At 64.6% G+C, this 57,671-nt stretch carries 52 protein-coding genes and 1 tRNA gene (1 of these 53 running past the window's edge); 25 read left to right on the forward strand and 28 right to left on the reverse strand.

Going from position 1 to position 57,671, the window contains the following annotated elements:
• Window positions 1-112 precede the first annotated feature (112 nt).
• On the reverse strand, window positions 113-508 hold the full coding sequence (locus tag VFA60_14080) for a hypothetical protein (protein HZQ92918.1): 396 nt from the start codon (window positions 506-508) through the stop codon (window positions 113-115).
• Between the two features lie 166 nt (window positions 509-674).
• Here VFA60_14080 and moaA point away from each other — a divergent pair, with 166 nt between their 5' ends.
• Both moaA and VFA60_14090 read left to right on the forward strand, forming a co-directional pair.
• Window positions 675-1,697, forward strand: a complete 1,023-nt coding sequence (gene moaA, locus VFA60_14085; protein ID HZQ92919.1) for a GTP 3',8-cyclase MoaA — start codon at window positions 675-677, stop codon at window positions 1,695-1,697.
• A gap of 107 nt (window positions 1,698-1,804) precedes the next feature.
• On the forward strand, window positions 1,805-2,674 hold the full coding sequence (locus tag VFA60_14090; GenBank protein ID HZQ92920.1) for a hypothetical protein: 870 nt from the start codon (window positions 1,805-1,807) through the stop codon (window positions 2,672-2,674).
• A 6-nt stretch (window positions 2,675-2,680) separates the two neighbouring features.
• On the opposite strand, the gene VFA60_14095 is transcribed toward VFA60_14090, so the two are convergent.
• Window positions 2,681-3,664, reverse strand: coding sequence for an HD domain-containing phosphohydrolase (locus tag VFA60_14095; GenBank protein ID HZQ92921.1), 984 nt, complete (start codon window positions 3,662-3,664; stop codon window positions 2,681-2,683).
• A 243-nt stretch (window positions 3,665-3,907) separates the two neighbouring features.
• Between VFA60_14095 and VFA60_14100 the strand changes: the two genes are divergently transcribed.
• Window positions 3,908-4,303 carry a response regulator gene (locus VFA60_14100; protein ID HZQ92922.1) on the forward strand — a complete coding sequence of 132 codons (396 nt, stop codon included), beginning with the start codon at window positions 3,908-3,910 and terminating at the stop codon, window positions 4,301-4,303.
• Between the two features lie 218 nt (window positions 4,304-4,521).
• Window positions 4,522-6,120 carry a hypothetical protein gene (locus tag VFA60_14105; protein ID HZQ92923.1) on the forward strand — a complete coding sequence of 533 codons (1,599 nt, stop codon included), beginning with the start codon at window positions 4,522-4,524 and terminating at the stop codon, window positions 6,118-6,120.
• A 34-nt stretch (window positions 6,121-6,154) separates the two neighbouring features.
• Here the strand turns inward: VFA60_14105 and VFA60_14110 are convergent, their stop codons facing one another.
• Entirely contained in the window at window positions 6,155-7,327 is a 1,173-nt protein-coding gene (locus VFA60_14110) for a hypothetical protein (protein ID HZQ92924.1), read from the reverse strand.
• Window positions 7,328-7,674: 347 nt separating this feature from the next.
• On the opposite strand from VFA60_14110, the gene VFA60_14115 reads away from it, so the two are divergent.
• Window positions 7,675-7,875 carry a hypothetical protein gene (locus VFA60_14115; GenBank protein HZQ92925.1) on the forward strand — a complete coding sequence of 67 codons (201 nt, stop codon included), beginning with the start codon at window positions 7,675-7,677 and terminating at the stop codon, window positions 7,873-7,875.
• 35 nt (window positions 7,876-7,910) lie between these two features.
• Here VFA60_14115 and VFA60_14120 read toward each other — a convergent pair.
• From VFA60_14120 to VFA60_14170, 11 genes are all read right to left on the reverse strand, one after another.
• Window positions 7,911-7,985 (reverse strand) — tRNA-Gly (locus VFA60_14120).
• Between the two features lie 231 nt (window positions 7,986-8,216).
• Entirely contained in the window at window positions 8,217-10,859 is a 2,643-nt protein-coding gene (locus VFA60_14125; GenBank protein HZQ92926.1) for a hypothetical protein, read from the reverse strand.
• A 10-nt stretch (window positions 10,860-10,869) separates the two neighbouring features.
• On the reverse strand, window positions 10,870-11,961 hold the full coding sequence (locus VFA60_14130; protein HZQ92927.1) for a prepilin-type N-terminal cleavage/methylation domain-containing protein: 1,092 nt from the start codon (window positions 11,959-11,961) through the stop codon (window positions 10,870-10,872).
• Window positions 11,958-12,506 (reverse strand): prepilin-type N-terminal cleavage/methylation domain-containing protein, encoded by a 549-nt coding sequence (locus tag VFA60_14135; GenBank protein HZQ92928.1) that lies wholly within the window; start codon window positions 12,504-12,506, stop codon window positions 11,958-11,960. Before VFA60_14135 ends, VFA60_14130 begins: the two co-directional genes overlap by 4 nt.
• A complete protein-coding gene (locus VFA60_14140; protein HZQ92929.1) occupies window positions 12,503-13,126 on the reverse strand; it encodes a prepilin-type N-terminal cleavage/methylation domain-containing protein in 624 nt (207 codons plus the stop codon). The genes VFA60_14135 and VFA60_14140 overlap by 4 nt, the downstream gene beginning before the upstream one ends.
• 119 nt (window positions 13,127-13,245) lie before the next feature.
• Window positions 13,246-14,439: a hypothetical protein gene (locus tag VFA60_14145; GenBank protein HZQ92930.1), complete on the reverse strand. Its 1,194-nt coding sequence runs from the start codon at window positions 14,437-14,439 to the stop codon at window positions 13,246-13,248.
• A 131-nt stretch (window positions 14,440-14,570) separates the two neighbouring features.
• Window positions 14,571-15,131: a hypothetical protein gene (locus VFA60_14150; GenBank protein ID HZQ92931.1), complete on the reverse strand. Its 561-nt coding sequence runs from the start codon at window positions 15,129-15,131 to the stop codon at window positions 14,571-14,573.
• 169 nt (window positions 15,132-15,300) lie between these two features.
• Window positions 15,301-17,517, reverse strand: a complete 2,217-nt coding sequence (locus VFA60_14155; GenBank protein ID HZQ92932.1) for a TonB-dependent receptor — start codon at window positions 17,515-17,517, stop codon at window positions 15,301-15,303.
• Window positions 17,518-17,672: 155 nt separating this feature from the next.
• Entirely contained in the window at window positions 17,673-18,056 is a 384-nt protein-coding gene (locus VFA60_14160) for a hypothetical protein (GenBank protein ID HZQ92933.1), read from the reverse strand.
• A 114-nt stretch (window positions 18,057-18,170) separates the two neighbouring features.
• Window positions 18,171-18,485, reverse strand: coding sequence for a DUF4038 domain-containing protein (locus VFA60_14165; protein HZQ92934.1), 315 nt, complete (start codon window positions 18,483-18,485; stop codon window positions 18,171-18,173).
• A gap of 58 nt (window positions 18,486-18,543) precedes the next feature.
• Window positions 18,544-19,629, reverse strand: a complete 1,086-nt coding sequence (locus VFA60_14170) for a hypothetical protein (GenBank protein HZQ92935.1) — start codon at window positions 19,627-19,629, stop codon at window positions 18,544-18,546.
• Window positions 19,630-19,832: 203 nt separating this feature from the next.
• Here VFA60_14170 and VFA60_14175 point away from each other — a divergent pair, with 203 nt between their 5' ends.
• From VFA60_14175 to VFA60_14195, 5 genes are all read left to right on the forward strand, one after another.
• Window positions 19,833-21,383 (forward strand): UbiD family decarboxylase, encoded by a 1,551-nt coding sequence (locus tag VFA60_14175; protein ID HZQ92936.1) that lies wholly within the window; start codon window positions 19,833-19,835, stop codon window positions 21,381-21,383.
• Between the two features lie 23 nt (window positions 21,384-21,406).
• Complete coding sequence (locus VFA60_14180; protein ID HZQ92937.1) at window positions 21,407-21,673, forward strand: type II toxin-antitoxin system prevent-host-death family antitoxin; 267 nt, start codon at window positions 21,407-21,409, stop codon at window positions 21,671-21,673.
• Window positions 21,670-22,089 (forward strand): type II toxin-antitoxin system VapC family toxin, encoded by a 420-nt coding sequence (locus VFA60_14185; GenBank protein HZQ92938.1) that lies wholly within the window; start codon window positions 21,670-21,672, stop codon window positions 22,087-22,089. Before VFA60_14180 ends, VFA60_14185 begins: the two co-directional genes overlap by 4 nt.
• A 140-nt stretch (window positions 22,090-22,229) precedes the next feature.
• The gene (locus tag VFA60_14190; protein HZQ92939.1) at window positions 22,230-22,721 is read left to right on the forward strand and encodes a DinB family protein; all 492 of its coding nucleotides are present in this window, start codon (window positions 22,230-22,232) and stop codon (window positions 22,719-22,721) included.
• A gap of 15 nt (window positions 22,722-22,736) precedes the next feature.
• Window positions 22,737-23,273: a DinB family protein gene (locus tag VFA60_14195; protein HZQ92940.1), complete on the forward strand. Its 537-nt coding sequence runs from the start codon at window positions 22,737-22,739 to the stop codon at window positions 23,271-23,273.
• A gap of 83 nt (window positions 23,274-23,356) precedes the next feature.
• Here the strand turns inward: VFA60_14195 and VFA60_14200 are convergent, their stop codons facing one another.
• Window positions 23,357-24,058 (reverse strand): DUF1326 domain-containing protein, encoded by a 702-nt coding sequence (locus tag VFA60_14200; GenBank protein HZQ92941.1) that lies wholly within the window; start codon window positions 24,056-24,058, stop codon window positions 23,357-23,359.
• A 193-nt stretch (window positions 24,059-24,251) separates the two neighbouring features.
• Here VFA60_14200 and nuoI point away from each other — a divergent pair, with 193 nt between their 5' ends.
• A complete protein-coding gene (gene nuoI / locus VFA60_14205) occupies window positions 24,252-24,776 on the forward strand; it encodes an NADH-quinone oxidoreductase subunit NuoI (GenBank protein ID HZQ92942.1) in 525 nt (174 codons plus the stop codon).
• Window positions 24,777-24,838: 62 nt separating this feature from the next.
• Here the strand turns inward: nuoI and VFA60_14210 are convergent, their stop codons facing one another.
• Entirely contained in the window at window positions 24,839-26,410 is a 1,572-nt protein-coding gene (locus VFA60_14210) for an AMP-binding protein (protein HZQ92943.1), read from the reverse strand.
• 90 nt (window positions 26,411-26,500) lie between these two features.
• A complete protein-coding gene (locus VFA60_14215) occupies window positions 26,501-26,764 on the reverse strand; it encodes a glutaredoxin family protein (GenBank protein ID HZQ92944.1) in 264 nt (87 codons plus the stop codon).
• 71 nt (window positions 26,765-26,835) lie between these two features.
• Here VFA60_14215 and VFA60_14220 point away from each other — a divergent pair, with 71 nt between their 5' ends.
• The 4 genes from VFA60_14220 (at window position 26,836) to VFA60_14235 (ending at window position 31,582) form a co-directional block, all read left to right on the forward strand.
• Window positions 26,836-27,594: an SDR family oxidoreductase gene (locus tag VFA60_14220; GenBank protein HZQ92945.1), complete on the forward strand. Its 759-nt coding sequence runs from the start codon at window positions 26,836-26,838 to the stop codon at window positions 27,592-27,594.
• 300 nt (window positions 27,595-27,894) lie between these two features.
• Window positions 27,895-28,686: a TlyA family RNA methyltransferase gene (locus VFA60_14225; protein HZQ92946.1), complete on the forward strand. Its 792-nt coding sequence runs from the start codon at window positions 27,895-27,897 to the stop codon at window positions 28,684-28,686.
• Between the two features lie 132 nt (window positions 28,687-28,818).
• Window positions 28,819-29,676, forward strand: a complete 858-nt coding sequence (locus VFA60_14230) for an NAD(+)/NADH kinase (GenBank protein HZQ92947.1) — start codon at window positions 28,819-28,821, stop codon at window positions 29,674-29,676.
• Window positions 29,677-29,905: 229 nt separating this feature from the next.
• Window positions 29,906-31,582 (forward strand): amidohydrolase, encoded by a 1,677-nt coding sequence (locus VFA60_14235; GenBank protein HZQ92948.1) that lies wholly within the window; start codon window positions 29,906-29,908, stop codon window positions 31,580-31,582.
• 473 nt (window positions 31,583-32,055) lie between these two features.
• On the opposite strand, the gene VFA60_14240 is transcribed toward VFA60_14235, so the two are convergent.
• From VFA60_14240 to deoC, 4 genes are all read right to left on the reverse strand, one after another.
• Window positions 32,056-32,787, reverse strand: coding sequence for an MEDS domain-containing protein (locus VFA60_14240; protein HZQ92949.1), 732 nt, complete (start codon window positions 32,785-32,787; stop codon window positions 32,056-32,058).
• A gap of 575 nt (window positions 32,788-33,362) precedes the next feature.
• Entirely contained in the window at window positions 33,363-34,685 is a 1,323-nt protein-coding gene (gene lysA, locus VFA60_14245; GenBank protein ID HZQ92950.1) for a diaminopimelate decarboxylase, read from the reverse strand.
• Between the two features lie 125 nt (window positions 34,686-34,810).
• Window positions 34,811-36,565 (reverse strand): GAF domain-containing protein, encoded by a 1,755-nt coding sequence (locus tag VFA60_14250; protein HZQ92951.1) that lies wholly within the window; start codon window positions 36,563-36,565, stop codon window positions 34,811-34,813.
• A gap of 83 nt (window positions 36,566-36,648) precedes the next feature.
• Window positions 36,649-37,383, reverse strand: coding sequence for a deoxyribose-phosphate aldolase (gene deoC, locus VFA60_14255; protein ID HZQ92952.1), 735 nt, complete (start codon window positions 37,381-37,383; stop codon window positions 36,649-36,651).
• A 138-nt stretch (window positions 37,384-37,521) separates the two neighbouring features.
• Between deoC and amrS the strand changes: the two genes are divergently transcribed.
• Together amrS and VFA60_14265 are read left to right on the forward strand one after the other, a co-directional pair.
• Window positions 37,522-38,631 (forward strand): AmmeMemoRadiSam system radical SAM enzyme, encoded by a 1,110-nt coding sequence (gene amrS, locus VFA60_14260; GenBank protein ID HZQ92953.1) that lies wholly within the window; start codon window positions 37,522-37,524, stop codon window positions 38,629-38,631.
• A 178-nt stretch (window positions 38,632-38,809) separates the two neighbouring features.
• On the forward strand, window positions 38,810-39,229 hold the full coding sequence (locus VFA60_14265; GenBank protein ID HZQ92954.1) for a hypothetical protein: 420 nt from the start codon (window positions 38,810-38,812) through the stop codon (window positions 39,227-39,229).
• 110 nt (window positions 39,230-39,339) lie between these two features.
• On the opposite strand, the gene glmU is transcribed toward VFA60_14265, so the two are convergent.
• From glmU to VFA60_14285, 4 genes are all read right to left on the reverse strand, one after another.
• Window positions 39,340-40,716: a bifunctional UDP-N-acetylglucosamine diphosphorylase/glucosamine-1-phosphate N-acetyltransferase GlmU gene (glmU, locus tag VFA60_14270; GenBank protein HZQ92955.1), complete on the reverse strand. Its 1,377-nt coding sequence runs from the start codon at window positions 40,714-40,716 to the stop codon at window positions 39,340-39,342.
• A 397-nt stretch (window positions 40,717-41,113) separates the two neighbouring features.
• Complete coding sequence (locus VFA60_14275; GenBank protein ID HZQ92956.1) at window positions 41,114-42,106, reverse strand: gluconeogenesis factor YvcK family protein; 993 nt, start codon at window positions 42,104-42,106, stop codon at window positions 41,114-41,116.
• 35 nt (window positions 42,107-42,141) lie between these two features.
• Entirely contained in the window at window positions 42,142-42,615 is a 474-nt protein-coding gene (locus tag VFA60_14280; GenBank protein HZQ92957.1) for a tetratricopeptide repeat protein, read from the reverse strand.
• A gap of 467 nt (window positions 42,616-43,082) precedes the next feature.
• Window positions 43,083-43,535 (reverse strand): CYCXC family (seleno)protein, encoded by a 453-nt coding sequence (locus VFA60_14285; GenBank protein ID HZQ92958.1) that lies wholly within the window; start codon window positions 43,533-43,535, stop codon window positions 43,083-43,085.
• Between the two features lie 240 nt (window positions 43,536-43,775).
• Between VFA60_14285 and lepB the strand changes: the two genes are divergently transcribed.
• The gene (gene lepB, locus VFA60_14290; protein HZQ92959.1) at window positions 43,776-44,369 is read left to right on the forward strand and encodes a signal peptidase I; all 594 of its coding nucleotides are present in this window, start codon (window positions 43,776-43,778) and stop codon (window positions 44,367-44,369) included.
• Between the two features lie 41 nt (window positions 44,370-44,410).
• Here lepB and VFA60_14295 read toward each other — a convergent pair whose 3' ends face one another.
• Window positions 44,411-44,641: a hypothetical protein gene (locus VFA60_14295; GenBank protein HZQ92960.1), complete on the reverse strand. Its 231-nt coding sequence runs from the start codon at window positions 44,639-44,641 to the stop codon at window positions 44,411-44,413.
• A gap of 232 nt (window positions 44,642-44,873) precedes the next feature.
• On the opposite strand from VFA60_14295, the gene carA reads away from it, so the two are divergent.
• From carA to VFA60_14320, 5 genes are all read left to right on the forward strand, one after another.
• Window positions 44,874-46,007: a glutamine-hydrolyzing carbamoyl-phosphate synthase small subunit gene (gene carA, locus VFA60_14300; GenBank protein ID HZQ92961.1), complete on the forward strand. Its 1,134-nt coding sequence runs from the start codon at window positions 44,874-44,876 to the stop codon at window positions 46,005-46,007.
• Between the two features lie 285 nt (window positions 46,008-46,292).
• Window positions 46,293-46,880 carry a hypothetical protein gene (locus VFA60_14305; protein HZQ92962.1) on the forward strand — a complete coding sequence of 196 codons (588 nt, stop codon included), beginning with the start codon at window positions 46,293-46,295 and terminating at the stop codon, window positions 46,878-46,880.
• Window positions 46,881-46,913: 33 nt separating this feature from the next.
• Complete coding sequence (carB, locus tag VFA60_14310; protein HZQ92963.1) at window positions 46,914-50,213, forward strand: carbamoyl-phosphate synthase large subunit; 3,300 nt, start codon at window positions 46,914-46,916, stop codon at window positions 50,211-50,213.
• A gap of 285 nt (window positions 50,214-50,498) precedes the next feature.
• On the forward strand, window positions 50,499-51,593 hold the full coding sequence (locus VFA60_14315; GenBank protein HZQ92964.1) for a DUF1028 domain-containing protein: 1,095 nt from the start codon (window positions 50,499-50,501) through the stop codon (window positions 51,591-51,593).
• Between the two features lie 134 nt (window positions 51,594-51,727).
• Window positions 51,728-53,314: a leucyl aminopeptidase gene (locus VFA60_14320; protein ID HZQ92965.1), complete on the forward strand. Its 1,587-nt coding sequence runs from the start codon at window positions 51,728-51,730 to the stop codon at window positions 53,312-53,314.
• Window positions 53,315-53,398: 84 nt separating this feature from the next.
• Here the strand turns inward: VFA60_14320 and VFA60_14325 are convergent, their stop codons facing one another.
• Window positions 53,399-54,445 (reverse strand): sigma 54-interacting transcriptional regulator, encoded by a 1,047-nt coding sequence (locus VFA60_14325; GenBank protein ID HZQ92966.1) that lies wholly within the window; start codon window positions 54,443-54,445, stop codon window positions 53,399-53,401.
• A gap of 582 nt (window positions 54,446-55,027) precedes the next feature.
• On the opposite strand from VFA60_14325, the gene VFA60_14330 reads away from it, so the two are divergent.
• Window positions 55,028-55,858, forward strand: a complete 831-nt coding sequence (locus VFA60_14330; protein ID HZQ92967.1) for a HAMP domain-containing sensor histidine kinase — start codon at window positions 55,028-55,030, stop codon at window positions 55,856-55,858.
• Window positions 55,859-55,860: 2 nt separating this feature from the next.
• The gene (locus VFA60_14335) at window positions 55,861-57,294 is read left to right on the forward strand and encodes a sigma-54 dependent transcriptional regulator (protein ID HZQ92968.1); all 1,434 of its coding nucleotides are present in this window, start codon (window positions 55,861-55,863) and stop codon (window positions 57,292-57,294) included.
• 227 nt (window positions 57,295-57,521) lie between these two features.
• Here the strand turns inward: VFA60_14335 and VFA60_14340 are convergent, their stop codons facing one another.
• Window positions 57,522-57,671, reverse strand: the 3' portion of a protein-coding gene (locus tag VFA60_14340; GenBank protein ID HZQ92969.1) for a PilZ domain-containing protein. Its footprint extends 186 nt past the window's final position; the window shows 150 of its 336 coding nt (coding positions 187-336); its start codon lies beyond the right edge, outside the window — the gene reads right to left on this strand; the stop codon is at window positions 57,522-57,524.

The raw sequence follows: 57,671 nt of genomic DNA on the forward strand, positions 1-57,671 counted from the left end.
GCAAGAGGACTCAAACGCCGTCCCCTTGCCCCACACCCCCATCCCCGCTCACCACGAGGATGGAGTTAACATCAACGTTCGTATTCAGGAGTGTGCGGAGTAAGGGGGCAGGTCACAGGCCCGCGGCAGCGATGCCCGGGTTTACGGCAGAGTTCACTTCCCAGGTCGACGGCGACCACGCCAGCAAACCAGTGACGTAGTTCATGCCCATGCATCCGCCGGTCTGGGAGTTGTCATTGCTGCTCGCGATCACCATATCCGCCGCGTTCGAAGAATCGACCGGGTCGAACTGAACTCCGGTGGCCTGAGACTGGCTATTCCACATCTGTATAGCTGATGCGATTGGGCCCGCCATGTTCGAGTCCGCCTGAGTGCCGTTGCTTTCAACGTGGTATTTGACGTGAATCAGCCCATCGGACGAGCGTTCCATTGCAGAGATCTTGCAGTTTTGCAGCGTTCCGTCGCCGAAACATCCCGTTATTTGGCTGAAACCGACCTGTGCGGTCAAGGCCAGTGAGATTGCGATCAATCCAATTCTTGCTGTAGTCTCACCCGCGCACCTCCAGTGAACGGCGCGGGTTACCTTACCCCCGGGTTTCCGCAGAAACGTCATGATGTGTCAAGCTTGGATTCTGGTCGCGCGGCGCGCCGATATAATCGCGGTAGCCAGCCAAATGACTCTCCACGACACATTCCGCCGCCCCCTCCGCAGCCTGCGGGTCTCGGTCACCGACCGCTGCAACCTGCGCTGCGAGTACTGCATGCCCCAGGAGGAGTACGTGTGGCTGGAGCGCCACGCGCTGCTCAGCTTCGAGGAGATCGCGCGCCTTACAGAAATCTTCACCAATCTGGGCGTGGACAAGCTCCGCCTCACCGGCGGCGAGCCGCTGCTGCGCCGCGACCTGGACAAGCTGGTCACCCTGCTGCGGCGGAATCCGGGCGTCCGCGATCTGGCGCTCACCACCAACGGCCTGCTGCTGCCGGAGCAGGCTCGCGCTCTGCGAACCGCCGGCCTCGATCGCATCACGCTCTCGCTCGACACTCTGCGTCCCGATCGCTTCCGCGCCCTCACTCGTCGCGACGCTCACGCGCGGGTGCTGGAGGGCCTTGCCGCGGCCCGCGCCGCCGGCTTCAGCGGCATGAAGATCAACGCGGTCATCGTGCGCGGGTTCAACCACGACGAGATCGCCGACCTGATCGAATTCGGCCGCGAGCACGAGTCTGAAGTCCGATTCATCGAGTACATGGACGTGGGCGGCGCCACGCGCTGGTCGAGCGCGCAGGTCTTCTGCAAGACTGAAATCCTCGCGGCGCTTGAGCGGCGTTACGGACGCATTACCCCCGAAGGCGGCCAGGGCTCGGCGCCGGCTGAGCGTTTCCGCCTAGCCGACGGCACGCGCTTCGGCGTCATCTCCAGCACAACCCAGCCGTTCTGCGGCGCCTGCGATCGCGCCCGCCTCACCGCCGACGGCGTCTTCTTTCTCTGCCTCTACGCCCGCGACGGCATCGACCTCAAGCAGATTCTCCGCTCCGGCGCCGGCCCCGCCCAGATCGCCGCGCGCATCGCCGATGCCTGGCGCGGCCGCACCGACCGCGGCGCCGAGGAGCGCCTTCAGGTCGCCCAGCGCGCCCCGCTCTTCCAGATTCAGGACCTGCGCAGCGATCCTCACCGCGAAATGCACACCCGAGGCGGGTGACCCTCCCGAGTTGACAGTCCGCGTTTTGCGCATGGTGGCGCATTCGAACCCGTTTACAACCGCTTTGGCACGGCGCTATGCTGCAGCGCGGTTCCGGGAGTCATGAATTGATGCGACGCATTGTCACCGCCCTCGTCCTGCTTCTATGCACCATTTCCGCGACCGCCCGAGCTGCCGACGACAACGAGAAGCTGACGCCGGAAGAGCTGGTATCGCGGCATCTGGCGTCGGTCGGCGCCGCCGAGGCGCGCGCCGCGGCGCGCTCGCGCGCGGCCACCGGCGCCGTGGCTTATCGCACCATCACGCCCGGCAATTCGCGGCTTGACGGCACCGCACAACTGGCCTCCGACGGCAAAAAGATGCGCTGGGCGTTCAGCTTCAACAACGACGTTTACACCGGGGAGGATGTCCTTTTCGACGGCTCCAAGCTCATGGTTGCGTACCTGCGCACCGGCAGCCGCTCCAAGCTGGGCGACTTCATCTACGCGCGCGACGTCCTGATGAAGGAAGGTTTGCTTGGCGGAACGCTCTCCACCGGATGGCCGCTGCTGGACGTGGGGAGCAGCAAGCCCAAGCTGCGCTATGCCGGACTGAAAAAGTGGGAAGGGCAGCAGGTCCACGAACTTGATTACGAGCCGCGCAAGAACACGGACGTGAAAATCCAGCTCTTCTTCGAGCCGGAGAGCTACCGGCACGTCGGCTCGCAATACACGGTCATCATCCCGGCCAGCACCAGCACGGCGGGCGTCGCCAGCGTAAGGGGAGCCGGCGCCAGCGGCGTGGGAACTCGCGACCGCCGATATGTGCTGAAGGAGACGTTCGGGAAATTCCAGAACACCGGCGGCGTGGTTCTGCCGGCGCAATGGTCCATCGACCTGGCCGCCGACGGCGAATTCAGCTTCGAGTATCGCTGGGACCTGAGTTTCGACAAGCTGGCCAACATGCCGGTCGATCCCAACAGCTTCGTCGGGCGTTGAACGCGATCAGCCTGTTGCGGCACGGTGCGCGTTCTCCGGGATTGCGTCGCTGGTCATCATCTGCTCGAAGGTGGCGAACACGTACGGGTCCCACCAGCCGCGGTTCACCTCATCCTGCATCGTCTCCAGCGCCTGCTCCAGGGAACAGGCACGTTTGTAGGGGCGGTCGGTGGTGAGGGCGTCATACACGTCAACCACCTGGAGGACGCGCGCCGTGATCGGAACTTGCTCGCCGCGCAGCCCATCGGGATAGCCCGAGCCATCGCGGCGCTCGTGGTGGCTGCGGATGATGGGCAGCACGTCGCGAAACGAATGCAGCGGCGAACAGATGCGTTCGCCGACCACGGTGTGCTGCTTCATCACGGCGAACTCTTCGGACGTCAGCCTGGCCGGCTTCAGGAGCACGGCGTCAGGCACGGCCACCTTGCCGATATCGTGCACGATGCCGGCACAGCGCAGGGTCTTGATCTGGTCGTCGCTGAGGCCGCACTCCTGCCCGAGTCGCGCGGCGTACGAGGCCAGCCGCTGGCAGTGCCCGACCGTGTACGGGTCCTTGCCCTCGATGCTCTCGGCCAGCGCGAAGAGCACGGCTTCGGCGTGCTCCAGTTCGTCGGTGAAGTGCTTCAGGCTGAGCAGCGAGCGCACGCGTGCCAGCAGTTCCACGCGCTGCACCGGTTTGTTCAGCAGGTCGTCCCCGCCGGCCTCGATGCCGCGTACGCGGTCTTCGAGGGCCGTAAGGCCGGTAATGAAAACCACTGGCTGCAGGCGCGTGTCGGGATCGGCTTTGATGGCGCGGCATACATCGAAGCCGCTCAGGCCGGGCATCTGCACGTCGAGCAGGACCAGGTCCGGACGCAGCACCCCGAACCGATGGAGGGCGGTATGGCCGTCGGTAACCTGCACAACGGTGTAGCCCGCTTCGCACAGTATTTCCGTAATCAGCTCGCGGTTCTGCGCGTCGTCGTCGGCAATCAGGATAGTTTCGCTCATGATCGGCCCGGGCCGGGTGAGGTTGCAGGCCCTCATCCGGCTTCTCTGCCGGACTACTCACAGTACGGCACATATCGGCCGACGAACGCAGGGAAGCAGCGCATGAGCGTTTGCGCAGGCCCGTTTTGGTTACATCGGATTCTTGGCGGGTGCCGGAATGGGAATCGAATGGCGTAAACTGAGCAGGAGCACGCCTGCGCAAGAAGGTGTTTGTGACACGATAGGTGAGGAACATTGCCGCCCTTGAAAACGCTGGTAGTGGAAGACGATCCCGTTGCGCTGGAGCTGATCAGCCAGACCCTCACGCTGCTGGGCGCCGAGGTCACCGCCAAGTCCGACAGCGTGGAAGCGCAGCGCCTGCTGAACACTATCGCGTTTGACGCTGTCTTTCTCGACCTGGAAATGCCCCAGTTGGGCGGGCTTGAGCTCACCCAGTCGATACGGCGCAACGGCATCAATCGCAAGTCGCCCATCGTGGTGGTCACCAGCCACAAGGACTCGCAGCACATGGACCAGGCGTTCAAGTCCGGTGCCACCTTTGTGCTCTACAAGCCCATTGATCGCGAAAAGCTGCGCAAGGTGTTGGCCATGCTCTCCAACCAGAGCAAGGTAACCCCGGCTGGCGGAGCATCGCGGTAGTGGGGCGCACATTCGGCGTCTGCATTCGTCCCGCGGCAGTTGATGGTCTCGATTCTCTTGAGGCAGGTGGTTCTGTTCTTTCCCGGCCAGCTATGGTTCACTAGCCTGGCTCAGGTACTCGCCTCATTACTGCGGCCCTTTTGAACCGTCTGCAAGTAACAGCCCTGACGCTGGCAGACACAGCCAGCCTTGGCGCAACCGAATTGGCACGAGACCCAATGCTCCCAGAAAGCATGGGACAAACATCGCGGCAAGCTTCCTCGGGACAGGGCCTGGCGGCACGTTGGCGTATGGCGCGGCGGGTCTATCCCGTCTATACCTCGATAGCGAAAGCATTCCGGCTCACCGATCCTCCCATCGCGTCGCTGGAAGAACTGAAAGAAGGCTCTGAACCGGAAGCCCTTCGTGTGGTCGAAGCATGGGTGGACGAACTCGACAAGCAGGTCAAGGCGCACCACCTCCGCCACATCCTGCAGAACGATGACGTGACCGCCGTCGAGCAGACCCTCGGTTACCTCAGCGAGCGCTATCTGAAGAAGGCGGCCCGCACCGACGCCGACCGCGACAAGTTGGACTTCCTCCTGGCGCAGTACGTGGCGGTCTGCGCCCCGCCCAGCTTCCATCGCCGCAAGCTGGAGCTTGACGACGTGGGCGAGATCCTCGAAGCCGTCATCGGGCCCTCGGCCGATGATGACCTCACGCTGCCGGCGCAGTTGGAAGAGCTGGTGGCCGCCACGCCCGGCATGACCAGCATGCGTGGCTTTGTGGACAGCAGGATCATCGAGCGCGGCCGCGCCCTCAAGGTCGCCGCCGGCGACCGGTATTTTGCCCCCGGCGCCCTGGTCGCCTTTACGCGCTTCAACTACGTGGTGCGGCGCACCTATCTGCGGCTCATGGATGTGGAGCTGCAGGCCGTCGCCGCCAACCTGAAAAAACTCACCGAGCTGGGCGTGGAGACGGTGGATTGCCGCGGCATCGGTCTGGATGTGCAGCCGGTGGCGAAGCTGCAGGAACTGGTCGCCGGCTGGAAGCGGCCGCGGCTCACCGACTATAGCAACGACCAGCCGTTCGTGCAGGCCATGGAGTTGCGCGGCATCACCGACGCGGCCGTGGCCGCCGCTGATCCGCAGCAACAGATTCGCGAGCTGCGGCAGCAGGTGGCCGAGCTCCTGGCGCAGTTCCAGCAGGTGTCGCGCGAGGTGGAAGCGCTGCGCCGCGAGCACCGCGAATCTGCGGCGGCGCCCGCAGTGAGCAAGCCTGCGCCGCCCATTCCAAGCGTCCCTGCGCCGGCGCCGGCTTCGCCATCCCCGGCAAACGCTCCGGCTGCGACTCCGGCGCCGCCACCGGCCGCCAGCTCTCCTGCCCCGGCTCCGCCAACAACCGCAGCCGCGCCGCCGGCGCCGTTGGACCCTGCGGCGGCGGAAGAACTGATCGTCGAGTTCACCGAGCGCATCACCAACGAGATTTCCTCGAAAGCATCCAAGAAGGCGGGTGGGCGCGCCAGGAGCATTACGATCGGCAACCAGGCGCTGCTGCTCACCGAAGCCGAAATTGCCGCCTTCGAGAATCCGGCGAGCGATGAAGTGGGACTGCGGCGCTGCGTGGCGGTGCGCGCCATCCTGATCGCCTCGGTGGAGTCGCGCGGCCGCGACGCCATGCCGATGCGCAACGCGGTGGCCCTGGGGCAGGCCGAGCTGGCTCGCGCCGAGAAAGCGGAAGCGGCCGCTTCCGGTGACGCAAAAGCCGCCATGGCCACTTCACGCGCCCGGCTGGCCGCCGTGGTTCGGCATGCCGCCACGCAGGCGCGCTCTTCCTAAAGTTTGCGAATCATTTTCCCAGGACCGGCGGGCCTCAGATGCGCAGCACGTCGCCTTCGGGGGTGGCCGCTGCCGCCATCTTGGCCACGCCCTGACCCGCGCTCTTGGCCGCCCGCGGTGGTTCCCCCGCGTCCAGTTCAAGGACCGGCCGGTCTGACGCTGCGCTCGACGCAGCGGTGTTCAGCGAGCCTCGATCACGCAGCGCCACCTGCAATGCCGAGTGCATGGCCTCCACTGCGGCACGCAGTTCCGCTACTTCTGCCCTGAGCTGCGCCACGGTGGCGGCGAGTTCGGCATTGGCGGCCGACGCGCGGGCCGGGGCTTGCGCGCTCCCGGCGCTCAACGCGCCCTCCACGACGGCGCGCAATTCCATCAGCCGCGCAAAGCTGCTGTCGCTGCTGCCACCGTATGCCCATGCGGTTTCCGTGCGAGTAGTGCGGCAGATTTCTTCAATGTAAGCCAGGCGTTCCGTTTGCAGACCCGCGCTGCGGCAATCCAGCGACTCAACCCCGCTCTCGCCCAGCTTGCGCAAGCCCGTCTCGATCGCGTCCAGATCGAGATCGCGAAGGCGCGTGCAATGGCGGCGCAGCAGCCATGTAAAGCGCGTGAAGGTGAGCAGGGCGCTCGGGCCAAAGTACTTCTCCCCGGCTCCCGCCTTGGCTTCGCGTCCTTTTTCGATGATGCCGGCGCGCAGCAGTTGGCGCAGGCTGGTGGCGCGCTGCATGTCGGCGATCATCGGCTCCAGGTGTTCGAGCCAGCTCGGCGGTTCCGTGGGACACTCGCCCAGCACCGGCTCCAGCACCTCGGCCATGTCTTCCAGCGTGATTTCCTTCTGCTGGAAGCTGGGCGGCGCGCACACCGCGAAGTACTGCGCCAGCAGGAAGTCCAACTTGTCGCGGTCGGCCTCGGTCTTCGACGGTTTGCTCAGGTAGCGATTGATCAGGCTGTGCAGGCGGTCTTCGGTGACGCGGCTGTCGGCGTTCTGCAGGATCTGGCGGAACTGGTGCACCTGGATGCGGTCGTCCATCTCCGACATCCACGCCCCGACGCGCTCGATGATTTCCGGCTCGGAGCCGTCGCGCAGCGCGCGCACGTCCTTGTACGGCGGCTCGCCCAGGCGGAACTGTGCCGCCAGCGCCATGTACAGCGGGTAAAGCCGGCGCGCCTCACGCCATCCCGCCACCAGACTGGTACCGCGAGCTGCCACCTGAAAATCCGCTTTCTCCGGGCCGCAGAACGGCCCAGACAGGCTTTCCCTGATCTCATCAAGTATGCACGCCGCCACCAGTTGCGCCAGCGCACAAAAGCGCTCGGTCTCACTTTAGTAACGGGCTGAAACGGGCGGTTTTCCCGAAATGGCACGGCGCATGCCAGCGCGCGATTCCTGGCCTGCAATATCCGGCTGCGAGGTGACGAAAGGGAAATGAACGAGCGGAGGCCAGGCCCCACCAGGGCGTCAAGTGGCGCCGGTTCGTGGGGTTACGCCAGCTTACGATGCGGCCGGGCGCGGGCATCCGAACTCTGGGCGCGACATCCAATCCCTAGAGGCGAGCCATGACTGATAAGCCGGAGCATGGCCGCGATTTGACCCCCACGCCGCCCACGGCCAGCGGGGGCGACGCGGAAGACCAGCTCACAAAGGCCCGCAATGCCGTCCGCGAGAAAGGCCTCGACAAGACGCTGGCCGACACGTTTCCCACCAGCGACCCGCCTTCCAGCATCCCCGATCCGGAGATCGACGACGAAGCCGCGTGAGGTCTGGACTGAGGACCGGGAACTGAAGACTGTTCTGGAGCGGGAGACGGGGATCGAACCCGCGACATCCAGCTTGGGAAGCTGGCGTTCTACCGCTGAACTACTCCCGCTCGCATCTAATGACGCGTAAAACCGCACGACAGGCTGATTTCCCGCTGCTGAAGCGGGTTTGCGTCGTTGTGCGCCGAACTGCCCGGCGATGTTCTCTCAACCCACTAAGCCCGCCGAACATGTCGGCCATGGTAACACAGCGCCACACCGGTAACCCGACGCTTCGCGGCACCCTCTATTAAAGAAGGCCGGCGAGCAGCTCGCCGGCCCGCGACACACCTGATTGCCCTCTAGAAGACCTGCTGGAATCCCAGGCTGACCACGTCGCGGAATCGCGGCGTACCTGGAGGCATCTTGGACAAATCGGTGAAGTCCTGGTCAAAGGCGTAGGCGCGCGTCGGCGGGCTGTACACCGTGCCGCAGCACTTGAAGACACCGGTGGCGTACGCCGAGTAGTACAAGCTGACCATCGAGCCGAGGTAGTTCGACGTTGAGCCGCCCCAGTTCTCCAGGTAACGGAGGAAGTTGTGCACACCGCCGTCGGTTCCGAAGTCGTTGGGCGCACCCGCCCACGTAGGCTTGGGGAAGAATCGGTTCTTTCCCATCGCGATCGCCATGCGGAAGTACGTTGTCGAGGCGCCGCGTCCGCTCACGTCGGCCGGACTGTTGAAGCTCTCCAGATCGGACCAGCCATTGGAGAGCAACGTGACGGTGTCGGCAATGACCGCCGAAGAGGCGTGCGGATCGCCGAAGCCGGCACCGGTGCTGGCGTTGTAGTCGCCAAGCACGTAGGCCGGGTTTTCAGTGGCCAGGGTAAAGCCCGGCATGGGCACGTTGCCGAGCGAACCGTTGACCAGGCGCACAGCATGGCGCGCGCCTGAGACCCAGTTCTTGCGCGCGGTCCCCATGCAATCCACCGCAACCACCGGGTTGCCGCTCTTGCCGGATCCGAACCCGAGGCCCAGGTCGTTCTTGCCGTAGGTTTCCAGCAAGCCGTTCCCGTTGATGTCCTCACCGGTATCGAGCGTCCCGTTGGGAGTACCGGCCGACGTGGCCGGATTGATGACGTCTTCGAAACCGTATTCCCCGTTCAAGCTGCCTGAGGCGCCGGCCAGCATGCCGCGGCGGTCAGAGAAGTACAGAACGTAGCCGTTCTGGGTAACGTTCTCCGTCTGCGTGCCGGTGGTGCCGATGGCGCCGCTCAGCCAGCGGTTCAGGTTGCGAACATCAATTTCCACGACATTGATGACGCCGCCCACGTTGCAGCTGGTGGTAGTGCGCTGGTTCTCGCGCAGCTCGCCCTCGCGCGCATCGTACATGTTGATGGGATACCAATTGTTGCGCGTGGCCGCACCCGTAATCACGCTGCCCGTGCCGCTGTCGGTAACCAGTTCGGCCGGGACCGCGGGAACGCCCTTCTTGGCCGCCACCGCCGCATCCGCTACGCCGTTGGCGTTGCGGTCAGACTGCTCCTGGAAGATCAGAATAGCGTTGGGGTGGACCGCGTTCGGCGCTCCCGACGTGGGCGGCGTGAAGCCGCGGGCGAACCCGAGCTCAAGCCACTCCCTGGTGACGGGTACAAAACTGCCGTCAGACTTGTGGATCTCCACACGCAGGTATCCGTCCAGCAGGTTCCATGTGCTGCCGCTGATGAGCGGCGCACCGGAGGGCTGAAGGGTAGGTTCCGGAGTGGGCAGTATCCAGCCGGTCTCGGTGGCGACCGAAGCGGTCGTGCCTTCGGCAAAATAGGTGTGGTTCGCCGAGCCGCCCACCGGAACACCGGTGGAGTAATCCGGGCCGCTGCCAAAGTGGCCGTTGGCCAGGCGGATGTTCTGCGGATCCGACGCGCCTCCGGGCAGCTGGGCCGGGTCATCGGCCAGCAGCACGCGGATTTGCGCTTGGTTGTACAGGCGCGATTCGCCGATCGCCGACGTCAACGATTCGCCCGCAGCAGGCTGCCGCACGATCTCGATCGGGCTGACGCCGGTTTGCACAAACGCCAGGTTCAGCGGCTTGGCGCCGGTGCTGCCGCTCAGAATCATCGAGTTGTAGGTGCTGGTGGAGATGGACTGCCAGCCCGAGTTCGCCGTTCCCGTGCCACCGTAGGCCGGGGTCGGGCCGTTGGTGGAGCTGCCCTCATTAGGCGAGAGTTGCAGGTTGCGGCAGGCCGGCTTGGAGCCATCGCATCCGCTGGGCGCGGTCGGGATCAGGACGGTGCCGGTGCGGCCCTGGGCGGCCGTGCTGGCGCCGTTGGCGAGCTGGTCACGCACTACGTCGCCGGCGGCGCGAATCATCGTATGAAAAGTGATCGAGTTGTCCGATGCCAGATACAGGTTGCCGTTCGTCTGCACGCGGCCGTTGAAGTCGAAGGCCGGGCCGGGGAAGAAGTCGAGGTCGGTCTGCGAATACACGCCGAACTGGAACACAGGGATTTCGGCGATTTCCACCTGGCGGATCATGCGCACTTCTTCGCCGCCGGGACGTTGAGCCGTTACCTGAAGCGTCAGCGGAACAATGAGGGCCAGCAGTCCGGCGTTGGGACCCGAGGAAATGGTCTGCACATGCGAAGGCGGATTGCCGCAGCCCGCAGGCGGATTTGGAATGGTAATGGCGTATTCGGGGTAGGTGACGTTCACGTCCGATGTGTTGGGCGTGGCCGTCGCGACACCCTGGATGGCGCACCAGTTGGGGGCCGCCTGCGCCTCATACAGCGAATCCAGGTCGGCCATCATCTTTTCCATGCCCGCTTCAGCGCCGTAGAAGGCCATGTTGTTGCCTGAGTCCGTCTTCTGCAGCCGCTGCTCGGAGTTCACCTTGTAGAGCACAGCCACTGCCAGAGCGGACATCAGGATGAGCAGGAGAAGCGCCGAGAGAAGAACAATTCCCTGCTGCGGATTCCCGCGGACCCGGGTTCCCATTCCTAACCGTTTCATGATGAGACCCTCAGTTGTAACGATCGTGATAAGCCAGGTTCCGCGGACCCACCGACGTGGAATACGCGATCCGGTCGAAGAGCCCCTTGTTGTTGGGACGCAACGCACGGGCCGTGATCGTCATGTTGATCTTGCGGATCTGGTTGGGTTTTGGAGTTGCGGGGGAGCCGGTAGCAGCATCGGGGAGATTCGCGGTAAGAGTGCTGGTCGTGTCGTCAAACACGTCGTAGGTAAACTGCAAATCGTCAATGTGTTCGGCCACCGGCACTGGCTTGTGCGCTCCTACCTGGCGCATCAGGCGCACGTCGGGACCGTTCGTGGTGCTGACGCTCTGCAGGAAGTAAGTAATCATGGTAATGCGCGACACCGTCACCGCCGGATAGTGCGGGCCGGATCCCGGAATCGGGTTGTAACGCAGCGACTTGATGTTTCCCACCGGCGCGCCCGACTGATTGATGTTCAAAGGATCGAGGTTGGCGAAGCTGATCACGCGCGTAGAGCCGTTGACTCCCGTCACCACACCCAGGGCGGAGCCCAGCGAGTTGGTGAGCAGCAAGACGTCGCCCACGGTGATGCCAACGGCCACGTCATTCACTGCCGGCGTGGTGGAGGCCGGCATGGTGAGCTGGTCCCCCGCGTCGGTCAGGGCGGTCGTGGTATAGGCCGTCCAGTTCAGCGTTGGGTCTTTGAACGCCAGAACAATCGCGTCCGTCGTTTCCAGCGTAGTTGGTCCGGCATCGTGGCCGGGCGTCACCTTGTAAAAGACTCCCTGAGTGAACTTGTTGTTGGTCGTCAGGTAGCAGGTGGTGCTGTCGCATCCGAACACCGGGTTCGTTCCGCCGCTGGCCTGGCTGGGCAGGGGAATTCCGCCGGTCGGCATGCCGGTGCCGGCCTGCTGGAGGTCGCGGACAATCTGATTGGCGGCGCTTCGCAGCTCCGACTGCATTTCACCGCGCTGCATCACCAGCGTGCTGCTCTGCATGCTGAAGCTGACCACTCGAAAGGCCGCCGCCAGCACGATCATCGATATCGCGATCGACACTAGAAGCTCAAGCAGCGTGAGACCGCGCTGCCGCCCGATTGTGGTCGAAGGTTTGCTCATGGGAACCTCGAGATGTATCCGCTGACCGAGTAATTGCGCGTGCCCCGGCCAGGCGAGAAGACCTGGACTGTGACCACCAGCTTGCGCATGTTCGGATTCACGCTACCATCGGCCAGATACACGGGTGAGATCGCGATCTGCCGCCGGTAGTTTGAAAGCGGAAGCACCACGTCGTCGGCCGTTCCCATCAAACCGTCGTTTCCTGGGGTGATGATGCGGTCCAGGGTGCTGGTGTCGGACACCGTCCCCGCCACGCCATTGGCGCCGGGCAGGTAGAGGGGTTGGAAGCCGTCCTTGAAGATGCCGCCGTTGCTGACGTTCTGAATCGAGGCGTACGAAATCGAAGTGTCATTACGCGCGCTGTAGACCGACTCGAGGGCCTCGCGCGCCTTCTGCTTTGCAATCTGGTCTTCCTGCGCGACCTGCATGGTGGCCACCGCCTGCGCGAACAGCGCCAGCAGCGCCAGCAGGCCGACGGTCAGAATGACCATCGCCATCATGACTTCAACCAGCGTAAACCCGAGCGATTTCCGGCGTTTTTTCACTGTCGCCACTCCGGACTATTACCGTTCATCACCAGGAACCAGCCCTTCACGCGGCCGGTGGCGCCAAAGAGCGAAACGGCCCGGCTGGAAAGCAGGTCCCCCGGCCGGGCCATGTACACCACGCCGTTATTCAGGCGATTGGCCGAATCCAGCGCGCGGCCGTCAGGCTGGAAGAACACCTGCGTTCCGGCGCCGCCGTAGTCAATCGAGAAGTCAATGGCCCGGTTGCCGACGCCCATGCTATCGGGCGTCGCCGCCGTCGGAATTCCGCTGACCACGGTGAATTGTGTTTCCGCGGGAATGTCGATGGATCCCTGCGCAACCGCCGTGTAGGCGCCGCCGGCGTCGAGCTCCATGCGATCCAGCTGAATGGTCCGCGGGCTGACGAAGCTCAGGCGGTAGATGCGCCGCTCGTCAATGGCGCGCTCATGCGCCACGCGCATCTGTCCGAGCACGATCTGGAGGGCTGTGTCCGCCTTTGCCCGCTGGAGCGTGCCCGAAACCTGAACCAGAGCGATGCCCGTGACCACCATAATGATGGCAATCACGAACAACAGCTCGACCATCGAAAAGCCGGCGGCTTTCCGAACCCGGGAGCGCGAGTGAACGAGCTTATTCATGCCTTGCGGTCATACTTTCCGGGGAAAGCCAGAAAGTAACCCAAGTTTCCACCGGTTGCAACCCAGAGAAGCCTTGCCCAAGGTAACGAAAGTTGGTCACGGCACTAGAACCCTTGGGGCTATGGCCGGAACTGAAGTGAGCGGAAGTCCTGTGGTACCAATGGGATAAGGCGAAGGCCGCTGAGGTAAATGACCATGCCGCTGGCCGGATCGCCCAGGTCGCGGACAATGACCACGCCGTCGCCATCGGGCGCAAACGGCGGCACCGCGCCGCTCCACACCGCGCGCTGGAATTCGCTGGCTGGAAGCTTGGTCAGCATGGCGACGTGAGGGATTTCGGCGTCGAACCGAAGCTGGTTGTCGCGAACCACCACCACCCGATACTTGTCACCCGAGCGTGCAATCAGCACGAACGCGCGTGTGCTGGTGCCTTCAGGGCCGGCCAGGGATACCTCCGCGGTGGCCGACTGGCCGAACTGGCGCAGCCACGACACAGTTTCGGGAGTAAAGTCGGCCGGTTGCAGCAGGCGCCAGTCTTCAATATGAGGGATGAGCGCGGCCACGTCGCCCGGCAGCCCGCTCCATAGGACCTTTTGGCTGCCGGCTTCCACGGCCTCTGCCCTCGGCTGCCGCCCCACGAACACGATGGCGGCCGCAAGTGCCATCCACACGATCGCTTCGGCGGACCATCTCCAGAACGCTGAACTCCCCTTGGCCGTCGGCAGTGCATCCAGCGCTGACATGCCCTCCACGCTTCGCACCAGGACGGTCAGGCTTCGCAGGCGCCCGATGACGTGAGCCGCGAGATTGCCGGTTGGTATGGCCTCCTCGCTGAAGTCGCAACTCCCATTCGCAAGGCTCAGGTAGGATGCACGCGTAGCCAGCTTGCGAATCTCGGCGACCACGTTGGAGCCCAGAATCAATCTGGCCTCTGCACGGTCGCTGGTGAAGATCGGGGACACAACCTCAGGCAGAGCCTCGGGAACCAGCTTGTCCGCCTCGGGCAGGGCCTCGCGCTTGAGGCCGCAGTAGAGCTGGAAGCGGCTGGCGAGGGGGATCCGAATGTAGAGCCCGGGTTCGGAGAGAGAATTTGAGACGCGGACCGACAATCGGCGCCCCTGCCAGGCCCCGCGAATCAACAGGCCGTCGCCATCGCGCACTACGCGGCCGCGAAACGTGGAGGCAAGTTCCTTAACGCTTGGCACTTCGGCACGATATCCACGAAAACGCAAAGCCGAACGCAGCCATATCGAAAGCGTCGCAATCACCAACAGTGCGACCAGGGCGATGATGGCGTAGGGATGCAGCTCCATTGGTCCGATTTCCTCAGGCCCGCAAATTCCGGCAGCGGCTCAGCCGCACCGCATGCCGCGGCGGCAAGATAGCACACTCCCGCCACCCCAGGCAGGCAAATAGAGGTTTCAACCCCCGGGCACAGAGCGGATCAATGTGATTCTTTTTGGCCCGCGGGCGCCGCTCCGGCGCTGGGCGCGGCGCAAGGATCTTCACCGGGTTTGGAAGCATCCGCGATCTTGCCTTTCAGCTCGGCGATTCGCTCCTGCGTTATGCGCTCTGAGTTGGTGAGCATGAAGCGCGCGTCGCGGTCGGTCTCCATCTGGAGCTGGGCGCGTAGTTCCTGGAGCTTCTTGCTGGCGGCGGCTTCGTCATCCTGCAGCTTGTGCAGGGCATCGGCGGCGGCGCAGGGAGGTGGCGCCGTCTCACCGCTTACCTCCGTCGAAGCGGAAGCGGTCGCGTCGCCGGTCGCCGGTTTGGCGGCATCGGAGGCGGCGCTGTCCCGATTGTCGCCGGCGGCATCGGCCCGTGGCGCCAAATCTTCGTTGGTGATGACGCGCGAGGCTCGCTTTCCCCCGCGGCTGGAGCGCACCACCTCCGGCAACGGGCGATCTTTTTGCGTTCCCGCGTCGGGCGAGGGGGCGGACTGTGCGCCAATCAATAACGACGTGGAGGCCAACAGCGCGACCAAAGCAATGCTCTTGCGGCTCATAGTCCGTGTCTCACTGAGGAACGCTGAATTGTAGCGCAGTTCCAGGGCATACCACCACTAGCGCTGTTGCTCAAAGTTATGCCGTGAAAAGCTGCAGCAGGGCAACTATCTTTCACAACAATCGCTGCGCGCCAGCCTTCGCCCGGTCCCGGCGCGCTCTGCCGGCGCGTCAGTAGCGAAACCGGTAGCGCAGCCGCACGTACACCTGGCGCGGTTCGTGGAAGTGCGATCCGCCGAACGTGTTGCTGGAGTCAATCTGGAAGCGCTGATTGGTGACGTTGGTGGCGGTCACCGCCACGGACCACTCTTCGCCCACGGATTTGCCCACGCTGAGGTCGAGCGTGTAGTGGCCCGGCAGATGGCCCGGACCATCACCCTCCAGGAAGCCGGATCCGTAGCTCACGTTGGCCGACGCCCAGCTTCGCCACGGCAGGTCGGAGGTCAGCGCGCTGGTCAGCGTGTGTCGTTGGTCGTGGTCGAGGAAAAACAATCCCCTGTCTGGCGGAGAAAAGTCGGTAAGGCCGCCGGTCACGCCGCCGCTGCCCTCAACCGCCTGGCGCGAGTAGGCCAGCCGCGCCCTCATCCTGCCGAGCAGGCGCGGCGAGCGCGCCGCCACCTCCACGCCGCGCACACGCACGTGATCAATGGTCAGCGGAAAAAAAATGGCGGAATTCTCCAGCACGTCATGATCGAAGAAATTGCGCGCGCCGGCGCGGAAGTAGTCCACGTCGGCGGCCCATCCGCGCAGCGGCACGGTTACGCCGAAATTGTGCTGCTCGTCGCGCTCGCCCTTCAGCGGCAGAAACCCGAACCCTTGCTGGGCGGCGAGCGAGAGCAGCGGGCCGGAAACCGTGTCCAGTGGCGGGGGCTGATAGAAGCGGCTGTAGGCGGCGCGCAGCACCCATCCGATGCGCGGCAGCGTGATGGCCGCTCCCAGGCGCGGGTCGGCGGAATTCTCGTTGACGCCGCCGGCAAAGTGCGACAGGCGCACGCCCGCGTTCAGCGTGAGCCACGGCCGCGCACGGTACTGGTCGTCGAGAAACACCGCCTCCAGCGCGCCGTTCGGGCGGATGCGCTGGCTGAGCGCGCCGCCGCTGCCATCGTTGGCCAGCACCGAAAAGCGGTGCTCGTCGTGCTGCGCGAAGGCGTAAATGCCGGCGCGAAAGCTGTGCTGTCGCCGCGTGCCCGAAAGCGCAGCCTGCCCGCCGGCGTAGGTTGAGGCGCGATTGTCATTGGCGATAGGGACATCGGCCGGGCTGCCTTCAAACGCGGCACGATTGAAGTGGACGAAGGGCGAGAGGGTGAACAACGTGCGCGCGTCCAGCGTGCGCGCCCAGGTAAACACCGCGAAGCCGTCCTGCTCGCGCTGCCGGTCGCGAACGCCCGCAGCCTGCCCGGCTGGGCCATTCGGTATCTGGTAGTAGTCGCCGCGAAACCCGGCCGCCAGTCGCAGCTGGTCGCGTGCGCTCAGGTTGGACTGCGCCGAGGCGAACACCGAGCCGCCGGCTGCCTGGTCGTGCAGCTGCTCGTCTGTCGGCGTCTCCAGGCCGTAGTCGCTACGGTTGCCGGCCAGGCTCAGGTAGTAAGCCGAGCGCTCGGAGTGGTCCCCGAACGAGAGTTGATCATCGGTCAGGTGAAACGAGCCGTAACTCATGGTCAGCTCCGCCAGGCGATTGCGCTCAAACCCGGAGCGCGGCACGATGTTGAACACGCCGTAGGTGCGGTCGCCGAATTCCGCGCTATACGCGCCGCGCTGCTGCTCCATGTATTCCACGTCTTTGGGATCGAACTGCGGGCCCACGTTGCTGCCGATGTTGGTGTTGGGCAGCGCCACGCCGTCCAGCGCCCAGGTGACCTGATGGCCGCCGCGGACGTGCAGCTGGTCATGCACAACGACCGCGCCCGGTGTGAAGTCGGTGATGAAGCTCAGGCTGTTGGCGCGTTCGGCGCCAGGCGTGCGCGCGATTTCCGTGCGGTCCGCGCTCTGCTGCGGCGTGGACGACGTGGGATTCACGGCCGTCGTTTCCGCCGTGACCGTGATGTTGTGCTCCACCGTGGCAGGGCGAAGCTGAAAGTGCGACTCCTGGAGACGTCCGGAAATCGCGGTGACAGGCTGCGACTCGGCGGCGAAACTCTTGGCCGCCACGCTGACCTGGTAATCGCCCGCCGGAACGGTGCTGAATTCGGCGATGCCCTCGTCGTTGGTCGCCTCGGTCTGCGTCCAGGAAGACGCCGCCGCCTTCACCCTGACCGCGGCGCCTTGCACCGGGCGGTGCTGGGGGTCGTGCACGATTACGCGCACCGTCCCAAACACTGTCGCGTCGCACGGCGCGGCGCCCAACAACAGCAAAAACACGGCGCTGACTTTAAGTAGGATCCGCTGCATTCAATGTCTCCCAGGTGGTCCATGAACCAGGTTCCGGCGACGAAAAAGCGGGCCGCGCCGGCGCAAGCTGCGCCACGCAAAACACCCGGCCGGAGATTTGTCTGGAGTACGGCGCCGGCACGTGAAACGGTTTTCAGCGCGGCGTCAGCAACGCGTCAGGCGAGCGAAGGAGGGCCGCGGAGATGCGGGGTCGCGCGAAGCGCCTGCGCCGGAGCCGCGTGCGCGTGTGCGGCAATGGCCTCTGCCGGCGGCTCAGGCGTCGCAATCGCCGGCGCCGCGGGCGCAACCTGCGACGAAGCCGACGGCGTACTCACGCAACAGTTGTGCGAGCAGCCCCTGTCTTGTGCCTTGAGCTGCGGTCCGTGGTGCGCGTGATGACGCGCGTGCATCGCGCACGCCGTCTTGCAGCAAGCGGGTTTGTCGGCGGCGCCGCTGGCGGCCAGCGGCGTGAGCGGCAGCAGCAATCCGCCAATCACGAATGCAATCGCGATCAGTCGGCGTGCCGCCGTCGAAATGGGGCCTTGGTCGTTCACGGTCAATACCGGGGCCTCACAGCAGGAAGACATTCTACATTGTTGGAACTGGGCCGTCCCGGTTCTGTTCCTTCCAAGCAGTCACGACTGGCGTTTTTCGGTGGCTTGGCAGGATCGTGGTCAATCAGCGGCTTGTCGCCGTACGCATTGGGATCGTCCACCGTGCTCTCGCCCGCCAGCGCGCTGGCCTGGATCACGGTGAATCCCTTGGCGGCGCGGTTTCGCCAGGTAAAGGTCGGCCTGCTCACGCGTCAGCCGCGCGAAGATTTCCCAGGCTGTGTTGCCTAAATAAATAGAAGAAGGGACGCCGGCGCTGTACTGCAGCCAGCGGCCGTCGGTGCTGACCTTGAGCCGCGGCGCCGGTGATGTGCCTTGGGCAATGGCCGCAACCGCGACGAGAACAACCGCCGCGGCGACGCGCAGCGCAATTTTCATGGGCGGCAGTCTAGACGTGGAGACGGAGGGTTTCTCTGTGCCTCTGTGGTGGCTGTTGCTACCAGATCCCCTTATCGCTTCCCGTAATCCGGCAAGCGATCGCCGCGGCCGACGCCAGCGGCGGCAGCAGCGTCAGCCGGAACATCGCCGGCACGTCGCCGCGCAGCGCCGTCGTGGTCACCTGGCGGGTGTAGAGTCCGGCGCCCTCGGGCATCACCGGCACGCGCAGGAAGCGGGCGCGCACGAAAATCTTGTCTCCGCCGAACGCCGCCGCCGCGCGCACCTCGGCCGGCATGGCCACCGGCGCGCCGCGATAACGCCCCGCGTAATCCGACACCACCGTGAGATACGTCGCCACGCCCGGCCAGACGCCGCCCACATCGGCTGCGCGCTTCAGTTCGGCGTAATCCAACGCGCCCGACTCCATGAGCGCCGCCGTGTTCACCATGTCGCACACGCGGAAGTAGAAGTGGCGATACATGCGCTGCAGCGTCGCGACGATCACCGCCTCTTCCGGCGCCGGGACCTGGAAGGTGTATCCGTTGACGGCCCGCGGGCGCCGCCGCGTGACGAATCGCTTCGCCATCGCGATGTGCTCGCCCGTCTGCCCGAGCCGCTGAACGTGCACTTCCACCAGCTCAGCAAGTCCGGGAATCGCGAAGTTCCACTTCTGCGCCAGCCTGTCGCCCCAGCTGCGCGGTTCGACACGCGCGTGTAAACGGCTGGTCATTACCTTGACCACGGCGCGCTCGTCGGCCGTGCTGTACAGGTCCAGGTCGTTGCCCAGGTCGGGCCAGTGCTCCAGCGTCTTGATCACCGTAACGGGACACCCTGCCGTCTCCAGCTCCCGCGTGATCTCAGCGAGAAACTTCAGCGCGTTGGCAATGCGCCCGCGTTCGCGCACCGTTGCCTTTGCCGCCCACGCGCCCAGGTCAGCGTCGCCACGGTCGGCGGCGTACCGCAGCACGGGCGCCAGGGATCGCAGCACCACGTGATTGGAGTCCGCCAGGCTGAGCAGCGCGTCGCGCTCGGCAGGATCGAGCGAAGCCACGTGCTCCAGCGCTGCGCCGGACCTGGCGGGACCCAGCGTCAGCGCGCACAGCGCGTCCACGTTGGCGTTTTCCAGATTGACTCGCGAAGGCATTGCAGGGGCGGCACACATCATAGGCGCCATCTGGAACCGAATGTCGAACGTGCAACAGAAGCTTTGGATGACGCTCGCAGCAGGGAAGTTGGCAGCCTCCCCTTGGTGTCCTTTTCGTCCCTATTGTGTTCTTTGTGTTTGGCTTTTGACTTGGCCGGAACCGGCGCCACGCCCCAGCCGCTATAATCGCCGGTTCACTCGCCATGGCTTACAACGACCTGCGGGATTGGATCGCTGCCCTCGAGCGCGCCGGCGAACTCAAGCGCGTCAAGGCCGAGTGCGATCCCATCCTCGAGATCACCGAGATCACCGACCGCGTCTCCAAGCGCACGCCGCCCGGCCCCGCGCTGCTCTTTGAAAACGTTAAGGGATACGCGGGCATGCCTCTCCTTATTAATCAGTTTGGCTCCGCGCGGCGCATGTGCCTGGCGCTTGGCGTGGACTCACTCGACCAGGTCGCCGAGCGTATCCGCGGCTTCCTGGAAGTGAAGAGCCCGCAGGGCCTGCTCGACAAAGTAAAGATGCTGCCCATGCTGGCCGATATGGGCGCCATCTTCCCCAAGACGGTGAGCAGCGGGCCGTGCAAGGAAGTCATCAAGCGCGACAAGTTCTCTGTATTCGATTTCCCAGTTTTGCAATGCTGGCCGCGGGACGCCGGCCGCTTCATCACCCTGCCGTGCGTGATTACGCGCGACCCGAAGTCCGGCAAGCGCAACGTCGGCATGTACCGCATGCAGCTCTACGACGACCGCACTGTGGGCATGCACTGGCAGCGGCAGAAGGTCGGGGCGGAGCACTATCGCGAAGCCATGCGCCGGGCGGCCGCCGGCGAGACCGGCCCCGACGCGCCTCGTGCCGTCGACATCATGGCGCGCAGCGGCGGCGGAAGCGTGGTTCCGCCGGGCGAAGTGCCGCACGGCAAGCTCGAAGTCGCGGTCGCCATCGGCGCCGAGCCCGCGCTTACGTTCTCCGCAATCGTGCCCGCGCCGCCCGAGGTCGAAGAATTCGTCATCGCCGGCTTTTTGCGCAACAAGCCCATCGAGCTGGTGAAGTGCGAGACGGTGGACCTGGAAGTGCCGGCATCGGCGGAAATCGTCCTCGAGGGCCACGTTCACCTCGACGAACTCCGCGCCGAGGGCCCCTTCGGCGACCACACAGGCTTCTACTCGCTCGAAGACCTCTACCCGGTGATGCGCATCACCTGCATCACGCACCGCCGCAATCCGGTTTATGCGACGACCATCGTGGGCAAGCCGCCAATGGAAGACGCATGGATGGGCAAGGCCGTGGAGCGCATCTTCCTGCCGCTGATGCGCCTCACCATTCCCGAGCTGGTGGACGTGAACCTGCCCGTGGAAGGCATTTTCCACAATTTGATGATCGTGAGCATCCGCAAGTCCTATCCGGGACAGGCGCGCAAAGTCATGAACGCCATCTGGTCGCTCGGCCAGGCAATGTTCACCAAGGTCATCGTGGTCGTGGACGAAGACGTGAATGTGCAGGACATTCGCGAGGTTGCGCTCAAGGCGCTGAACCACATTGATCCCGAGCGCGACATCCAGTTCACCCTCGGCCCCATCGATTCACTTGACCACGCCTCGCGCCTGCCCAACTTCGGCTCCAAGATGGGCATCGATGCCACCCGCAAATGGTCCACCGAAGGCTTCACCCGCCCCTGGCCCGGCGAGATCACCATGTCGCCGGAGATCAAGGCGATCGTGGACAAGAGGTGGAAAGAGCTGGGGATTGAATAGACTAGTATGATAGACTAGTCGGTATGAGGAAGACGGCTGGGCCCGCCCGCAGGACGGTAGGCGCGTTTGAGGCGAAGACCCACTTCAATTCGTTGCTGGCAGAAGTCGCCGGAGGAAGCGAAATCGAGATTACCCGACGCGGCGTACCCGTCGCGCGTATGGTGCCCGTTCCAGCCCGGCCAACCATGAGTGTTCAGCAGGTCGTCAAGGAGTTCAAGCGGTTGCGCAAAGGGCGTACCTTGGGCGGGCTCTCGATTCGCGAACTGATCAATGAAGGACGCCGGTTTTGACCGACTTCGCGCTCGACGCCTCCGTTGTCATGGCCTGGTGTTTCCAGGATGAAGCCGGACCGTATGCCGACGCTCTGCTGGAGCGGCTCCCCGCTTCCGCCGGTTCAACCGCCGTCGTGCCGGCGATATGGCCGTTCGAGGTCGCCAATGCACTGATGATCGCCATGCGGCGGGGCCGAATTTCGCGCAGCGAAATTGATGCATTCGTCGGCCTTCTGGCGACCCTGCAGATCGAAGTCGAACCGCCCGCTCCTTCCCGGATCTTCAGCGCCGTATTGTCCCTGGCCTCCGAGTGCGAGCTGTCCGTGTACGACGCCAGCTATGTCGAGACCGCGTTGCGCCGCGGGATTGCGCTGGCGACACTGGATCGAAAGCTGCTCGCTGCGGCCAAGAAGCTCGATATCGCGCGAGCCTGATCAGGGCCCGGCGCATGCAATCCTGGTCCTGGAAGCGCCTTTGCGCCTCAACCGGTTTCGCTCACACCCACAGTCGTCAAAAAAAAAAGCGAATCGTGCTCGGCAGCCATTGAATCTGTCTCGGCAAACGGGAGCCGCCCATGAATCGCACCTTCACCGAAGCCGGCCGCGAGCTGAACCAGGTCCTTGACGCCGTTACCGTGGACCTCACCCGGTTCTCCGAATCGCAAGCCGCACAGCCCTGGGCCCCGGGTAAGTGGACCCGCAAGCAGGTCATCGGACATTTGATCGACTCGGCCAGCAACAACCATCAGCGCTTCGTCCGCGGCGTGCAGAGCAAGGGAACCGCGCTGCCCAGCTACGACCAGGAGTTCTGTATCCGCTTTCAGGCGCCGAACGACGTCCCCTGGCCCGTCCTGCTCGGACTGTGGACCAACTACAACCGCTACCTGGCGCACGTGATCGGCGCGATTCCGCAGGACGCAGCCGCCTACCCGATGAACATCGGCGACAACCCGCGCACATCATTGCTCTGGATCGCAGTCGATTACGTGGAGCACCTCAAGCACCACTTGAACCAGGTGCTGGGCCAGCGCTTCACCACCGCCTACCCGAACACACCGGAGATTTGATTGTAGAGACGCAGCTTGCTGCGGCCCTTCGCCGCCGGAGCCATCATGGAAATCAGCCGCATAGAAACGTTCCTCTCGTACTTCGACAACATCCACGCCCGCACCATGCGTGTGGCGCGCTGCTCGCCGCCCGACAAGCTCAACTGGTCGTACGCGCCACAGAAGTGGACGCTGGGTGACCTGCTGCGTCACATCGCCGCCGTCAAGCGCTACGTCTTCGCCGAGAACGTGCAGGGCAGGCCCTCCGCGTACCACGGCTGCGGGCCTGAGCTGGCCGACGGCTACAACGCCGTGCTTGCCTTCATGGAGCGCATGCACGCCGAGTCGGTGGAGACCTTCCGTCGGCTCACGCCCGAGCTGCTCGCAACCAAGACCAGCACTGCCGACGGCACGCCCATTGCCACCTGGAAGTGGCTGCGCGCGGCCGTGGAGCACGAGTGTCATCACCGCGGGCAGGTCTACATGTATCTGGGGATGCTCGGCGTCCAGACGCCGCCGATCTTCGGACTGACGTCGGAAGAGATGCGCTCACTGAGCGTGCCGCCTCGGTGAAGCGTGTGAAACGACGCTCGGCGTAACGAGCAAACAAGAGGCCCTCCACCCGGAGGGCCTTGGCATTAAGGTCGGCAACGGAACTACTTCCCGCCAGGCTTGGATCCGCCCATTCCGCCCGCCCCGCCATCCTGCGAGTCAATCGTGATCAGGAAGGCGTTGCGGTCGGAATAGTTGAACTGGTGGCCCTGCACGTCGGCGCGATGCTCGATCGAGCGATACATCTCAAAGCCGTCGTTGCTCTTGGCGCCAAAGTAATTCACGTTCTTCAGCACCACGCCCTTGCCGTCGGCCCCGGGTTCGCGCTTCAGCTTCATGTACGCGTCCTTGCCGCCGGCCAGCTTGGCTTCCACTATGTCGCCCGTCTTGCTCATCTCGATGGGCGCTTCCTGCACTTTCAGTTCGCCCCATTCCAGGCCATACGTTTTCAGGATCATGGGCGCCAGCGCATCGCGTTGTTCTTTGGTCGTGGACGGATCGAACGAGACCACGACCCACGAACCCTTTTTGTTGGTGCCCCACTCATCGCCCAGGTCGCCGGTGAGCCAGTACTTGGCGCCGGCCAGGTTGGTGTTGCCGCTATGTCCTTCGCGGACCTTCACGGCCATGTTGAATTCGCAGTGGGGATGCTCCGCATGTTTGTTGAAGTAACAGGGACAGAACAGGTGGCAACTGCATGCTTCGATGTAGTCGGCCTTCATGCGCCAGGCGGGGTTCGCCGGGCTCGACGCCATCAGCGCAACCACCGCCACCAGCAGCAAAGCGATTTGCGGTAGTCTCTTCACGGTCTCCTCCGGAGTTTTGTCGCGACAATGAAGTCAGGGGTTCGGGCCATGAACAAGCCCAAGCAGGAGTTTACGCGCCCAGAATTATACGCCCCGGGCACTTGCGGCGGGGGCTTGCGCCGCCTCGCTCATGGCGCAGCCCGCAGCGGGGCTGTGCGATCAGTCCAATGGGCATGCTTTATACTGGCTGGTCATGAGTTTCCTTCGCGGACTCGCCGGGATCGCCAAGGGCATGAGCGTGACCCTGCGCGAGATGTTTGCGCCCACCGTGGTGGAAAACTATCCCGACGGGCCGGGCCCGCTCAAGGGCGCCCAGTTCCAGCCGCGTTTTCGCGGGCTGCACGTGTTGCAGCGCGACGAGAACGGTCTGGAAAAGTGCGTTGCGTGCTTCCTCTGCGCTGCCGCGTGTCCCTCCAACTGCATTTACATCGAGGCGGCCGAGAACACGGCCACGCACCGCATCTCGGGCGCCGAACGCTACGCCCGCGTCTACAACATCGACTACAACCGCTGCATCTTCTGCGGATACTGCGTCGAGGCCTGCCCCACCGACGCCATCACCCACGGACACGGCTTCGAGCTTGCCACCTTCAACGCCAGCAACCTGGTATACCGCAAAGAGCAGCTCCTCGCGCCCATTCCGCCCGCCCCGCCAGCCGCGCTCGACGTCCACCATGGGCCGCTGCCGCCCGCCGAAGTCGGCCACGCAACGCGCTAAGAAGTCCTTCGTGGGACCTTTGTGCCTTCTGTGTGAAACGCTGTTGCCGGTTCAGCACGGGCCTACAGCAGCTTCCGCAACTCCCGCCGCAGAATCTTTCCCGACGGCGTCCGCGGAATCGAGGCCACGAACGTGATCTGGTGCGGCTGTTTGTAGCGCGCCAGCCGCTGGCCGACGTGGTCCCTCAGCTCCGCCCGCGTCTTGTCCGATCCCGTGCCGTCCTCGCGCAGCACCACGAATGCGCAGGGCAACTCGCCCGCCTCGTCATCGGGACGCCCCACAATCCCGCAATCGCGCACCGCCGGATGCTCCATCAGCACCGACTCCACCTCCACCGGCGACACCGGGAAGCCTTTGACCTTGATCATTTCCTTCCGCCGGTCGACGATGCGGTAGTTGCCCTCACCGTCCACGCAGGCCACGTCGCCTGACCAGTACCAGCCATCGCGCAGCGCCGCTGCCGTGGCCTGGGGCGCGCGCCAGTATCCGCGCATGAACTGCGGCCCGCGCATCACCAGCTCGCCCGCTTCGCCCACACCGGCGTCGCTGCCGTCTTCGCGCACGATGCGGCAGTCGGTCAGCGCCACCGGCGCGCCAATCGTCTCGGGACGATAGAACTCGGGCTCGATCCGCCCGATGTGCGTCACCGGCGCGGCCTCCGTCATTCCGTAGCCTTGGCGCACTTTGATTCCAGTCAGCGACGTGAAGCGCTTCGCCATCTCCGGCGGCAGCGGCGCCGCGCCGCTCTTCACGTAGCGCACGCTGTGGTCGAGCGGAAACGCGCCCTGCTCGGCGGCCTGGCACAGCGCATTCATCAGCGGCGGCACCAGCGGCAGGAACGTGGGCCGCTCATCTCGCAACAGCCCGATCAGCCGCGGCAGATCGAAGCGCGGCATCAGCAACAGCGTGGCCCCCATCATCAGGATGGGATTCAGCACCACGTTCAGTCCATAGATGTGGTACAGCGGCAGGACGCACAGCGCCGTGTCCGATTCGGTGTAGGTGGCCATCTCGCCGGGAGCCATGAACTGATAGACATTCGTCACCAGGTTGGCGTGCGTCAGCTCCACGCCTTTGGGAAGCCCGGTAGTGCCGCTCGAGTAGGGAAGCGCCGCCAGCGTCTCGGCTGGCGACGCGACCGGCTGGGGCAGTTTTGCCGGCGAAGTCGCCAGCAATTCGCTGATCGGCAGCGCGCCCGGCGCTGAGCTTCGCACCGTGTACACCCGCCTCAGGGCCAGGCCGCTCCGATCAACGCCGCCTACGAGCGGCCCATCGGAGATCAGCACGGCCGCGCCGGAGTTCTCCAGTTGGTAGTGCACCTCGCGATCGCGGTAGCTGGGATTCATGGGCGTGGGGACCGCGCCCGCCAGCGTGGCCGCGTGATACGCCGCGCAGAACTCCCACGAGTTGTACAGGAAGATGGCAACGCGCTCGCCCGGGCGCACACCCGCGCTCACCAGCCCACGCGCCATCCGCTCCACCGTCTCGCCATACTCCGCGTAAGTCAAACGGCGCGCCGGCGAAGACGACGAGTCCACGATCGCCGTTTTGTCGGGCCAGCGCCGGCACGCCGCCAAAATCGCGTCGTGCACGAAAACTCCGCTGGGATCAGCGTAGAGAGCGGTTCGCTTCACGGAAAAGAATTGCAGGATTCAAAATGAAAAATGCGGATTGACCAGACATCCGGCAAGTCGTCGCCGGGTTTAATTTTGCATTTCGCGTTCTTAATTTTGCTTTGGTTCCCTCGCCTCCAGCCGCTTCAGGAACTCCTTCTCGTCCATCCGATACTTGAACGCCTTGCGGCCGTTGATGAACACCACCGGCACCTCGTCGTTGTAGCGCCGGCGCAGGTCGTCGTCCGAATCCACGTCCACTTCGCTCCAGGTAAAGCCGCCCCGGCGCGAGAGCTTGTTCAACGACTCTTTCACGATCTCGCACAGGTGGCATCCCCGCCGGCTGTAGAGCAGGACCTGGGGCGCGGTGCTCATGGGCGGAGTAGACCATAATGCGGGACCAGGCGCAACGGCAGGGCTGCCCTTTGTTCCCGTAGAATGTTGCTGTGGGCGATTTGACCGGCAGATCGGTGCTCATCACCGGCGGCGCGCGCCGTCTCGGCAAGGCGATCGCTCTCGCCATGGCCCGCGCCGGCGCCGACGTGGCCATCACCTACTTCGAATCGAAGAAGGAAGCCCAGCAGACGGCGCAGCGCATCGGGCGGGCCGGCGTTACCGCGATCGCCATCCCATGTGACGTCACCGACGAAGCCAGCATTCGCCACGCCGTCGCTCAGGCCGCCGAACGCTTCGGCGGGCTCGATATCCTGGTGAACAACGCTGCCAACTACGAGGTCGCCGACTTCGAGAGCATCACCGTCGCGCAGTGGGACCACATCTTCGCCACCAACACGCGCGCGCCGTACCTGGTGACGCGTGCCGCGCTGCCCGCGCTGCGCCGCGCCCGCGGACGCGTGATCAACATGGGTTCGCTCGGCGGCGAGCTCGCCTGGGTGACGAACGCACACTACTGCGCGTCAAAGGCGGCGCTGCATCACCTGGGCCGCGTGATGGCCAAGGCCCTGGCGCCCGATATCGCGGTGAACACGGTAGCGCCCGGCATGATCCAGCTCGACGAGCCCCCCAAACACACCGCGCGCCGCGGCCGCGCCGACACGTTTTTCGCGCGCCAGGCGCAGCGCACGCCCATGCAGCGCAACGGCGCCGCCGCCGACGTGGTCGCCGCCGTCATGTTCTTGGCCACCGCGCCGCATTTCATTACCGGACAGTTGGTGATCGTTGATGGCGGCCTGAAACTCGCCTGAGGCGGGATTCGTCGCTTAGCATTTAGCATTGGCCATGAAGGCCCGTGGCGGGCCATGGGGCGATGTCGGCTTCTGCGAGCTGCGCGCACAATCAGCGCCGTCCAGTGGTCAAATGCCAACTGCCAGGCGCCAAAGGCCTCTTCGTGAAACGGGAACGGGAAACCCGTTTTTTCACACTCTTGTGAATAACGTTGTGGAAAATCCGCGATTCTCGTGCGAAAGCGCCGTAGAGACGTGCCCTCCAGCAACTTGCACAAGGGGATGTGCGGCGCGCCGCGGCTGTCTTCGGTTGTCGCCACCATGAAGCAACGCATCGATCTGCTGCTGGTCGAACGCGGCCTCGCCGCATCGCGCGAGCGCGCGCAGGCGCTCATTCTCGCCGGACGCGTCCTGGTTGACGAACAGAAGATTGAAAAGCCGGGCACGCGTGTCGCCGGTGAAGCAGCCATCCGGCTGCTCGGCGACGACTTGAAGTACGTCAGCCGCGGCGGATTGAAGCTGGAAGCCGCGCTCGACCACTGGAGGCTCGACGTCGCCGGGCGTGTTTGTCTCGACGTCGGCGCCTCCACCGGCGGCTTTACCGACTGCCTGCTGCAGCGCGGCGCAGCGCGCGTCATCGCCATCGACACCGGCTACGGCCAGATCGCCGCGCGCCTGCGCTCCGATGCGCGCGTGCACCTGCTGGAGAAGTTGAACGCCCGCCATCTGCGCGCCGGCGATCTGCCGGAAGCGGCGGCATCGGCCAGCTTCCTCGCCATGGACGTGTCATTCATCTCTGCTACACTCGTGCTCCCCGCGGTGGTCGCGGCAATCCGCGAAGCGCGTGCGGCGCGGTCGCCCTCGTCCGCGCAGCCCGCGGAGCGGGCGCTACTGGATGCGGTCGTTCTCGTGAAGCCGCAATTCGAGGCGGGACGCGAGCAGGTGGGCAGAGGCGGCATCGTGCGCGACGCGGCGGTGCAGCAGTCGGCGCTAGAAAAAGTCCGGGCCGCGATGCAAACGCTCGGCTTCGGCGAACTCGACAGCATCGAGTCGCCGATTCTGGGCGGGGAAGGAAATCGGGAGTTCCTGCTGAAGGGGGCATTCCATTTCTGATTTGCGATTTGTGATTTGCGATTCATCGCACGCCATGGATTTTTCATCGCGCATTCCCGGTTCGTACGGCCAAATGCCAACTGCTAACTGCCAAATGCTGTTCCATCACAAGTCACCCATCGCCAATCGCAAATGAAAAACGTCGCCATCATCGCCAAGCCGGCCAAGGCCGAGCTCGAAACGCTGATCCCGCAGGTGGTGGACTGGCTGCGCGGTCATGGCTACGGCGTGATCTCCGACCAGGAGACGGCCGCGCTCGTGCCGGGACTGCGCGGCGTGTCGCGCGAGAAGCTGGCCACCAAGAAGCTGGAGTTCGTGATCGTGCTCGGCGGCGACGGAACGATGCTGGCCGGGGCGCGCGCCGTGGCGCGGGCCGACATCCCCATTCTCGGCGTCAACCTGGGTTCGCTCGGCTTTCTCACCGAGGTGCCGCGTGACGAGCTGTTTCCCACGCTGGAGGCGGTCTTCCGCGGCAGCTGCAAGCTGGAAACGCGTTCCATGGTCAACGCCCAGGTGCGGCGCGGCAAGAAGGTCATCGGCAAGTACGACGCGCTGAACGACGCCGTCGTCAACAAGACCCAGATCGCGCGCCTCGGCGACTTCGACGTCTTCATCGACTCGGCCTTCGTCGCCAACTACAAAGCCGACGGCCTCATCGTGGCGACGCCGACTGGCTCCACCGCGTACTCGCTCGCGGCGGGCGGGCCCATTCTGCTGCCCGACGCGCGGGCCTTCCTGCTCACGCCGGTTTCGCCGCACGCGCTGACCAATCGGCCGCTGGTGGTGCGCGATTCTTCCGAGATCGCCATCGTGGTGCGCAGTGCCGAGCACCACGCCTTCCTCAGCATCGACGGCCAGGAAGGCACGCCGCTGGACGATGGCGACCGCGTCGTCTGCCGCAAGTCGAAGCACGCCGTGCGTCTGCTGCGCCTCGGCCAGCGCAGCTTCTTCGACGTGCTGCGCGCGAAGCTGAAGTGGGGCGAGCGGTAGGCCGCATTCACCGCACAGCGCGCAGGGAGCGCCGAGGAACCATTTCCGCGCCTCGGTCTGTGTAAACGCCGGCCACCTCGCACGCGCCGCGCTGCAGACGAGCAGCGCCTCCAGCTCTTGCGCGGGCCGCCCCAAAAGTGTCCTTCGGAGGGGCGCGGCCTCCAGCCGCGCCGTTACGCCGCAAGAACTCACCGGCTTCCGCCGTTGGGGTATTCTTTTCCGCGCCCAAATGAGAAAAGCTGCCTTCTGCCTCCTGCTCACCACCGCCGCCGCCTTCGCGCAAACCGAGGGTCGCCCGGCCGCGTCGCTCATCATCACCAACGCCAAGGTCTGGACGGTGGACTCGAACCAGCCCAAGGCCGAAGCCGTCGCCGTGCTCGGCGACCGAATCGTGGCCGTCGGCACGGCGTCGCAGGTGGACGCATGGCGCGGCGCCGAAACCAGGGTCGTCGATGCCGGCGGCAAGCTCGTGCTGCCCGGCTTCAACGACGCCCACGTGCACTTCATCGCCGGCGGCCTTCAGCTCGACAGCGTTGACCTGAAGGACGCCGACTCGCCGCAGGAATTCGCGCGGCGCGTTGCCGCTCGCGCCCGTCGCGCACCCAAAGAATGGATCACCGGCGGCGACTGGGACGAGCAGAAGTGGGACCCCCCGCAATTGCCTGCGCGCGCGCTGATCGATGCGGAAACGCCTGACACACCCGTCTTCGTTTCGCGCTACGACGGTCACGAGGCGCTGGCCAACTCCGTGGCGCTGAGGCTGGCAGGCATCACCTCGGCGACCCTCGACCCGGCGGGCGGCGAGATCGTGCGCGACCCGAGCGGCAAGCCGACCGGCATCCTGAAAGACGCGGCGCTTGCCATGGTGGAGCGCGTCATTCCGCCGCTCTCGCGCGAGCGCCGCATTCGCGCCGCGCTGCGCGCGCTCGGCCACGCCGCGTCACTGGGCGTGACCAGCGTGCAGGACATGAATCCTGACTTCGCCGACGTCGCCGCCTACAGTGAACTGGCCGAGCAGGGACGGCTCACGTCGCGCATCTACGCCGCGCCGGTGATCGCGCGCTGGCAGGAGCAGGCGCGCGTGGGCCTGCGCCGCGCCTTCGGCTCGCCGTATCTGCGAATGGGCGCGGTGAAGGGCTACGCCGACGGCTCGCTGGGCAGCTCCACCGCCTACTTCTTCGATCCCTACATCGACCAGCCCAACTCGCGCGGCCTGCTCTCCAGCGACATGCAGCCCGAATCGAAGATGCTCGCCTACATGACCGGCGCCGATGCGGCCGGGCTCCAGCTCTGCATTCACGCCATCGGCGACGCGGCCATCTCCAAGGTGCTGGACATGTTTACGACGGTCGGCGCGCGGCGCAGCGCCAACGACCGCCGCTGGCGCATCGAGCACGCCCAGCACATGGCGCCGGGTGATTTCGAGCGCTTCGCCAGGCTCAAGGTCATCGCGTCGGTGCAGCCCTATCACGCCATTGACGACGGCCGCTGGGCGGAAAAGCGCATCGGCCCCGAGCGCATCAAGACGACGTACGCCTTCAAGACCTTCCTGGACCACGGCGTGCGGCTGGCGCTGGGTACCGACTGGACGGTGGCGCCGCTCAACCCGATGGAGACCATCTACGCCGCCGTGACCCGCGCCACGCTCGACGGCCAGAACCCCAACGGCTGGCTGCCGGAGCAGAAGCTCACCGTAGCCGAGGCCGTCGAGGCCTACACGCTGGGCTCGGCTTACGCCGAATTCCAGGACGCGGAGAAGGGAACCATCACGGCCGGCAAGCTGGCCGACATGGTGGTCCTGAGCGACGACATCTTCACCATCCGCAAGGAAGCCATCCGCGACGTGCGGGTGGAGACGACGATCGTCGGCGGCAAGGTGGTGTTCACGCGAGCGCCGGCGCGGTAACGTCTAGTCCTCAGCAGCGCACGGCCCCGCAAGCTGAGAAGCGGGAACCGGGCATTCCCCGACATATACCCTCCCCCCACCCGGTCTAAGGGAATCAGCCAGTTAGCGGCGAGGGTATGTTGCCGGTATGTTCGTCTAAAGGACTTACGCGCAAAGTATGTTGTTTACTGGACTTAGCGCTCGCCAACGTTGTCAAAGAGCGTGGCCCGCAACGTCGCGAAGACGCAGCGGGCCTTACTGCCAGTCTAGCAGTTCTGCCCGGGGGAATGGGAAAGAGCGTGGAAACTCTATTTCCAGCGCATGGAGGGAGTTACGAAGAAAAGCGGCGTCACGCAGGCTTGACAAGATTTTCTGGTGGAAGCCTGGGGCCAGAGCGCCGGTTTTGCAGCGCGCTGTTCGCCGGGCCAAGGCCCTGCGCTTCCACCCACGGAGGACCGGGAAGGGCTTGACAGGCGAAACGAGCGGCAACCGAATCAGGATTTCGCCAGGCTCGTTTCTATGGCCCGCAAGGCGGCGGTCAAGTTTAATGCGTGGCCCGCGGAAACATGTGCCGAGGAATGATCTTTTCGCACGGTGTAGCTGAAGCGATGCGGATGGTCGTGGGCAAAAACCACATCACCAAAACCATCGTGCCGCCGCAATCGAATCGAGCAGGTCGAAGGTGAAGGGTGACTGACGGCAAGCCGGTGCAATCGCATCAGCTCATCCATTTGCTCCGGTCCAAACAAACGCAGGTCATACATGCACAACCCCCGCGCCGGCAGCGCCGGCACGAACTCCGCCAGGGTTGATTCATATTCGGCCAGCTCCGGATAGCAGCCAGGGGCGCGGACCGCCCAGGCGAGGTCTCCCGCGGCACGGAATCCATGGAAGCCCGACGCGAGTGCTTGCAGCACCTCCCCGCGGAGCAGTTCGACCATCGCGCTGGCGCTGAATTCGCCGCCGCGGAGATAGCTCTCTTCTGGCGTAATAAGCCGCAAAGAGCCTTTTCTCTCGGCCGCCTCCACCCGGATCCCGCCTTGCGCCAGCGCTTCTTTCAAGCCCAGCGCTTCGTCAGGCGGGAGAATGCAGACGCAGCGTTCGTTGAGCAGCAGCCCTACCTGCACAAATGGCACAAGGGTTGCCGCTCGCTCGTCGGCATTTCTGTAAAACAAGCAGATGTGATCACCGGTGCGAAACGATGCGACGTGAGGAACTGAAAGCATGGCTACGCGTCCAAACAACAAAAGTTCTTCCCGAAGGTTGATTCCTGATCAAGGGCGTTGGACCTTGGAAGCGACGGAGACCCGCAGCCTTGGTCGTAATATACCCCGATTTTGATGACTGCGGGGAAAAACGACGATGGCTTGGCTTGCCGCCGCGCAAACCCGGCGCGCAGCCCCCAGTTGTGGCCCCGGAATTTTTCGGCAGGTTTTCCCCACGGTAAGGGAATCAGGATCAGACGCCGCTGGGCGCTTCCAGGCGGGCCACCAGCCAGAATCGAGCCTCGACTTCGCACTTCACCGAGCAGAAAAGTCCTGAGGTACGGGCATGGCTTTCGCCCGGATTGTAGTTGCGCTCGCACCAGACACAGGGGCTACTCGCGGGAGGCAGGCTTTTCTGTGACTCAGTGGCCATGGGTTCACCGACTGCGTGCAGCGTATTGCAAGTTCCTGCTGGATTCAATCAGGCAAAAGACGGAGGAAACCAGACAGTGAATATCGGGCCGCCGGGTGATTGATCATTGGGCCGGACGGGATTCAATCGCCCGATGATCCGATGACCCGACAGTCAATCCCAGTCAGAGCTCCACCCTCAGCAGGTCCTTCACCGTCTCCCTTCGCCTCACCAGCCGGGCCTTCGACCCCTCGACCATGACTTCAGCGGCCCGGCCGCGGGTGTTGTAGTTGGAGGCCAGCGGCATGCCGTAGGCGCCGGCGTCGAGCAGCGCGACCAGGTCGCCCTCGCGCGGCTCGGGGAGACGCCGGTCGCGGGCGAAGAAGTCTCCCGTCTCGCAGACAGGCCCCACCACATCGAACGTTCCGACATCGGCCGCGCCGCGCACGACCGGGACAATCTCGTGGTGCGCGCCGTAGAGTGAGGGGCGGATCAGGTCGTTCATGGCAGCGTCAACCACGACAAAGCGCTTGTTGCCGTTGCGCTTCACGTAGAGAACGCGAGTGACGAGGGCCCCGGTCGGTCCGACGATGGCGCGTCCCGGCTCGAGCAGCAGGTGCACACCGAGTCCGCGCAGCGGGCCGACAATGGCCTGCGCGTAGGCCGCGACCCAGGCGGCGAAGTCACCGTCGAGGTCCGATGAAGGCCGGCCGCCCTCGGCCTCTCCTTTCGACGCATAGGAAATCCCGAGCCCGCCGCCGGCGTCGACGTAGCGAATGTCGTGCCCGCGCTGGCGCAGCCGCCGCACCAGCCCGGCAACGCGCTCCATGGCGGCTGCGAAGGGCGCCACTGCGGTGATCTGAGAGCCGATGTGCACGCTCACTCCCGCCACCTGCAGCCGGCGCTCGTCGCGGGCCCGATCGTAGAGGCGCTCCGCCTCGGTCATGGCCACGCCGAACTTGTGTTCACGCAGTCCGGTAGCGATGTAAGGATGCGTTTCCGCCGGAACATCAGGGTTCACCCGCAGCGCCACCGGCGCCACGCGCTTCGCGAGCCCGGCCCGCGCCGCCAGCAGGGCCAGTTCGCTCTCGCTCTCCACGTTGAACAGCAGAATGCGCGCCTTCAGGGCCGCATCCATTTCCCCGGCAGTTTTCCCAACGCCGGAAAAAACCACGCGGCCCGGCGCCTTCGGGGCGGCGCGCCGCACGCGCTCCAACTCGCCGCCCGAAACCACGTCGAAGCCGCTGCCCAGCCGGGCAAGCATGCGCAGGACCGCCAGGCTGGAGTTCGCCTTCACCGAGTAACAGACGGTGTGAGGCGCCGCGCCGAACGCCGCGTCAAACGCCGCGTAGCGCTCGCGGATCGCCGTCGCCGAATAGACATAGAGCGGCGTTCCGAACTTCTGCGCCAGCCGCGCCAGCGGCACGCGCTCGGCGTGAAGCTCCCCGGGGCCGCGTCCGCGATACACGAAACCCGGGGCACGCTCGCCACATGTGAAGGCTGACATGAAGGGAACTAATGTAGCAGAGGCGCTGCGTCTCTACGTCGTGCAGGCGGGCCGTTGCGATGAAACGCGGCGCGGGGTCGCTCGCGTCCACCCGATTCGATTTTTCGTGAAAGTTGAAACTGCTTCTACAGCACCTTCAGCACCACAATCGTCTGGTCATCGAAGGCTTCGGCGCCTCCGGCGTGCTCGGCGGCGCCGTTGAAGATGGCGTCGGCAATCTCTTCGGCGCTGCGGCGGCAGGTGCGCGTTACGGCATCAATGATGCCGGCCCGTCCGAACAGCTCACCCTTGGCGTTGGCTGCGTCAATCGGGCCGTCGCTGAAGAACACGAACACATCGCCGGCCTTGGCCTGCATGTCGATGGGCTCGTAGCTGACCTCGGGGAACAGCCCCAACGGCAGGCCAGTGGCTTCGATGGTGGTGACGTTCCCGTCGCGGCAGTGAATGGGGCGCGGCAGGCCGGAGTTGGCGATCTGGATTTTGCGCGACTTATCGCTCCACACGGCGAACACCATGGACACGAACTGCGCCTCGATGGGCCGTCCGATGAGCGAGCGGTTGATGAGCGTGAGCATCTCCGGCGAACAAGGCTCGGAGGGCGAGTGCGAGCGCAGAAAGCCGGAGACGAGAGCCGCATAGATGGCCGCCGGCGCGCCTTTGCCGCTCACGTCGCCGACTGCGATGGCAATTCGTCCGCGCGAATAGGGAATGAAGTCGTAGAGGTCGCCGCCGATGGCGCGCGCCGGGGCAAAACGCGCCGCCATTTCCGCGTTGACCAGCACCGGCGCCATGGACGGCAGCAGGTGCATCTGCAGCTGACGCGCCATGCTCAGGTCGCGCTCCAGGCGCTGCTCCTCGCGCGACACCCGCTCGTACAGCCGCGCGTTCTCGATGGCGATGGCGACTTGGGCGGCCAGCGTGGAGATGGTGCGCACGTGGTCCTCGGTGAAGAACCCTTTGCGCGTATGCTCCAGGTCCAGCACGCCGATGGCCTCGCCCTTGTAGACGAGCGGCACGCAAAGCTCGGAGCGCGTCTCGGGATTGAGCGGAATGTAGCGCGCGTCTTTGGTGACATCGGGCGCCAGCACGGCCTGCTTGTGGGTGGCGGCCCAGCCCACCAGGCCGCGATCGAGCGGAATGTCGTGCTTGAGCTGGATGCTTTCGTTGAAGCGCAGCGAGAAACGATGTTGCAGCTTGGTGCGCGCGTCATCCACCAGCAGGATGGAGAACATCTGGTAGTCGATGATGCCGGCCACGCGGTCGGCCACCACCTTGAGCAGGTGGTCGAGATCGAGGATGGACGTGAGTTCGCGGCCGATATCGAACAGCAGCGCCAGGCTCTTGGCCTGCCGCGCCACCCGCGTGTAGAGCCGCGCATTCTCGATCGCGACCGCGATGCGTGACGCCACCACGGTGAGCAGGCGGCGATGCTCGTCGGTGAAGGCGCGGGGGCGGCGCGAGGCAACGTCAATGATGCCGATGAGCCGGTTCTTGACGATGAGTGGCACGGCCAGCTCGGAGCGCACGCCCACGCCGGTGTCGATGTAGTCGGGCACCGAGGCCACGTCGTTCACCAGCACCGCTTCGCGGCGCTCGGCCGCGCGCCCGGTCACGCCCGTCCCCACCTTGATGCGCAGCCGCTCGGCCACTTCATCCGGATGGCCGTAGTGGAAGCGCACGCGCAGCTCCTGCGTCTTTTCGTTCAGCAGCAGGATGGCGAAGACGTCGTAGCCGGTGGGCGTGCGAATGAGCTCGGCCACGCGATGCAGCAGCGTGTCCAGGTCGAGCGTGGTGTTGACGGCGTCGGCCACTTCGAGCAGGAATGCCTCGATGTTGAGTGGCCGGCCCGGCGCGCGCGCCTCTTGTGCGGTGGCTTTCATGAGATTGAACTTTGATGATAGCAGGTGAGCTGCGGAGCGAATCTCGCCGATGCAGATTCAATGGGAAACGCAGATTGCTACGTCTACGCCGCAAATTCCGGCGCGCCCAACTCGCGCACGATGGCCACCGAGGCGCTGGTCCCAATGCGGTCCGCGCCGGCGCGCACCATGGCCGCCACGCCGTCGGCGCTGCGGATGCCGCCGGAAGCCTTCACCCTCGCCCGGTCGCCCACCACACCGCGCATCAGCGCCACGTCATCGGCGGTGGCCGGCCCGCCGAACGTGCCGGTAGAGGTCTTCACGAAGTCGGCGCCGGCGGCGACAGCCAGTTCGCAGGCGAGAATCTTCTCGTCAATGGTGAGCAGGCCGGTTTCCAGGATGACCTTCACAATCGCGCCCGCGTCGTGGGCCACGTGTGCCACGGCGGCAATGTCCTGCTGCACCAGCACGCGCTCGCCCGATTTCAGCGCGCCCACGTTCATCACCATGTCGAGTTCCTGGGCGCCCAGGCGGACCAGGCCGGCGGCCTCGTCACGCTTGGCGCCGGTCAGCGTGGCGCCGAAGGGAAATCCCACCGGCGCGCCCGCCTTCACCGAACTTCCGCGAAGGCGCGCGACCGCGTCCGCCAGCAGCGCGGGATGCACCGAGACGGACGCGAAGCCGTAGAACGCCGCCTCATCGCACAGCCGCGCAAGCTGCGCCCGTGTCGCCGCGGGCCCAACCAGCGTGTGATCAATCAGGCGGGCCACGGCCCGCCAGTCACGCAACAGGGAATCAACGTCTACAGGGACGTGGAGAGAAGGCGTGATCGCAGTCATGGGCAAGCCAATTCTAGCAACAAAAATACGCCGCCGGCTGCTCGCTACTGGCTGCCAGCAACCGAATGCAGAGTGCTTGGCCAGCAGCCAGGAGCCAGCAGGCAGGAGCGCTTTCTTCGGCGTTACAATGAAGCCAATATGCCCGCCGCTCACGAAGCCCGGTGGTGGGAGACGATGGCCGACGGCCGCGTGCACTGCTATTTGTGCCCCAGGCACTGCCACATCGGCGACGGCCAGACCGGTTTCTGCTTCATCCGCAAGAACGAAGGCGGGCGCCTGCTGCAGCTCGGCTATGGCCGGCCGGCTGCCATCCAGATTGATCCTGTCGAAAAGAAGCCGCTCAACCATTTTTTCCCGGGCACGCGGATTTTTTCCATGGGCACGGCGGGATGCAACATGGGCTGCTTCTTCTGCCAGAACTGGGACATATCGAAGGCCAAGTCCGACCAGGTGAACGCCGCGAACCTGGCGCCGGCGCAGGTGGTGGAGGCTGCCCGGCGCTACGGCACGCCCAGCCTGGCCTTCACCTACAACGAGCCCACCATCTGGGGCGAGTACGTGATTGACATTGCGCGCGAGGCGCACGCCGCCGGGCTGAACACGGTGATGGTATCGAACGGATACATCACGCGCGAGGCGTTCTTCGATATTTATCCGTTCATCGACGCCGCGAACATTGACCTGAAGGCCTTCACCGAGACTTTTTATTCCAAGATCACGCTCACGCATCTGCGGCCGGTGCTGGAGACGCTGCGCTGGCTGCGGCACGAAACCAACGTCTGGTTCGAAATCACCAACCTCGTCATCCCCACGCTGAATGACGGCGACGCCGAGTTCCGCGAGCTGTGCGATTGGGTGCTCACCAACCTGGGCGACGATGTGCCGCTGCACTTCACCGCGTTCCATCCCGACTTCAAGCTGCTCGATAAGCCGCGCACGCCGCCCGAGACGCTGCATCGCGCGCGCGCCGTGGCCATGAGCATGGGACTGAAGTACGTGTACGAGGGCAACATCCATTCTGACGGCGCGCACACCATCTGCCCGGGATGCAGGCGCGTGGTCCTGCGGCGCTCGTGGCACGACGTGCTCTCCAGCGACCTGCAGGTTGACGCCGCCGGCGCGGGCTGCTGCCGCCACTGCGGCACGCACATCGCAGGCGTCTTCAGCCGCGACGAAGCCGAACAGCGCCGCGCAGCGCGCCCGGCCATGATGGCCGCGCACGCCGCGGCGGTCGCCGCGCGCTCGTAATCGGGCTGCGCCAGCACTCGGCAGTCAGCGCTCAGCCTTCAGTCCCTGAGCGGGTTCTGCGAAGGCGCGCATGCGCAGCCGGGATGTGCAAGGGCTGAGTGCTGCCTGCTGAGTGCTGCCCCTCGGGCATCTCCGAGGACACACGCGCCAATCTCATAGTGGCAACAGGAGAACCCTCATGCCGGTCATCCAGTCCGGGGTCCGTGTCGTCGCCAGCCGCCTGCCGAAAGTCATGCCGCCCGCCGCGCACGCCATTGCCGACTACGCCATTGCCGCGTCGTTCCTGGGAATGGCTGCGTTCTTCTGGCGCCGGGACAGGCGCGCCGCCGTGGCCTGCATCGGTGTGGGCGCGTCGCAGGTCGCGCTCAGCCTGTTCACCGATTACCCCGGCGGCTTGGCCAAAAGGGTCAGCTTCCATCGCCACGGCCGGATTGACATGCTGCGCGCCGGAGTGATCGCCGGCCTGCCTGGAGTGATGGAGATGGAAGATGCCTCGCGCCGCTTCTTCGCGACCAGCGCCATCGCGCTGACGGCGATCGCCGGGATGACGGCATTTGAGAAAGAGTATGCGCGGCGGTGGCGAAGGAGAGCAGCGTGAAAACCGCTGCTGGCTGCTAGCTCCGGCAAAAAAAAATTCAACTGGCAACGTCGAGACGGCCGCCGGAACTTTCCTGGTTGTAGCTGGCAGCCAGCAGCCAGCAGCGCGGTTCACGGCTTCGGCTTGGCGGCGGCCGCTCTTCTCTCCCGCACCCACCCTGGCTTGACCGTCTGCCGCGCACGGCCCAGGGCCAGCGAGTCCTCCGGAACATCTTCGGTGATGCACGAAGCGGCGCCGATGTAAGCGCCGCGGCCGATCGTGACCGGCGCCACCAGCGTCGTGTCGCTGCCCACAAAAACGTGGTCTTCGATTACCGTGGTGTGCTTGTGCGAGCCGTCGTAATTGCAGGTGATGGTGCCGGCGCCCACGTTCACGCCCGCGCCGATTTCCGCGTCGCCCAGGTAAGTGAGGTGATTGGCCTTGGAGCCGCGGCCCATGCGGATCTTTTTCGTCTCGACGAAGGCGCCCAGGTGCGCGCCCTCGCCAACGTTGCTGCCCGGCCGCAGGTGCGAGAAGGGACCGAGCACGGCGCCGCGCTCGGCGCGCGAGTCGGTGATCACGCATCCCGGCTTGATCTCCACTTCATCGCCCAGCTCCACGTTGGTCAGCACCGAGTACGAGCGGATGCGGCAGTCGCGGCCCACCGTGGTGCGGCCCAGCAACTGGACGAACGGCTCGATCACCGTGTCCTGGCCGACGGTGACGTCGGCGTCAATCACCACCGTTTCAGGCTGGTAAATGGTCACGCCTGAAGCCATCAGCAAGTTGCATTTTGCCGAACGCAACGCGGCGTCGAGCCGCGCCAGTTCGGCGCGGCTGTTCACGCCCAGTACCTCAACCGGCTCGGCGGCCTCCAGCGCCAGCACGGCGTGGTTCCTGGCGGTGAGCAGGCCGGCCACGTCGGTGAGGTAGTACTCGCCCGCGGGATTGTTGGTGGTGAGCTGGTCAATCACGCCGAACAATGCCGCCGCCGAAAAGGCGTAAATGCCGGAGTTGATCTCGCGAATCTTCTCCTGTCCCGGCTTCAGCATCTTTTGCTCGACGATGGCGGCAATCTGGTCGCTGTTGCGCTGGCGCCGCACCACGCGTCCGTAGCCATGTGGGTCGGGCGCCAGCGCGGTGAGCACGGCCATGGCCGCGCCGCGCGCCAGGTGGAAGTCGCGCAGCCGCTCGAGGGTCTGCGGGCGGATGAGAGGCACGTCGCCGGAGAGCACCAGCACGTGATCGTACCCGGAGAGTGCCTGCTGCGCCGACTTGATGGCGTGTCCGGTGCCGCGCTGCTCGGCCTGCACAACGAAGTTCACGCCGGCGTCGCGGACAGAGTGCGTTACGCGCTCGGCCTCGTGGCCCACGATGACGAAAATGTCGGAAGGCGCCACCACCTGCGCCGCCGTGCCAATCACGTGCTCCAGCAGCGCCTTGCCGCCGATCTTGTGGAGGACTTTGGGATGCTGTGATTTCAGCCGCGTCCCTTTGCCCGCGGCCATGATGGCGATAGCGAAGCGCGGCGCAGGACCTGGGGCCAACGCCCGCGCCGCCGAAGATGTGGGCGCCCCATCCTTCCCGCTTTTTTTGGCGGAGGATGGGCCGCGGCGTTGCTTGTGCGCCGATTTCTTCCTGGAAGCCATCCGCGCCATCTTAAACCGAGCGCAGTGTGAGCGGTAAGTGCGTTGAGGGATGCGCGAATCCGGCGATCCGGCCATCCGGTCATCTGGAGAGCTCGCGAAATCACGGCAACTCAAATCGCCAGATGATCAGCTCGCCAGGTGGTCAGGTCACGCCAGGCTGCCCCACGTTCGCGCCGCGCCTCGCGGCGCCGACCCGGGCGCGCTGACATGCGGTCAGCTCTTCGGCGCTTGCGCGATACGCGGTCCTGAAGGGAGCTCAAGACGGCAGGCGGCGCTCCCGCGCAAGCCGCAGCAAGTCCTGCACCACGCGATCCGACGCATGGCGCGCCACGCCGGCGGCCTCCTCCAGGTAGTCGCCCAGCACCGGCGTCACGCCCAGCGCCTCCACCGCTTCCATGTCGACGACGATCTGGCTGGCCCCCTCGAGGGCGTACCTGGCCTTCAGCTCGGGAGAGAGCGGCGCGCGGTTCAGCAGCGCGTAGTCGAACAGCTTCACGCCGGCGTGCTTGTACAGCGCCTGTATGTGATCGCTTGCGGTCAGCCCGAGGCTCTCGTTGGCCTGCGTCATCAGGTTGCAGACGTAGACCTTCACCGCCCGCGATTTCGCAATCGCCTCGGGAATGCCGCGAACGAGCAGGTTGGTGGCGAGCGAGGTGAACAGCGACCCGGGGCCGAGCGTGATGAGGTCGGCCTGCGCGATGGCGTCGAGCGTTTGCTGCAGTGGCGGCGCGTCGGGCGGCGCCATCTCCAGCTTCACGATGCGGCGGTGGCTGGCGGTGATGCGCGTTTCCCCCTCCACCCGCGAGCCGTCATCCATTTGCGCCACCAGCTGCACATTGGCGGTTGTCGAAGGGAAGATGCGCCCGCGCGTCGCCAGAATTCCCGCCGATTGCTTCACCGCGTCGGCAAAGTCGCCGGTGATCGCGGTGAGCGCCGTCAGAAACAGGTTGCCGAAGCTGTGGCCTTCCAGGCCAGAGCCCGCGCCGAAGCGATACTGGAACAGGCGCGAGAGCAGCGCCTCGTCTTCCGAGAGCGCGACCATGCAGTTGCGAATGTCGCCCGGCGGCAGGATGTTGAACTCGCGGCGCAGCCGGCCGCTCGATCCGCCGTCATCGGTCACGGTGACGATGGCCGAAAGGTCGCCGACGGGAAAACCCGCCGGCGCTGCGTCGCCAGAGGCCACGTGGCGCTTCAGTCCTTTGAGCAGCGTGGAGAGACCGGTGCCGCCACCCATGGCGACAACGTTCAATGGGCTTGCGGGCGTGTGGTCCTGCCCGCTCACGGCTAACGCCCCTTGGGGGATGCGGAGCGCGCGGCGTCGGCTTCGCCGGGTTCGGGATAGAGCAGCTCGGTGAAGCGCGGATCGTCAAGCATGTTCTGGAAGTCGGAATCATTCCGCGCCTGGATGCGGTTCGCAGGATTCAGCCGGATGGCATCGTCCAGGTGCTTGAGCGCATCCATCGAACGGCCTTGCAGCGCGTCGAGCACCGCCAGGCCATACCAGATGTAGTCGGCCTTGGGATACTGCTTGATCATCCGCTCAAGGTGTTCGCGCGCAGAATCGTAGTCTCCGCTGTTCATCACCGAGACTACATAGTCGTAGTGCTCTTCCGGAGTCTTGAAGGTGGTCGAGCTGCGCGCCAGCGCCGCGGTGCACGCGTTCAAGTGGACACGCACGCGGTCGGCCAGCTCCTTGCTCGGGCCGGAGACTACTTTCAGGAACGCGGACTTGGCGCGCTCGAATTTGCGCTCCTGCATTAACCTTAGTCCGAGCTCATAATTTTGCACAGCCTGTGTAAATCGAGGGTCCTCGGCCAGCGGCAGCTTCTTGGGCGCCGGCGGCGCGGCCGCTACCGCCTTAACACCCCGCAGCGTAACATCCTGCTTTTTCTTTGACTTAGCGCTCAATCGTTTAGGTTTTGCTGCCGCTTTCTTCTTCATCAGGTTGTACCGGCGCGTCAGCGACCCGAGGGCAGGTGTCGGTAAGCTGTGGAAATTCGAGCTGCCGCGCACTTTATACCCGCTGGCCGGGTTTCCGTCAACTCGGGTGGAAAGCAGGCGCAATTAGCCCTTGGCCAGGGGAAGAGGAGCGCGATTGGCGTTGGCTTTAGCTTCTGGGCGAAGAGCCAAAAAGCCAAGAGCCAAGAGCGCACTTTGACTGATCGGGAAACAGAGAAGGCCGGGCGCTCGGCCCAGCCCTCTCGACTCGAAACTCGAAACTGGGGTTAGTTGATGCTCGCCGCTGTCTGCAGGTCGATCTGCTCGAACAGTCCCTTCTTGATGCCTTCGCGGACCTGTTCCGGAGTCTTGCCCGCCTTGGTCATCTGGTAGGCGTAGTACACCTCTTTAAGGCAGGTCGCGCAATGCGCGCCGTGATCGCTCTCAAAGCAGCTGTGCAGGCTCTTGTGTCCCACGCTGCGGTCGCAGAAGCAGTAGCAGGGCTGCTGATAGATGACCTTCTGGATCTTCTCCGCCAGCTCGTAGCCGTGCCGCTGCGAGGGGTGCTGGAAGCTGGGCCCCACGCGCCTGGCCGCGGGCAACAGCGGCGGCATCTTCTCCGGCGGCTTAGGCGCCGACTCGTGATACGCCGGAACATCGCCCGCCTGCGGCTGTTTCCACTGCGCCGTGCCCGCCACCGTGAGCAGGCAGATAAGAAGAATGCTGGGAATGCGTCTCATGAGTTTTCTTGTCCCATTTTACCCGACTTGTAGAGACGTAGCTTGCTACGTCTCCCCGCGCCAGCACAGACTGTGTAGCGACGGGCGCCTCTGCTGTCGGCACCGCGCCACGGACCGTGTGGACGCGGGCGACCTCGCCCGCGAGCGCGCCAGCAAACCATGCTGGGTCACTCCGACGCCAAATGCCAACTGCTAAGCGCTAACGGCCAGCGTCAACCAGCATCTATTAACATAGGATCCGTGGAGACCACGCCCACAGCCGCCGCGCCCCAGTCGGCGCTTCAGCCGCCCTCACAAGCAGAACGCGCCCGGCGCCTTGCCTTGCGGGCGCTGCTTTCGGTGTGGGTGCGCGACCTGGTGATCGCCGTGGCCATCTCGGCGTTCTTCATCCTGTTCATCTATCAGCCGGTGAAGGTGGAAGGCACCAGCATGCTGCCCGGCCTGGAAGATCAGGAGCGCATCTTCGTCAACAAGTTCGTCTACCGGCTGGAGCCCATCCAGCGGGGCGACGTGGTCGTTTTCCGCTACCCGCGCGACGCCTCCAAGAACTACATCAAGCGGGTCATCGGCATTCCCGGCGACCGCGTCCAGATCGACAACGGCCGCGTGTTCGTGAACGGCATGCTGGTGAACGAGGACTATGTCCCGGAGCAGTTCCGGGACTCGCGGTCGTATCGCGACGTGGTGGTGCCGGCCGGCTCCTACTTCGTGCTCGGCGACCATCGTTCGCTCTCCAACGACAGCCGCGACTTCGGGCCCGTGTCCGGCAGCCTGATCTCGGGCAAAGCCGTGTTCATTTACTGGCCGATGGAGAAGGCGGGCAAGCTGCGCTAGCAGCAGTGGCAATCACCCGGTATTCGCCACTCGCTGCTGCCTTATGACGGCGGCATGATCTCAACGTCTCGCTCCACTTCGATCCCGGTATGCGGGCGCAGCGACGCCGGTTCCATGCGCCGCGCCATGAGCAGATCAGGGAAGCGATGCTCGCAGTGGAAGCAACGATAGGGGCGCATCAGAAAGAGCGCCATCAGGTGGTCGCGCAGGCCCGTGCGACGGCTGCGATGCACGTCGGTGCTCAGGCACTTGGGACAAATACGAACGATCACGCGGCGCCAACCTACGGCAGTTCGGAACGTATGTTGCCACCGCTCGAAATCGCCGTCAATTGCGCTGCTCGAGTCGCCAGTCTTCCGGCAGGTCAACAACCCGGGTCCCGCTGAAGGGCTGACGGACTGACCGGCTGAAAGACTGGTTTTTCCCCAGCTCGCGCCGCAAACTCCGATTTACCCGCGGGAGCACTCCTGCTAAAATCTGTAAAATCCACTCCCCGGAGATGCAATGCAAGCCATCCTTGCGCTGGAAGACGGGCGCGTCTTCCGAGGCAAAGGCTACGGTGCAAAAGGCGAATGCTACGGTGAAGTAGTTTTCAATACCAGCATCACCGGCTACCAGGAGATTTTCACCGACCCCTCCTACGCCGGCCAGATCGTTGTCCTGACCAACCCCGAGATCGGCAACTACGGAACCAACCCAGAAGACAACGAAGCCAATCGCCCCTACATCGAGGGCCTGGTCACGCGCGAATTCTCGCGCATCAGCTCGAACTGGCGCTCGCAGCAGGTCGCCGAAGAATACCTGGAGCGTTACAAGGTCCCCGTCATTGCCGACATTGACACGCGTGCGCTGGTCCGCCACCTGCGCGATAACGGCGTGCAGCGCGGCGTGATCTCGTCCATCGAGAGCGATGCCGAGAAGCTGAGCGCCAAGGCGCGCTCCATCCCCAGGATGGACGGGACGGATTTAGCGAAAGTCGTCTCCACGCAAAAGGTCTATGAGTGGGAAACCGGCGAGCGCTCGCACGAGCCCACGGAAGTGGTCGGCGTCAAGGACGGCCCGCACGAATACCACGTGGTCGCCTACGACTTTGGCATCAAGCACAACATCATGCGCAAGCTGGTGGCCGAGCGCTGCCGCGTCACGGTTGTCCCGGCGCAAACACCTGCCGAAGACGTGCTCGCGCTGAATCCCGACGGGATCTTTCTCTCCAACGGCCCCGGCGATCCCGAACCGTGCACCTACGCGGTCGAGAACATCCGCCGCCTGATGGGCCGCAAGCCGATCTTCGGGATTTGCCTCGGACATCAACTCGTCGGCCTCGCCCTGGGCGGCAAGACCTACAAGCTCAAGTTTGGGCACCACGGCGGCAACCACCCCGTGAAGCACATGCAGTCGGGCAAAATCGAAATCACCGCCCACAACCACAACTTTGCCGTGGACCCCGATTCTCTCGCCGAAAGCGAAGTCGAGAAAACGCACTTTGACCTGAATGACAACACGCTCGAGGGCCTGCGCCACCGCAACCTGCCGCTGTTCAGCGTGCAGTACCACCCCGAAGCCAGCCCCGGCCCGCACGATTCGCACTACCTGTTCAGAGACTTTGTGCAGATGATGGAGGAGTGGAAGGGAAGATAGATTGCGCTTCGAACGGGCCTTTGGGCCGATTAGCAGTGCTTTGAAGGGGCGGGCCTTCCAGGCCCGCCGGAAATGACATGAAGACTGCGCGGCTTTAGCCGCTGAGGTAGTGATGCGACCAACCCGAGAGTCGGCGACAAGCAACCGCCAGACCTATTTCGTCAGCTCACAAACGGCTGGCCGGCGGCGCCTATTTCAAAGCGATCGCGGAGCACAGATGTTGGTTCTCTCCCGCGCGGCTGAGGCCGTGCCCCTTCAAAACTGCACTGTTGCGGGCGGCCGGCGATGAGGAACACCTGGATCGTCGTCACACTGCTTGCCGGCGCCTCCGCCTTCGCCGCCACGCCTCACCTCGATATCTCCACCGCCCACCACGCCCCGGGTGAGGAACAGCGCAAGGAACAAATGCTGCGTCTGGCGCAGCAGTACGACCTGAGCAAGTACACGATCACGCGCAAGATTGTGATCGAGCAGGGCGCCATCAACCACTCGGCGCCGGTGCTCACTCTCAACCTGCGCTTCCTCGACAACGACGACCTCGCTCTCTCCGCCTACGTGCACGAGCAGGGACACTGGCTGCTCATGGAGCGCCATCACATGGACATGCAGCCTCTCTATCGCGACCTGGAGCAGGCGTTTCCCAACCTCGACGTTAGCCCGCCCGACGGCGACGGAAAGCGCATGAGCAGCTACTACCACATCGTGGTCTGCATGCTGGAATGGCAAGCGCTGGAAGACCTGATCGGCGCCGAGCGCGCGCGCAAGGTCATGGAGTGGAAGCAGGGCGACCACTACAAAGGCATCTACAAAATTGATCTCGACCGCCGCGAGCAGGTCGAGAACATCATGAAGCGCTACGCAATCAAGTGGTGACTGGCAACTGGCAACCGGCAACCGACAACTGACATGCCCCGTCGCACCGACATCTCGAAGGTCCTCATCCTCGGCTCCGGCCCGATCGTCATCGGCCAGTCGGCCGAGTTCGACTACTCCGGCACGCAGGCGTGCAAGGCGCTGAAGTCCGAGGGATACGAACTCGTCCTGGTGAACTCGAATCCGGCCACCATCATGACCGATCCGGAGATGGCCGACCGCACCTACATCGAGCCGCTGACTAAGGAATATTTGGCCGAGATCATCCGCATCGAGAGCGAGATGATCGGCGGCGCGCGCTTTGCCGTGCTGCCCACGGTTGGCGGCCAGACCGCGTTGAACCTCGCGGTGGAACTCGCCGACGGCGGCGTGCTCGACAAGTACAACGTCGAACTGATTGGCGCAAAGCTCGGCGCCATCAAGAAGGCCGAAGACCGCCTGCTGTTCAAAGACGCCGTCACCAAGATCGGTCTCGACGTGCCGAAATCGGCGCTCGTCAACAATCTGCGCGACGGCCTGGAGTTTTCCAACAAGATCGGCTTCCCGGTCATCATCCGGCCGTCGTTCACCCTCGGCGGCTCGGGCGGCGGCATCGCCTACAGCCGGGAAGAGTTGCTCGATCTTCTCTCGCGCGGACTCGACCTCTCGCCCGTGCACGAAGTCCTGATCGAAGAGTCGGTCCTCGGCTGGAAAGAATTCGAGCTGGAGGTGATGCGCGACCTCGCCGACAACGTCATCATCATCTGCTCGATCGAAAACTTCGATCCGATGGGCGTGCACACCGGCGACTCCATCACCGTGGCGCCCGCGCAGACGCTCACCGACCGCGAGTACCAGCGGATGCGCGACGCCGCCATCGCCATCATTCGCGAGATCGGCGTGGAAACCGGCGGCTCGAACATCCAGTTCGCTGTCTCGCCCACCACGGGCCGCATGGTGGTGATCGAAATGAACCCGCGCGTCTCGCGGTCGTCGGCCCTGGCCTCGAAGGCGACCGGTTTCCCGATCGCCAAGATCGCCGCCAAGCTCGCCGTCGGCTACACGCTCGACGAAATCCCGAACGACATCACGCGCAAGACGCCCGCGTGCTTTGAGCCCACGCTCGATTACGTGGTCGTCAAGATTCCCAAGTGGCAGTTCGAAAAGTTCCCCGGCGCCGACGAGAGCCTGGGCCCGCAGATGAAATCGGTCGGCGAGGCCATGGCCATCGGCCGCACCTTCAAAGAAGCGCTGATGAAGGGCATCCGGTCGCTGGAGACCGGCAAGTCGCTCGCCGCGGAAAAAATCGAACCGCGCATCCTCACCCAGCGCCTCGTCACCCCGCATCCCGAGCGGCTGTCCTACATCCGCTACGCGCTGCGCCAGGGCTACACGGTCAAGCAGCTGGCGCAGATGACCTCCATCGATCCCTGGTTTCTCTACCAGATGAAGGAGATCACCGACCAGCAGCTCGAGGTGGAGAAGCACCCGGTGGAGTCGGCCCCGACCGAAGTGCTGCGCGAGGCCAAGCGCATGGGCTTCAGTGACGAGCGCCTGGCCGAGGCGTGGCGCATGTCCGCCAATCGCGGTGCTGCGGAAAAGGTCCGCCACATGCGGGCGAAGCACGGCGTCCGCCCGGTGTACAAGCACGTGGACACCTGCGCCGCCGAGTTCGAGAGCTTTACGCCGTACCTTTATTCAACCTACGAGGAAGAGGACGAGGCGCCGCCGACGGCGAAAAAGAAAGTCATCATCCTCGGCTCGGGGCCGAACCGCATCGGGCAGGGCATTGAGTTCGACTACGCCTGCTGCCACGCGGCCTTCGCGCTGCGCGAAGACGGTTACGAGACCATCATGGTGAACTGCAACCCGGAGACGGTCTCCACCGATTACGACACCAGCGACCGCCTCTTCTTCGAGCCGCTCACGCTGGAAGACGTGATGGCGGTGTACGAACACGAGGCGGGGTCGGGTAGGAAAGAGAACAAGGCGCCGATCGGAATGATCGTCCAGTTCGGCGGGCAGACGCCGCTCAACCTCGCGCTGCCGCTCAAGGCTGCCGGCGTGCCCATCATCGGCACGTCGCCTGAATCGATCGACCTTGCCGAAGACCGCAAGCGCTTCGGAAAGCTGCTGGAAGAACTCAACATCCCGCAGCCGCCCGGCGCGATCGCAACCAGCCTCGACGAAGCCGTGGCCGCCGCGAACAAAGTCGGATATCCCGTGCTGGTCCGCCCCAGCTACGTGCTCGGCGGACGCGCCATGGTCATCGCCTACGACGACGCGGCCGTGCAGCAGTACATGACGCAGGCCGTGGAGTACTCGCAGGAGCGGCCCGTCCTGATCGACCACTTCCTGGAAGACGCCACCGAGATTGACGTGGACGCGCTCTCCGACGGCGAAGACGTGGTCATTGGCGGCATCATGCAGCACATCGAAGAGGCCGGCATACACTCCGGCGACTCCAGCTGCGTGCTGCCCGCGGTGGACATTCCGCAAGCCTGCCTCGACACCATCCGCGACTACACCTTCCGCCTCGCCCGCGCGTTGAAGGTCGTCGGCCTCATGAACATTCAGTACGCCATCCAGCACCAGAGGGTGTATGTCATCGAGGTGAACCCCCGCGCCTCGCGCACCGTGCCCTACGTCTCGAAAGCCACCGGCGTGCCGCTGGCCAAGATCGCCTCGCGCCTCATGACCGGGCGCAAGCTGCGCGAGTTTCTGCCGGACAATGTCGGGCGCGGCACCGACCTCTCCACCGGCCAGGGCTATTACGTGAAGTCGCCCGTGTTCCCCTGGTCCAAGTTCCCCGGCGTCGACACCGTCCTCGGCCCGGAGATGAAGTCCACCGGCGAGGTCATGGGCGTGGCCGCCACCTTCGGCGAAGCCTTCGCCAAGGCGCAGCTCGCCGCCGGCCAGCAACTGCCCGTCAGCGGCACGGTCTTCATCAGCGTGAACAAGCGTGACAAGCAGCACGTGGTCGAGCTGGCGCGCATCTTCGTGGACCTCGGCTTCAAGCTCGTCGCCACACACGGCACCGCCGACACGATCGAAGCCGCCGGACTCGCAGTCGAGCGCGTCTACAAGGTCAAGGAAGGCCGCCCGAATGTGGTGGACTTCATCAAGGGCGACAAGATCCAACTGATCGTCAACACCCCGCACGGCCCCGATCCCTACTTCGACGAGAAGGCCATCCGCCGCGCCGCCGTGCTGCGCCGCATCCCCGCCCTGACCACCATCAGCGCCGCCCGCGCCGCCGCCGAAGGCATCGCCGCCCTGCAGCGCGGCGAGGTCAACGTGCAGGCGCTGCAACAGCTGCACGCCGGACGCGAAGTGCTGCGCGCGAAGGGCTAAGGGCCCTCAACGCAGAGGACACAGGGACGCGGAAGAAACCACTCCTCAACACTTCCAGACGCAAATATTTCTTACCAGTCACCCTGAGCTCGCTTTCTTTGCGGCCGAAGGAGCCCGCGACCGCTTGAATATTCCGCGCCGCCCCAGGAGTCTCAGCCACGGCGGCTGACTTGTGACCCTTGTGTGGCCTTGGTGTCTTTTGTGGGAAAGCTGTTCCTCTGCGATCCTCTGCATCCTCTGGCCCCCTGCGTTGAAGCCCTCGGACCCGTTTACAATGCTTCCGCCATGAAGCGCCTTTTTCTCATCCTTTTTCTTGCCGCCTCCGCCCTCGCCCAATCACCCCGCCCGCTGCGCCCGGTCCACACCTTCTCCATTGTCGCGCGCGACCCGCAGACGGGCGAGATCGGCGCCGCGGTGCAGTCGCACTGGTTCTCGGTCGGCAGCAGCGTGATATGGGCCGAGCCCGGCGTGGGCGCCGTGGCCACGCAGTCGTTCATTGATCCCAGTTACGGGCCGAACGGCCTTGCGTTGATGAGGAACGGCAAGTCAGCCGGCGAAGCGCTGCAGGGGTTGCTGGCGATGGATTGCGGGAACAACGTGCGGCAGGTAGCGTTCATTGACGCGAAAGGTATGGTCGCAACCTGGACCGGCGCGGCCGATATTCCCGCCGCCGGCGGCATCGCCGGCAATCACAGCGGCGGCTTTTCCGCGCCGGGTTGCGGTTGCGGCGCCGCACCCGACTGCGCGCAGCCGGCAAAAGTTCCAACCAGCGGCGCAGGACAATTCGGCCACGACTTTGCCGTGCAGGCCAACCTTATGGCCAACAATCGCGTCTGGCCCGCGATGGACGAAGCTTTCCGCCAGACCAGGGGCGACCTGGCCGAACGCATGCTCGCCGCGCTCGACGCCGCGCAAGCCGCCGGCGGCGACATTCGCGGACGCCAGTCCGCCGCGCTCATTGTCGTTTCAGGCGACCGCAGCAAGCGTCCGTGGGAAAAAATCTTCGACGTCCGCGTGGACGACGCGCCACAACCGCTCGTCGAATTGCGCCGCCTGGTCGCGCTCCAGCGCGCCTACAACCACATGAACGCCGGCGACGCAGCCGTCGAGCGCAAAGACAACGAGGGCGCGCTGCGCCAGTACGCCGCCGCCGAGGCGATCGCCGCCAAGACCGATGGCGTGCCGCAAAGCCGCCTGGCCGAGATGATCTACTGGCACGCCGTCGCGCTGGTGAACATGAAGCGCGTGGACGAATCGCTGCCGCTGTTCAAGCGCGTCTTCCAGATGGACAACAACTGGCGCGAACTCACCCGCCGCCTGCCCAAAGTTGGCCTCCTGCCGGACGACGCGAAAGTGATCGACCGCATCGCGGCGCAGTAAGGCAACCTTCACCACAGACACAGAGGGCGCAGGGGCCCTGGCTTTCCTTCGTGTTCCTCTGCGTCCTCTGTGGTTCGAGGTTCTGTTTCAGCGGGAAGCGGGCGGCGCCGTATTGCTATACTCGAAGTTTCCCTATGAATACACACCTCAAGCTGTCCAACCCCGCCGAAGTTGAGACCGAATGTCTGGTGGCCGTCGTCCTCGACGCCGCCGATCCCAGGGAGAAAGACAAGAACAAGCCCGAGCTGCTGACCTCGAGCGACGCCGTGAAGTCCGCCGCCGCCGAACTCATCGCCAACGGCGAAGTGACCGGCAAAATCTTTGAGACCGTGATGCTCCACAAGCCGGCGGGACTCAAGGCCAGGCGTCTGCTGCTCGTCGGCGGCGGCAAAGCGGCGAACTTCAGTTCCCACGAACTGCGCAAGGTGGCGGGCACAGCCATCCGTTTTCTCAAGCCCAGGCAGGTCCGCAGCGCGGCAATGATTGCTCCCGAGAGTTGGATGGGCTCGGCCGACGCTGCCGCCCAAAGCACCCTCGTCTTCGAGCGCGGCGGCATCACCGATGCCGTCAAGGCCGTCGTCGAAGGCGCCTACGTGGCCGACTTCGATCCCGACACGTACCGCAGCGACCGCAAAGACCAGAGCATGCGCGACGTCACCGTCGTCGTCGGCGGCAAACATGATGAAGCGGCGCTGCGCCGCGCGCTCGACCAGGGACGCATCATTGGCGAATCGCAGAACTTCACCCGCGAGCTGGTGAACGAGCCCGGCAATCGCATGACGCCGACCATCCTCGGCAGGCGCGCCGCCGAGATGGTGCGCGAAATCTCCGCGCACGCCGATGGATTTCGCATCAGCTGCGACGTCTACAGCACCGACAAGCTGAAAGAACTGAAGATGGGCGCGTTCTTGAGCGTCTCGCAAGGCTCCGACGAACCGCCCGCGCTCATCATCATCAAGTACGAGCCGGTGGGCGCGCCGGAAAACCCGGTGATTGGCCTGGTGGGGAAGGGAATCACGTTCGATTCGGGCGGCATCTCCATCAAGCCCGCCGACGGCATGGAGAAGATGAAGTACGACATGGCCGGCGGCGCCGCCATGATCGGCGCCATGCGCGCCATCGCGCAGCTCAAGCCCAAGGTCAAGGTCACGGCCATCATCTGCGCCAGCGAAAACATGCCCTCCGGACGCGCGCAGAAACCCGGCGACGTGCAGATCGCCATGTCGGGCAAGTCCATCGAGATCATCAACACCGACGCCGAAGGGCGCCTCGTCCTCGCCGACGGCCTGCACTACGCCCGCCAGCTCGGCTGCACGCACCTCATCGACGCCGCCACCCTCACCGGCGCCTGCGTGGTCGCGCTTGGCATGGTGAATGCCGGCGTCTTTGCCAACGACGAAGACATCTACCAGCGCTTCAGCCGCGCCCTCCAGCGCTCCGGCGAAAAGATGTGGCGCCTGCCGCTCGACGACGAGTACCGCGAGGTCATCCGCTCCGGCATCGCCGACATCATGAACAGCGGCGGACGCTGGGGCGGCGCCGTTACCGCGGCCATGTTCCTCAAAGAGTTCGTCGAGACCACCCCCTGGATCCACCTCGACATCGCCGGGGTCGCCTGGATGGAAGAAAACAAGAGCTGGATCGCGAAAGGGCCTTCGGGGATTGCCGTGCGGTCCCTGGTGGAGTTCGTGACGGGATTCGAGAATGGCAGTGGAAAGTGAATCGTGGATACTGAAAGGCCCAGACCAAAAGCCCCGCGTCCCTGCGGGGCTTTTCACTATCCACGAATCACTATCCACTGAACTTCAGTCGCCCGCAATCCCCACCTCGCTGGGCCGCGTGCGTCCGGCGGGCAGGTCGGCGTCGCGCATTTTGTAGAGCAGGGCGCGATAGCTGATGTTCATGGCCCGGGCCGCACGTTTGCGGTTCCAGTTGTGGTTCTGGAGGACCTTGAGAATGATCTTGCGCTCCAGATCACGCGTCGCCTGCTTGGTGACCTTCTTCAGCGAAATCGTCCCGTCGATGGGAACGTCCACATCGAATGAGCTCGATTCGCGCTGCGCCAGCTCGCCCGCGATCGCCTCCTCGGCGCCCAGGATGACGTAGCGCTTCATCAGGTTCGCCAGCTCACGGATGTTGCCCGGCCAGTGATACTTCTGCAGCGTCTGCATCATGTGCCCGGAGAGCATCTTCACGCGGCGGCCGTATGCCATGTTGTAGGTTTCGATGAAGTAGTGGATCAGCTCGGGCAGGTCGTCTTGGCGCTCGCGCAGCGGCGGCAGCGAGATGTTCACCACGTTGATGCGGTAATACAGGTCCTGCCGGAACGTGCCGGCGATGATCTCGTCTTCCAGCGCGCGGTTGGTGGCGCACACGACGCGGACTTCGACTTTCTTGTCTTCCTGCGCGCCGATCCGGGAGAACTGCCCGTCCTGGAGCAGTTGCAGGAGCTTGGCCTGCAGCCCGAGCTCGAGCTCGCCGATCTCGTCGAGGAACAGCGTGCCCCGGTGCGCCATCTCGACACGGCCGGGCTTGGAGCCCTGCGCGCCGGTGAAGGCGCCCTTCTCGTATCCGAACAGCTCGCTCTCCATCAGCGTGCCGGGAATGGCGGGGCAGCTCACCTTCACGAACGGCCCGTTCGACCACGGCGACCGCCGGTGCAGCAGGTTGGCGATGATCTCTTTGCCCGTGCCGCTTTCGCCCTGCACGAGCACGGAGACGTTTGCGCCCGAGACCTTCTCCAGCTTCGCCTGGATCTCGCGCATGGCGCTGGTGCGACCAAAAATGACGGCCTCCGGCGGCATCTGGTCGCCAGTGCCGTTGAAACCGGAGCTGGAAGCAACGCTCGACATGGGTTCGGCTCCCCTCTGTAGCCGAAAAACTTTGCAAGAAAACATCAGTTTACTTGCACTCTGAACGCCAAAGCCGGTTTCCCGGAATCCGCCCACTGCCAAAAACCTACGCCTCGCGTAAGTCGCTGATTCTGCGTTCGAAGGCTAAGTTTATTCACTTGATTCCTCTCGCGGCCTGCAACGACGGCCACGTGCCCTTGCCGCTGCAATGTGAAAAGTATTTCACATCCTGATGAGTTCTGGGCAAAGTTCTTTCTTTCGTTCGCATCCCGTTCAAACTACTGGAGATAGTCGTACACTTGCGCCCTGTCGGCTGCGTTTTTCTGCCAGTTCCGGAGCCCGAAATGGAAAAGTGCTTTCGCATTAGGTGAAAGTGTTTTTGACTTTCCGGCACTTTTGGGCGAGAATTCAATACGTTACGGAGCAAGTCGTTGGCATGCGCTCCCAGGATTCTCCCCCCGGTCGTGCCTGCGGAAGAGAATTACCGAAACGCTTCCAGGGCATTCGCCGTGCCCCCAACCTGGTGTTCTTCGTTCAAGAAGCAAAGCGGCGCGAGCCCGGTCAATTTTCGGGGGAGAGCAAGTGTCGGTCGATGAACAGCTGATAGCGCCGGAAGGGACCACGGAAGACGCTCTGCAGAGCGAATTCCGGCGCCGCGCCATCGCGCTGGCTTCCGTGGCGCACGAGCTGAAGACCCCGCTGGCCGTGATGGCTGGCTACACCGATCTGCTGCTCAGCGGCGGCGTGGGTCCGCTGAATGCCCGCCAGCGCCGCGTGCTGGAAGAAATGCAGTCCAGCGGCGAGCGGCTGCGCAAGTTCGTTGACGACTTCCTCGCCTTCAGCGCCATTGAGACCGGCAAGCTGAAAATGAACTACGAGGTGGCCGACATCAACGGCAGCCTCTCGGAAGTTTGCAGCTTCTGGCTCACGCGCTTTAAGGAAAAAGGCGTCGCCTGTTATTTCCTGCCGTCGAGCGCGATCGAGCCATTCGCCTTCGACTCACTGAAGGTCCAGCACGTGGTCTCCAACCTGTTGCAGAACGCGCTGAAGTTCACGCCCGAACAAGGCACGGTGTATGTCTCGGTGGAGCCGTTTTTCTGGGAGCGGCGCACCGATGTGGGACAAGCCGCCATCAACGAGCGCCGCGGCCATATCGACCGGCTCTACAACTCGGTGTGCATCAGCGTGGCCGATACCGGCCCCGGCATCGCGCCGGAATACCATCAGGAAATTTTTGAGGACTTCCGCATGTTGCCTTACTCGCGCAACCTTGGCGCCGGCAACGGCCTGGGGCTGGCCATTGCCCGCCGGCTCGTGCAGGCGCACGACGGTAAGATCTGGATCGAGAGTGAACCCGGTATGGGCAGCAAGTTCTCGTTCGTTATTCCCGTGAAACCCGCCAACGAAAGGTAAGGATGAGCACCCAACCGAGCATTCTCGTAGTGGACGACGAACCCAGCATGTTGCGGTACATGCAGACGCTGCTGGAGATGGACCAGTATCGCGTGGAAACCGCAACCAACGGCATGGACGCGATCCGCCGCGTGGAACAGAATCCCGCTCCCGACGTCATCCTGCTCGACCTGCTCATGCCGCACATGGACGGCCTGCAGACGCTCGAGCGCTTCCGCCAGATCAAGCCGTCGGCCAAGGTTGTGATGCTCTCCTGCGTGAGCGACACGCGGAAAGTGGTCGAAGCCATCCGCCTGGGCGCGCAGGATTACCTCACCAAGCCGTTTCACAAGGCCGATCTCGATTCCGTGTTGAAGCGCCTGCTCAAGCCTGAAGCCGGCAGGCAGCCCGCGGCCGAGGCCATGACCGGCGAGGTGGAAGAACTGGGCGAGGACCTGTACTTCGTCGCCGCCAGCCCCGCGATGCGCAAGATTCGCGCGCAGATCGGCCTGGTCGCCAGCGTGGACATCCCGGTGCTTCTGCTGGGCGAAAGCGGCACGGGAAAAGAGATTCTGGCGCGGCTCATCCACAAGATGTCGCCGCGCGCGCACCGCAGCTTCCTGAAGGTGAATTGCGCCGCATTGCCCGCCGACCTGCTGGAGAGCGAACTGTTCGGATACGAGCCCGGCGCGTTCACCGGGGCCGATCGCAGCAAGCCGGGTAAGTTCGAGCTGTGCAACAAGGGCACGTTTCTGCTCGACGAAGTCGGCGAGATGCCGCCCACGCTGCAGGCCAAGCTGCTGCACGTTCTGCAGGACCAGCAGTTTTCACGGCTGGGCGGCCGCAGCACCATCCGCGTGGATGTGCGCGTGCTCGCCGCCACCAACATTGACATCCAGCAGGCCATCAACGAGCGCCGCTTCCGCGAGGACCTCTATTACCGCCTGAACGCCTTCACGCTGCGCATTCCGCCGCTGCGCGAGCGCAAGGAAGAAATCCCGCTGCTGCTCAAGCACATGATGACCCGCATCGCCGAGAACTACGCCACGCCCCCGCTGGCCTATTCACCCGCGCTGCTGGAGGCGTGCCAGCGCTACGAGTGGCCGGGCAACCTGCGCGAGCTGGGCAACTTCGTGAAGCGCTACCTGGTCCTGCGCGATGAAGGCCTCATGATCGCCGAACTGCGCAGTGGCAAGACGGACATGGGTGCGTCGCAAAACGAGGCGCCCGCCGCAACCGGGCAGCGTCCCGGCGGGCTCAAATCGCTGGTGCGCAGCCTGAAAGACCAGGCCGAAGAAGAGGCCATCCGCCGCACCCTCGACCAGACCAACTGGAACCGTAAGACGGCGGCCATGATGCTGAACATCAGCTACAAGGCGCTGCTCTACAAGATTCGCCAGTACGGGATTGAGGCGCCGAAAAACTCCCGCCTGCGGCCGGGCAAGCCCCTGGTCTGAAGCCGCTCGCGCAGCGCAGTCGGCGTTGCAGGAGAGCGGCCCCTGGATACCAGCTCTTAGCTGTTGGCTTTTTGACCAGACCGTGCCCGCTGTTCGACAAGCGCTGCTTCCTGCGCCGGCCCGAAGAAAGCCAAGAGCCAGGGGCGAACTGCGGCTTTCCCCAAAATCCAAACACCCTTCTCGCGGGAAGGGTGTTAGGCGCTGCGACTTGTAGTGGGCCGGATTGGCTATTGCTCAGTTTCCAGAAACTGATAATGGTCAATCATCGCGGCAATGCCGACTTTCCCCGGTCTTTCACGCTCAACCCGAACCACTCTGCCTTTACAGTGCACCCGGATACTTTGGGTCATTGTAATCTCGGGTGGCAGCGTAAGAGT

The sequence above is a fragment of the Terriglobales bacterium genome (genome assembly GCA_035651995.1).
Taxonomy (GTDB): Bacteria; Acidobacteriota; Terriglobia; order Terriglobales; family Acidobacteriaceae; genus DASRER01.

Excerpts from the sequence above, each read along its gene's own strand:
- carA (HZQ92961.1), top strand. The coding sequence starts at position 44,874 with ATGCAAGCCATCCTTGCGCTGGAAGACGGGCGCGTCTTCCGAGGCAAA.
- VFA60_14215 (HZQ92944.1), bottom strand. The coding sequence starts at position 26,764 with ATGAGCACCGCGCCCCAGGTCCTGCTCTACAGCCGGCGGGGATGCCAC.
- amrS (HZQ92953.1), top strand. The coding sequence starts at position 37,522 with ATGCCCGCCGCTCACGAAGCCCGGTGGTGGGAGACGATGGCCGACGGC.
- carB (HZQ92963.1), top strand. The coding sequence starts at position 46,914 with ATGCCCCGTCGCACCGACATCTCGAAGGTCCTCATCCTCGGCTCCGGC.
- VFA60_14140 (HZQ92929.1), bottom strand. The coding sequence starts at position 13,126 with ATGAATAAGCTCGTTCACTCGCGCTCCCGGGTTCGGAAAGCCGCCGGC.
- VFA60_14320 (HZQ92965.1), top strand. The coding sequence starts at position 51,728 with ATGAATACACACCTCAAGCTGTCCAACCCCGCCGAAGTTGAGACCGAA.
- VFA60_14150 (HZQ92931.1), bottom strand. The coding sequence starts at position 15,131 with ATGAGCCGCAAGAGCATTGCTTTGGTCGCGCTGTTGGCCTCCACGTCG.
- VFA60_14165 (HZQ92934.1), bottom strand. The coding sequence starts at position 18,485 with ATGAAAATTGCGCTGCGCGTCGCCGCGGCGGTTGTTCTCGTCGCGGTT.
- VFA60_14305 (HZQ92962.1), top strand. The coding sequence starts at position 46,293 with ATGAGGAACACCTGGATCGTCGTCACACTGCTTGCCGGCGCCTCCGCC.
- VFA60_14175 (HZQ92936.1), top strand. The coding sequence starts at position 19,833 with ATGGCTTACAACGACCTGCGGGATTGGATCGCTGCCCTCGAGCGCGCC.
- VFA60_14180 (HZQ92937.1), top strand. The coding sequence starts at position 21,407 with ATGAGGAAGACGGCTGGGCCCGCCCGCAGGACGGTAGGCGCGTTTGAG.
- moaA (HZQ92919.1), top strand. The coding sequence starts at position 675 with ATGACTCTCCACGACACATTCCGCCGCCCCCTCCGCAGCCTGCGGGTC.
- deoC (HZQ92952.1), bottom strand. The coding sequence starts at position 37,383 with ATGACTGCGATCACGCCTTCTCTCCACGTCCCTGTAGACGTTGATTCC.
- VFA60_14155 (HZQ92932.1), bottom strand. The coding sequence starts at position 17,517 with ATGCAGCGGATCCTACTTAAAGTCAGCGCCGTGTTTTTGCTGTTGTTG.
- VFA60_14190 (HZQ92939.1), top strand. The coding sequence starts at position 22,230 with ATGAATCGCACCTTCACCGAAGCCGGCCGCGAGCTGAACCAGGTCCTT.
- VFA60_14285 (HZQ92958.1), bottom strand. The coding sequence starts at position 43,535 with ATGAGACGCATTCCCAGCATTCTTCTTATCTGCCTGCTCACGGTGGCG.
- VFA60_14105 (HZQ92923.1), top strand. The coding sequence starts at position 4,522 with ATGCTCCCAGAAAGCATGGGACAAACATCGCGGCAAGCTTCCTCGGGA.
- VFA60_14115 (HZQ92925.1), top strand. The coding sequence starts at position 7,675 with ATGACTGATAAGCCGGAGCATGGCCGCGATTTGACCCCCACGCCGCCC.
- VFA60_14125 (HZQ92926.1), bottom strand. The coding sequence starts at position 10,859 with ATGAAACGGTTAGGAATGGGAACCCGGGTCCGCGGGAATCCGCAGCAG.
- VFA60_14250 (HZQ92951.1), bottom strand. The coding sequence starts at position 36,565 with ATGAAAGCCACCGCACAAGAGGCGCGCGCGCCGGGCCGGCCACTCAAC.
- VFA60_14325 (HZQ92966.1), bottom strand. The coding sequence starts at position 54,445 with ATGTCGAGCGTTGCTTCCAGCTCCGGTTTCAACGGCACTGGCGACCAG.
- VFA60_14335 (HZQ92968.1), top strand. The coding sequence starts at position 55,861 with ATGAGCACCCAACCGAGCATTCTCGTAGTGGACGACGAACCCAGCATG.
- VFA60_14130 (HZQ92927.1), bottom strand. The coding sequence starts at position 11,961 with ATGAGCAAACCTTCGACCACAATCGGGCGGCAGCGCGGTCTCACGCTG.
- VFA60_14145 (HZQ92930.1), bottom strand. The coding sequence starts at position 14,439 with ATGGAGCTGCATCCCTACGCCATCATCGCCCTGGTCGCACTGTTGGTG.
- VFA60_14170 (HZQ92935.1), bottom strand. The coding sequence starts at position 19,629 with ATGCCTTCGCGAGTCAATCTGGAAAACGCCAACGTGGACGCGCTGTGC.
- lysA (HZQ92950.1), bottom strand. The coding sequence starts at position 34,685 with ATGTCAGCCTTCACATGTGGCGAGCGTGCCCCGGGTTTCGTGTATCGC.
- VFA60_14225 (HZQ92946.1), top strand. The coding sequence starts at position 27,895 with ATGAAGCAACGCATCGATCTGCTGCTGGTCGAACGCGGCCTCGCCGCA.
- VFA60_14280 (HZQ92957.1), bottom strand. The coding sequence starts at position 42,615 with ATGCAGGAGCGCAAATTCGAGCGCGCCAAGTCCGCGTTCCTGAAAGTA.
- VFA60_14240 (HZQ92949.1), bottom strand. The coding sequence starts at position 32,787 with ATGCTTTCAGTTCCTCACGTCGCATCGTTTCGCACCGGTGATCACATC.
- VFA60_14230 (HZQ92947.1), top strand. The coding sequence starts at position 28,819 with ATGAAAAACGTCGCCATCATCGCCAAGCCGGCCAAGGCCGAGCTCGAA.
- glmU (HZQ92955.1), bottom strand. The coding sequence starts at position 40,716 with ATGGCCGCGGGCAAAGGGACGCGGCTGAAATCACAGCATCCCAAAGTC.
- VFA60_14265 (HZQ92954.1), top strand. The coding sequence starts at position 38,810 with ATGCCGGTCATCCAGTCCGGGGTCCGTGTCGTCGCCAGCCGCCTGCCG.
- VFA60_14315 (HZQ92964.1), top strand. The coding sequence starts at position 50,499 with ATGAAGCGCCTTTTTCTCATCCTTTTTCTTGCCGCCTCCGCCCTCGCC.
- VFA60_14095 (HZQ92921.1), bottom strand. The coding sequence starts at position 3,664 with ATGAGCGAAACTATCCTGATTGCCGACGACGACGCGCAGAACCGCGAG.
- VFA60_14235 (HZQ92948.1), top strand. The coding sequence starts at position 29,906 with ATGAGAAAAGCTGCCTTCTGCCTCCTGCTCACCACCGCCGCCGCCTTC.
- nuoI (HZQ92942.1), top strand. The coding sequence starts at position 24,252 with ATGAGTTTCCTTCGCGGACTCGCCGGGATCGCCAAGGGCATGAGCGTG.